Annotated in this window: 53 protein-coding genes, 2 tRNA genes, 1 other RNA gene and 1 pseudogene; 42 read left to right on the forward strand and 15 right to left on the reverse strand. The window is 39.4% G+C overall.

Annotation, left to right across the window (positions count from 1 at the left end; all coding sequences use genetic code 11):
* Window positions 1–120 precede the first annotated feature (120 nt).
* Window positions 121–576: a hypothetical protein gene (locus tag NLX65_RS01535; RefSeq protein WP_260536440.1), complete on the reverse strand. Its 456-nt coding sequence runs from the start codon at window positions 574–576 to the stop codon at window positions 121–123.
* 446 nt (window positions 577–1,022) lie between these two features.
* Between NLX65_RS01535 and NLX65_RS01540 the strand changes: the two are divergent.
* Window positions 1,023–1,533: pseudogene (locus NLX65_RS01540) on the forward strand (transposase); the annotation flags it as partial.
* Window positions 1,534–1,958: 425 nt separating this feature from the next.
* Here the strand turns inward: NLX65_RS01540 and NLX65_RS01545 are convergent.
* Window positions 1,959–3,023, reverse strand: a complete 1,065-nt coding sequence (locus tag NLX65_RS01545; protein ID WP_260536443.1) for an ankyrin repeat domain-containing protein — start codon at window positions 3,021–3,023, stop codon at window positions 1,959–1,961.
* Window positions 3,024–3,247: 224 nt separating this feature from the next.
* Here NLX65_RS01545 and mutS point away from each other — a divergent pair, with 224 nt between their 5' ends.
* From mutS to NLX65_RS01565, 4 genes are all read left to right on the forward strand, one after another.
* A complete protein-coding gene (gene mutS / locus NLX65_RS01550; protein WP_260536446.1) occupies window positions 3,248–5,839 on the forward strand; it encodes a DNA mismatch repair protein MutS in 2,592 nt (863 codons plus the stop codon).
* 71 nt (window positions 5,840–5,910) lie between these two features.
* A tRNA-Gly gene (locus tag NLX65_RS01555) sits at window positions 5,911–5,983 on the forward strand.
* 343 nt (window positions 5,984–6,326) lie between these two features.
* Window positions 6,327–6,409, forward strand: a tRNA-Leu gene (locus NLX65_RS01560).
* On the forward strand, window positions 6,383–6,769 hold the full coding sequence (locus NLX65_RS01565) for a SemiSWEET family sugar transporter (RefSeq protein WP_260536555.1): 387 nt from the start codon (window positions 6,383–6,385) through the stop codon (window positions 6,767–6,769). Before NLX65_RS01560 ends, NLX65_RS01565 begins: the two co-directional genes overlap by 27 nt.
* Window positions 6,770–7,084: 315 nt before the next feature.
* Here the strand turns inward: NLX65_RS01565 and NLX65_RS01570 are convergent, their stop codons facing one another.
* The 5 genes from NLX65_RS01570 to hisS all read right to left on the reverse strand — a co-directional run bounded on the left by NLX65_RS01570 (window position 7,085) and on the right by hisS (window position 12,744).
* Complete coding sequence (locus NLX65_RS01570; protein WP_312025854.1) at window positions 7,085–8,617, reverse strand: Npt1/Npt2 family nucleotide transporter; 1,533 nt, start codon at window positions 8,615–8,617, stop codon at window positions 7,085–7,087.
* Between the two features lie 73 nt (window positions 8,618–8,690).
* Entirely contained in the window at window positions 8,691–9,329 is a 639-nt protein-coding gene (locus NLX65_RS01575) for a peroxiredoxin (protein WP_260536452.1), read from the reverse strand.
* Window positions 9,330–9,960: 631 nt separating this feature from the next.
* Window positions 9,961–10,299, reverse strand: coding sequence for a DUF3127 domain-containing protein (locus NLX65_RS01580; RefSeq protein ID WP_260536455.1), 339 nt, complete (start codon window positions 10,297–10,299; stop codon window positions 9,961–9,963).
* Between the two features lie 226 nt (window positions 10,300–10,525).
* Entirely contained in the window at window positions 10,526–11,362 is an 837-nt protein-coding gene (locus tag NLX65_RS01585) for a metal ABC transporter permease (RefSeq protein WP_260536457.1), read from the reverse strand.
* Window positions 11,363–11,364: 2 nt separating this feature from the next.
* Entirely contained in the window at window positions 11,365–12,744 is a 1,380-nt protein-coding gene (hisS, locus tag NLX65_RS01590) for a histidine--tRNA ligase (RefSeq protein WP_260536460.1), read from the reverse strand.
* A gap of 335 nt (window positions 12,745–13,079) precedes the next feature.
* Between hisS and NLX65_RS01595 the strand changes: the two genes are divergently transcribed.
* Together NLX65_RS01595 and NLX65_RS01600 are read left to right on the forward strand one after the other, a co-directional pair.
* Complete coding sequence (locus tag NLX65_RS01595) at window positions 13,080–13,541, forward strand: hypothetical protein (protein ID WP_260536463.1); 462 nt, start codon at window positions 13,080–13,082, stop codon at window positions 13,539–13,541.
* A complete protein-coding gene (locus tag NLX65_RS01600) occupies window positions 13,534–13,839 on the forward strand; it encodes a hypothetical protein (RefSeq protein ID WP_260536466.1) in 306 nt (101 codons plus the stop codon). Before NLX65_RS01595 ends, NLX65_RS01600 begins: the two co-directional genes overlap by 8 nt.
* 325 nt (window positions 13,840–14,164) lie before the next feature.
* Here the strand turns inward: NLX65_RS01600 and mraY are convergent, their stop codons facing one another.
* Together mraY and NLX65_RS01610 are read right to left on the reverse strand one after the other, a co-directional pair.
* Complete coding sequence (gene mraY / locus NLX65_RS01605; RefSeq protein WP_260536471.1) at window positions 14,165–15,391, reverse strand: phospho-N-acetylmuramoyl-pentapeptide-transferase; 1,227 nt, start codon at window positions 15,389–15,391, stop codon at window positions 14,165–14,167.
* A 10-nt stretch (window positions 15,392–15,401) separates the two neighbouring features.
* On the reverse strand, window positions 15,402–17,042 hold the full coding sequence (locus NLX65_RS01610; protein WP_260536474.1) for an AMP-binding protein: 1,641 nt from the start codon (window positions 17,040–17,042) through the stop codon (window positions 15,402–15,404).
* Window positions 17,043–17,278: 236 nt separating this feature from the next.
* Here NLX65_RS01610 and smpB point away from each other — a divergent pair, with 236 nt between their 5' ends.
* Both smpB and ssrA read left to right on the forward strand, forming a co-directional pair.
* Window positions 17,279–17,737 carry an SsrA-binding protein SmpB gene (gene smpB / locus NLX65_RS01615; RefSeq protein WP_260536480.1) on the forward strand — a complete coding sequence of 153 codons (459 nt, stop codon included), beginning with the start codon at window positions 17,279–17,281 and terminating at the stop codon, window positions 17,735–17,737.
* 145 nt (window positions 17,738–17,882) lie between these two features.
* Window positions 17,883–18,312: a transfer-messenger RNA gene (gene ssrA, locus NLX65_RS01620) on the forward strand.
* 388 nt (window positions 18,313–18,700) lie between these two features.
* Here ssrA and NLX65_RS01625 read toward each other — a convergent pair.
* From NLX65_RS01625 to NLX65_RS01635, 3 genes are read right to left on the reverse strand one after another with little or no spacing between them, the layout of a single operon-like run.
* Entirely contained in the window at window positions 18,701–18,994 is a 294-nt protein-coding gene (locus NLX65_RS01625) for a hypothetical protein (RefSeq protein ID WP_260536484.1), read from the reverse strand.
* Window positions 18,995–19,013: 19 nt separating this feature from the next.
* The gene (locus NLX65_RS01630; RefSeq protein ID WP_260536487.1) at window positions 19,014–19,577 is read right to left on the reverse strand and encodes a hypothetical protein; all 564 of its coding nucleotides are present in this window, start codon (window positions 19,575–19,577) and stop codon (window positions 19,014–19,016) included.
* Window positions 19,565–19,771, reverse strand: a complete 207-nt coding sequence (locus NLX65_RS01635) for a hypothetical protein (protein ID WP_260536489.1) — start codon at window positions 19,769–19,771, stop codon at window positions 19,565–19,567. Before NLX65_RS01635 ends, NLX65_RS01630 begins: the two co-directional genes overlap by 13 nt.
* Before the next feature lie 407 nt (window positions 19,772–20,178).
* Here NLX65_RS01635 and NLX65_RS01640 point away from each other — a divergent pair, with 407 nt between their 5' ends.
* Window positions 20,179–20,736, forward strand: a complete 558-nt coding sequence (locus tag NLX65_RS01640; protein WP_260536491.1) for a hypothetical protein — start codon at window positions 20,179–20,181, stop codon at window positions 20,734–20,736.
* Between the two features lie 189 nt (window positions 20,737–20,925).
* On the opposite strand, the gene NLX65_RS01645 is transcribed toward NLX65_RS01640, so the two are convergent.
* Entirely contained in the window at window positions 20,926–21,096 is a 171-nt protein-coding gene (locus tag NLX65_RS01645) for a hypothetical protein (protein ID WP_260536493.1), read from the reverse strand.
* Window positions 21,097–21,552: 456 nt separating this feature from the next.
* On the opposite strand from NLX65_RS01645, the gene rplC reads away from it, so the two are divergent.
* The 32 genes from rplC (at window position 21,553) to NLX65_RS01805 (ending at window position 38,812) form a co-directional block, all read left to right on the forward strand.
* Window positions 21,553–22,185: a 50S ribosomal protein L3 gene (gene rplC / locus NLX65_RS01650; RefSeq protein WP_260536495.1), complete on the forward strand. Its 633-nt coding sequence runs from the start codon at window positions 21,553–21,555 to the stop codon at window positions 22,183–22,185.
* A gap of 1 nt (window position 22,186) precedes the next feature.
* A complete protein-coding gene (gene rplD / locus NLX65_RS01655; protein WP_260536497.1) occupies window positions 22,187–22,816 on the forward strand; it encodes a 50S ribosomal protein L4 in 630 nt (209 codons plus the stop codon).
* 9 nt (window positions 22,817–22,825) lie between these two features.
* Complete coding sequence (gene rplW, locus NLX65_RS01660) at window positions 22,826–23,113, forward strand: 50S ribosomal protein L23 (RefSeq protein WP_260536499.1); 288 nt, start codon at window positions 22,826–22,828, stop codon at window positions 23,111–23,113.
* A gap of 40 nt (window positions 23,114–23,153) precedes the next feature.
* On the forward strand, window positions 23,154–23,981 hold the full coding sequence (gene rplB, locus NLX65_RS01665; protein WP_260536501.1) for a 50S ribosomal protein L2: 828 nt from the start codon (window positions 23,154–23,156) through the stop codon (window positions 23,979–23,981).
* On the forward strand, window positions 23,981–24,247 hold the full coding sequence (rpsS, locus tag NLX65_RS01670) for a 30S ribosomal protein S19 (protein ID WP_260536503.1): 267 nt from the start codon (window positions 23,981–23,983) through the stop codon (window positions 24,245–24,247). The genes rplB and rpsS overlap by 1 nt, the downstream gene beginning before the upstream one ends.
* 8 nt (window positions 24,248–24,255) lie before the next feature.
* Window positions 24,256–24,642: a 50S ribosomal protein L22 gene (rplV, locus tag NLX65_RS01675; RefSeq protein ID WP_260536505.1), complete on the forward strand. Its 387-nt coding sequence runs from the start codon at window positions 24,256–24,258 to the stop codon at window positions 24,640–24,642.
* A gap of 27 nt (window positions 24,643–24,669) precedes the next feature.
* A complete protein-coding gene (gene rpsC / locus NLX65_RS01680; RefSeq protein ID WP_260536507.1) occupies window positions 24,670–25,374 on the forward strand; it encodes a 30S ribosomal protein S3 in 705 nt (234 codons plus the stop codon).
* 191 nt (window positions 25,375–25,565) lie between these two features.
* On the forward strand, window positions 25,566–25,991 hold the full coding sequence (rplP, locus tag NLX65_RS01685; RefSeq protein ID WP_260536509.1) for a 50S ribosomal protein L16: 426 nt from the start codon (window positions 25,566–25,568) through the stop codon (window positions 25,989–25,991).
* A gap of 81 nt (window positions 25,992–26,072) precedes the next feature.
* A complete protein-coding gene (gene rpmC / locus NLX65_RS01690; protein WP_114910304.1) occupies window positions 26,073–26,276 on the forward strand; it encodes a 50S ribosomal protein L29 in 204 nt (67 codons plus the stop codon).
* 5 nt (window positions 26,277–26,281) lie between these two features.
* Window positions 26,282–26,536 carry a 30S ribosomal protein S17 gene (gene rpsQ / locus NLX65_RS01695; RefSeq protein ID WP_260536511.1) on the forward strand — a complete coding sequence of 85 codons (255 nt, stop codon included), beginning with the start codon at window positions 26,282–26,284 and terminating at the stop codon, window positions 26,534–26,536.
* A gap of 2 nt (window positions 26,537–26,538) precedes the next feature.
* A complete protein-coding gene (gene rplN / locus NLX65_RS01700; protein WP_260536513.1) occupies window positions 26,539–26,907 on the forward strand; it encodes a 50S ribosomal protein L14 in 369 nt (122 codons plus the stop codon).
* Between the two features lie 3 nt (window positions 26,908–26,910).
* A complete protein-coding gene (gene rplX / locus NLX65_RS01705; protein WP_260536515.1) occupies window positions 26,911–27,258 on the forward strand; it encodes a 50S ribosomal protein L24 in 348 nt (115 codons plus the stop codon).
* Window positions 27,251–27,805, forward strand: a complete 555-nt coding sequence (gene rplE / locus NLX65_RS01710; RefSeq protein WP_260536517.1) for a 50S ribosomal protein L5 — start codon at window positions 27,251–27,253, stop codon at window positions 27,803–27,805. The genes rplX and rplE overlap by 8 nt, the downstream gene beginning before the upstream one ends.
* 11 nt (window positions 27,806–27,816) lie before the next feature.
* Window positions 27,817–28,086, forward strand: a complete 270-nt coding sequence (gene rpsN, locus NLX65_RS01715) for a 30S ribosomal protein S14 (protein ID WP_260536519.1) — start codon at window positions 27,817–27,819, stop codon at window positions 28,084–28,086.
* A gap of 189 nt (window positions 28,087–28,275) precedes the next feature.
* On the forward strand, window positions 28,276–28,680 hold the full coding sequence (gene rpsH / locus NLX65_RS01720) for a 30S ribosomal protein S8 (RefSeq protein WP_260536521.1): 405 nt from the start codon (window positions 28,276–28,278) through the stop codon (window positions 28,678–28,680).
* An 11-nt stretch (window positions 28,681–28,691) separates the two neighbouring features.
* Window positions 28,692–29,243, forward strand: coding sequence for a 50S ribosomal protein L6 (rplF, locus tag NLX65_RS01725; protein ID WP_260536523.1), 552 nt, complete (start codon window positions 28,692–28,694; stop codon window positions 29,241–29,243).
* Between the two features lie 35 nt (window positions 29,244–29,278).
* Window positions 29,279–29,632, forward strand: a complete 354-nt coding sequence (gene rplR, locus NLX65_RS01730; RefSeq protein WP_260536525.1) for a 50S ribosomal protein L18 — start codon at window positions 29,279–29,281, stop codon at window positions 29,630–29,632.
* 5 nt (window positions 29,633–29,637) lie between these two features.
* Window positions 29,638–30,153 (forward strand): 30S ribosomal protein S5, encoded by a 516-nt coding sequence (rpsE, locus tag NLX65_RS01735; RefSeq protein ID WP_260536527.1) that lies wholly within the window; start codon window positions 29,638–29,640, stop codon window positions 30,151–30,153.
* Window positions 30,154–30,160: 7 nt separating this feature from the next.
* Window positions 30,161–30,340 (forward strand): 50S ribosomal protein L30, encoded by a 180-nt coding sequence (gene rpmD, locus NLX65_RS01740; RefSeq protein WP_114910480.1) that lies wholly within the window; start codon window positions 30,161–30,163, stop codon window positions 30,338–30,340.
* A gap of 6 nt (window positions 30,341–30,346) precedes the next feature.
* Window positions 30,347–30,805 (forward strand): 50S ribosomal protein L15, encoded by a 459-nt coding sequence (rplO, locus tag NLX65_RS01745; protein WP_260536529.1) that lies wholly within the window; start codon window positions 30,347–30,349, stop codon window positions 30,803–30,805.
* A complete protein-coding gene (gene secY / locus NLX65_RS01750; RefSeq protein WP_260536531.1) occupies window positions 30,798–32,090 on the forward strand; it encodes a preprotein translocase subunit SecY in 1,293 nt (430 codons plus the stop codon). The genes rplO and secY overlap by 8 nt, the downstream gene beginning before the upstream one ends.
* A 155-nt stretch (window positions 32,091–32,245) precedes the next feature.
* Window positions 32,246–32,473 carry a translation initiation factor IF-1 gene (gene infA / locus NLX65_RS01755; RefSeq protein ID WP_114910315.1) on the forward strand — a complete coding sequence of 76 codons (228 nt, stop codon included), beginning with the start codon at window positions 32,246–32,248 and terminating at the stop codon, window positions 32,471–32,473.
* An 11-nt stretch (window positions 32,474–32,484) separates the two neighbouring features.
* On the forward strand, window positions 32,485–32,601 hold the full coding sequence (rpmJ, locus tag NLX65_RS01760) for a 50S ribosomal protein L36 (protein WP_243018400.1): 117 nt from the start codon (window positions 32,485–32,487) through the stop codon (window positions 32,599–32,601).
* 3 nt (window positions 32,602–32,604) lie between these two features.
* Window positions 32,605–32,982 carry a 30S ribosomal protein S13 gene (gene rpsM / locus NLX65_RS01765; protein WP_260536533.1) on the forward strand — a complete coding sequence of 126 codons (378 nt, stop codon included), beginning with the start codon at window positions 32,605–32,607 and terminating at the stop codon, window positions 32,980–32,982.
* A gap of 62 nt (window positions 32,983–33,044) precedes the next feature.
* Window positions 33,045–33,437, forward strand: coding sequence for a 30S ribosomal protein S11 (rpsK, locus tag NLX65_RS01770; protein WP_260536535.1), 393 nt, complete (start codon window positions 33,045–33,047; stop codon window positions 33,435–33,437).
* A gap of 53 nt (window positions 33,438–33,490) precedes the next feature.
* Window positions 33,491–34,099, forward strand: coding sequence for a 30S ribosomal protein S4 (rpsD, locus tag NLX65_RS01775; RefSeq protein ID WP_260536537.1), 609 nt, complete (start codon window positions 33,491–33,493; stop codon window positions 34,097–34,099).
* 41 nt (window positions 34,100–34,140) lie between these two features.
* Window positions 34,141–35,124 carry a DNA-directed RNA polymerase subunit alpha gene (locus NLX65_RS01780; protein ID WP_260536539.1) on the forward strand — a complete coding sequence of 328 codons (984 nt, stop codon included), beginning with the start codon at window positions 34,141–34,143 and terminating at the stop codon, window positions 35,122–35,124.
* 201 nt (window positions 35,125–35,325) lie between these two features.
* Window positions 35,326–35,811, forward strand: coding sequence for a 50S ribosomal protein L17 (rplQ, locus tag NLX65_RS01785; RefSeq protein WP_260536541.1), 486 nt, complete (start codon window positions 35,326–35,328; stop codon window positions 35,809–35,811).
* 521 nt (window positions 35,812–36,332) lie between these two features.
* On the forward strand, window positions 36,333–36,698 hold the full coding sequence (locus tag NLX65_RS01790; protein WP_260536543.1) for a hypothetical protein: 366 nt from the start codon (window positions 36,333–36,335) through the stop codon (window positions 36,696–36,698).
* 125 nt (window positions 36,699–36,823) lie between these two features.
* A complete protein-coding gene (locus tag NLX65_RS01795) occupies window positions 36,824–36,985 on the forward strand; it encodes a hypothetical protein (RefSeq protein ID WP_260536545.1) in 162 nt (53 codons plus the stop codon).
* Entirely contained in the window at window positions 36,957–37,301 is a 345-nt protein-coding gene (locus NLX65_RS01800; RefSeq protein WP_260536547.1) for a septum formation initiator family protein, read from the forward strand. Before NLX65_RS01795 ends, NLX65_RS01800 begins: the two co-directional genes overlap by 29 nt.
* A 644-nt stretch (window positions 37,302–37,945) precedes the next feature.
* Complete coding sequence (locus NLX65_RS01805) at window positions 37,946–38,812, forward strand: NAD(+)/NADH kinase (RefSeq protein ID WP_260536549.1); 867 nt, start codon at window positions 37,946–37,948, stop codon at window positions 38,810–38,812.
* Between the two features lie 729 nt (window positions 38,813–39,541).
* Here NLX65_RS01805 and NLX65_RS01810 read toward each other — a convergent pair.
* Complete coding sequence (locus NLX65_RS01810; protein ID WP_260536551.1) at window positions 39,542–40,297, reverse strand: HD domain-containing protein; 756 nt, start codon at window positions 40,295–40,297, stop codon at window positions 39,542–39,544.
* A gap of 83 nt (window positions 40,298–40,380) precedes the next feature.
* On the reverse strand, window positions 40,381–40,581 hold the full coding sequence (locus NLX65_RS01815) for a hypothetical protein (RefSeq protein WP_260536553.1): 201 nt from the start codon (window positions 40,579–40,581) through the stop codon (window positions 40,381–40,383).
* Window positions 40,582–40,709 lie beyond the last annotated feature (128 nt).

The following is a 40,709-nucleotide window of genomic DNA, read 5'->3' on the forward strand; positions in this document are numbered from 1 at the left end:
TGTTCCCTAACGTTTTTGCCAGTTCCAATAAGCCTAATTTCGGTTTAATGATTTTTTGATGTAAGTTCATAATAGGTATAATTTATATCCGTACAAAGTTAATAATTGTCAGATTAAATCTTAACTAGTGAATTTTATTTTATTTTTAAGGATATGTTGGATTAAATCCTGGTTTAGCTTTTCACTATATAGTGCTGCGATAGCCTCTTTATCTTTTTTAGAAACCTCTTCTGATTGAACTTGAATCCTATTGATCCGCTCTACCAACTTCCTCATAGTCATGAAATTGTTATTTTTTAGGCTTTCTAATTGAAAATATTTTACTGGGTCATTTTTATAAAAGTTAGGGTTAGATAACGTTTTATCTATCTTTTTATTTTGAATCTCTAGATTTTTAATTTGTTCTTTATAGATGGGGATCAGACGATTATTGGACTCTTTAGCAGCTATTTTGATTTGATCTGACCGACGAAATTCTCTTTGAATATCTGAGCAAAGGCTGTTTAAACTTTTTGGAGATTTGGTACCCAGGAAATTACTACTTCTACTGGTAAAAGAATCTATCTTACCTAACAAATACTTTTCTCTATAAGAGGAAAAAGAACAGTCTCTTTTAAGGTTTCTAGTACGATCTAAACTAGGTATATAGTCTGTGTGATTCGTAGAGATTGTTACACCTCTATTGTCAGATCAAGTTTAAACTTGACAGGATTTCTACCTGTTCATTATTTAATTATCATTATTAAATTAATAATTTAATATGTGATGATCTGTATTTATGGATAACTTAATCAAGTTATCCATAAATACACATCTCAATCAATATGAGGACTAAAGACAATGAAACCAGTGTAGAGCAGGTGATCAAAATATATACGATTGTTGACCTTATAAAAAATTTTAAAAATTGAATTAAATAATTAAACTATTTAAACTGAATACAAGCTGAACTTAATCTTACATTCTTATTGTAACAACCTCTACGAATCATACATAAATATTGGGTCAACTCTGGTAAGACAAAGCAGGTTCATGTACCTAAATCGAATCAGGTTTGGAGTGGGAATATTACTTATATTCGAACCAATACTGGTTACATGTATCTTTCGGCTATTATAGATTGGCATAGTAAAGCTATAAGCTATAAATTATCCAATACTATGGATTATGGATACAAGGCTTGTAACAGACACACTGCAAGAGGCACTTAGCAAATATCCTGTACCAGCGTGCTTTAATAGTGATCAAGGTAGCCAGTATACTAGTCATAAGTATACAGGACTATTAAAAAATCATAATATTCAAATCTATATGAGTGGAAAAGGTAGAAGTATTGATAATATTGTAATGGAAATATTTTTTAGAACACTAAAATATAATTGCAACATTATCAATGAGTTTTAAAATATTAAGGTGTTAAAAGAGGGAATTAGCAGTTACATTACTAAATATAATTACCAAAGGTTTCATTCTAGTATTAACTATCAAAAACCTATGAACGTTTATCTTAACCATTTAAAAATGGTAACCTAGAAAATGCGGAAATAACAGGAAAGAAAAGTAAAGAAAAAAAACTCCGAAAAAATCAGTCCATTATAGTTCACGTTACTGATTAATAATGGATTTTATCCCACTTTTTTATCAAGAAAAAATTGGGATAAAAATCAAGCTCTCTGCAAAAAGTAGCTAAAAGTGTCATTATTCAGATGGAAAAACAGCCCCCCTTTTGGGGGCTTGAAAGGAAATTGTTTTTCAAAATCATCTGTAAGATGATACTGTATGTGTTCAGCGTGATAGTTTTTTTTGACATAAAAAACCAGTGACTTGAATAGATATAAAGCACAGCCTCAGGGCTAAGCTTATAACTCTAAGGCTGTGCTTTCAGTTTAAGGGAACCTTTTTTCTGCTGCTTAAGCAGATTGATCTATGGAAAATATATTAGATGTATGCTGCCCGTGCTACTTCCTTTCCTCTGTTACTATTTGGATCAAGGTATCAGCATATTGTTTACCTATATCACCTTTAAACCAGCCCACCCAAGTTGTACCCTCGTGATTCTTAATATCCTTTAAAATATGATTCCAATCCTCTAGTTTTAGACCATTTTTTACAGTCTTTATGACATACCTGAATATTTTAGTATTCTTATCAGACCATATAGGTTGTGTACCCTTTTTGTGGATGAATGCGGATAAATAGATCGAAGACCATACAGTTTTCCCGTCTTTTGTTGTTGAAAAAAATTGCTTGATTACTTCATCTACCCCTGATAGCTTAATCAATTGAGGCAGTAGTTTTGTAAATAGCTCTAGATCATTTACACAAGCAAGGGTATGCAGAAACGTCTCACCATTGTTATTTTTATTAAATAATTCTTTCGGGTCAAGTTTATAAATCAATTTTCTTGCTATTTCTGTCCATTTATTTGCAACAGCGAAATGCAATATATTGTTACCTGACTTTGGATCTGTGCACGTGAGATTTGTTTCAGGCTGCTCGATTAATCTACTAGCTATGTATTTATTCGGTGCACCTCGCTTCTGACATGCCGTCAAAATCGGCCGCGTACCATCCTTGTCTTCTTTATTGAGATTAACCGCTGACTTAAATTCTATAAAAATGTCACATATTTTTTTATTGCCTTGTTGTATAGCTTCCGTCAAAGGTGTGTTCCCAGATTTTGGGTCAGGCGCATTTATAAAGTCTGCATTTTTGTGCAAAAATCCTGATTTTTTATCTTCAACAAAGCGTTCTAAAATTATTTTGACTTTTTCAGGCTCATTGTGCTTTACCGTAGCGTAAAACCCGTTGCGATTCTTTTCATCTGGAACACTAATATCTTTTTGGTTCTCTATATGTTCACGATATTGATCAACATTCATCTTCATTGCCATACATCCTGCTGTTCCACTTGTACTCCATCCCCTACACACCTGAGCCTGCAACACAACTAACAGCAATAGCGCCTTTGTCCCTTTGGCCAATAAACCAAACCGTTTACTCATTCCCTTTATGCCTTTCATGTTTTTATTTTTTTTTAATTAAATTCTAGCAAATCATGCGCTTCTATTTACACGGAGAGCTTCCCTTTTTTTTAAAAAAATACGTAATCCATGTTAAAAAACCTAAGTTGTAGCTATAGATGTTGTCGTTTTAAGGTAGAGAATGGTGGCCAATTGGGTTGTAGCGTGCTTGTATATCGACCAAATGTACTACTTTAACGCTTTAACTATTACCTTATATTATTATGTCTAAACCAGTTGAGCCAACACCGTTAATGCGGCAGTATTTCGCTATTAAAGAGAAATATCCTGGGGCGTTGTTGCTTTTCCGCGTGGGTGATTTTTATGAAACCTTTTTGGAAGATGCAGTGCAGGCGAGTAACGTGTTGGATATTGCGCTTACCAAACGGGCCAATGGATCGGCGGCTAGTGTGGAATTGGCGGGTTTTCCCCACCATTCTTTAGATCTATATCTGCCTAAGTTGGTCAAAGCGGGCTATCGCGTAGCGATTTGTGATCAATTGGAAGATCCTAAACAGGCCAAGGGTATTGTACAAAGAGGGGTTACAGAACTGGTTACGCCTGGTCTTTCTTTTAATGAAGCGGTGTTGGATCAAAGCGCCAATAACTACCTAGCCTCTATTGTTTTTGATAAAAAAATGCTAGGTATAGCTTGCTTAGATCTTTCTACAGGGGAATTTTTTGTGACGCAAGGTGCCGCTGATTATATCCAAAAAGTGTTGCATCACTTGGCGCCATCGGAAATTGTTTTGAACAAAAAACAGCAGGCCTTATGGGATGCATTTGCGCAAGATGCTTTTCATATCTATCCACTCGATGAGTGGGTATTTCAGTTTGACTATGCCTATGGTCTGCTGAATAACCATTTTGGTACCCACTCTTTAAAAGGGTTTGGTATTGCAGGTTGCCCTATGGGTATTACAGCAGCTGGTGTAGTTTTACACTACTTATCAGAAACAGAACATAAAAAAATTAAACATATTCGTTCCATTGTTCGCCTAGAGGCGCATCACTATGCCTGGCTTGACCCATTTACCGTTAAAGCTTTGGAGTTGATGGTGCCACAACAGGTAGGGGGAACGGCATTGATTGACCTATTAGATAGAACAGTGACCCCTATGGGGGCACGACTACTTAAAAAATGGCTGCTGTTTCCGCTTAAAGCGGTGCAACCTATCCAAGAACGGTTGGCTATAGTTGAATACCTGGTAGGAGATGGTACATTGACTGCATTATTGGTCAGCTATTTGAAACAAATAGGTGATGTAGAGCGGTTAATCTCTAAAGTAGCGGCCAGCAGGGTCCAGCCACGGGACATGGTAGCGCTAAAAAGGGCATTGGAGCAAGTGCAAGCGATACAAACGGCCTTGCAAGGGGTTAGATGCCTACAAAAACTACATGCACAACTCCATGGATGCCACGCTTTGGTGCATAGCATCCACCGTACCCTTCAGGAGGATCCGCCGCTATCTATCCATCAAGGTGGGCTGATTAGACCACAGGTCCATGAGCGGTTGGATGCGTTGAATAAAATCATGTACGAGGGTAAAGATTATTTGATTCAACTGCAACAAATGGAAAGCAAGCGTACCCGTATTCCTTCTTTAAAGGTCTCTTATAACCGTGTATTTGGTTATTACCTTGAAGTACCTAATGCCCATAAACATAAAGTACCCACCAATTGGATACGCAAACAAACCCTAGCGGGTGCAGAACGGTATGTCACCGAAGCGTTAAAACAGTATGAAGAACAGATCCTACACGCAGGCGAAGAAGCACAGCTGCTAGAACAACAACTCTATCAAGCGTTAGTAGAGGAAGCGGCAGCATTTATTCCACCCATTCAAGACAATGCAAAACATGTTGCACAATTGGATTGTTATCTGGCGTTTGCCAAACAAGCCGTTGAGCACCATTATAACAAACCTGTGATAGATGATGGCCACCTGTTGCATCTGATAGGGAGCCGCCATCCGGTTATTGAGCAGCGCTTACCCATAGATAAAGCTTATACCCCTAATGATATCTATTTAAATCCATCTGAACAACAAATCTTAGTCATTACAGGGCCTAATATGGCTGGTAAGTCCGCCCTATTGCGTCAGGTGGCACTAACAGTATTAATGGCTCAGATGGGTTCTTTTGTACCAGCGGACTCGGCCCAAATTGGCGTGGTAGATAAAATCTTTACAAGAGTAGGCGCATCCGATAACTTGGCCCAAGGGGAGTCCACTTTTATGATGGAGATGACCGAAACAGCCAGTATTATGCATAATCTTAGTGAACGTAGTTTGGTATTGATGGATGAGATAGGACGTGGTACCAGTACCTATGATGGGATTTCTATTGCTTGGGCACTGGTGGAATATTTGCACAATCACCCGAATTATAAGCCTAAAACGCTTTTTGCTACCCATTACCATGAGTTGAATGAGTTGGCCAAAACGCTCCCTAGAGTTAAAAACTTTCATGTAGCGGTGCAGGAAATAGATCGAAAAATTCTATTTCTACATAAACTGGTGGCTGGAGGTAGCCAGCATAGCTTTGGCATTCATGTAGCCCAAATGGCTGGTATGCCTGTTACCATTTTGGAAAGAGCAAGAGAGGTATTGGCGCACCTATCCCAAGTAGGCAGGCATGCCCAGGTAGAAAAATTGCCGCAAGTACAATATCAACTTAAACTTTTTGAGCCAGATAATGGCCTCAGTGAGCTTAAAGCCTACTTAGAAAGCATTGACATCAATACTCTTTCTCCAGTAGACGCTTTAATAAAACTCAATGACCTCAAAAATAGGGTTGAAAGATTTAAAAATTAGCTATAAAAGTGGATAACGATTTTGAAAAAATAGAATCTTTAAGTAAATTCGGTCTATTGTATAGCGTATAAGCGAGAATAGCTCAGTTGGTAGAGCACGACCTTGCCAAGGTCGGGGTCGCGGGTTCGAGTCCCGTTTCTCGCTCATCTGATCTGTTTGTAAGCCTCTATTTCATATAATGATCAGTGGTTGAGTAGATGTTGCGTTTATTTTTATCTCCCCACGGGTATGTGTTCAGCGCGATGGTTTTTTGCGTCAAAAAAAACCGCCCCTGTAAAAAGTCGCATTTTACAGATGATTTGGAAAAACAGTTTCCTTTGAAGCCCCTATAGGGGGCGCTTCCTGTTTTTCCATCTGTAAGATGGCACTTTCAGCGGTTTTTACTGAGGGCTTGATTTTTTGTACACTTTTTTATCAAGAAAAAAGTGGGATAAGGTTCATCATTAACGAGTAATGTGAACAGATACTCCCATGGATATTCGGCTTTGCCAGGATGGTGGAATTGGTATACACGCAAGACTTAAAATCTTGTGGCCTTTGGCCATGCGGGTTCGATCCCCGCTCCTGGTACGCATTAAAGTATTGTTTCTCGTTGTATCGATGGGTTCTATTTCCTTTTTAGATGTAGTGGCATGTATCGGTTCATCTACAGCCGTGCTCTCCCTGCTTCCGCAGATTATACAGTCCTATAGAACAAAATCTGTTCATGACGTTTCCATGTTGATGCTCTTGAACCTGACGGTTTCTTCCATTAGCTGGACCCTTTATGGCGCAATGACAGCTGATAAGCCATTGTGTTTAACGAATGTGTTGCTGACCATTGGTTCTTTGATTATGCTAGCGCTCAAGTGCAAATACCGTGCAACGGATCGTCCAAATCTCGTACAGCCAGCTGACCACCGTAAAAAACGGAAAGAACGTCTATTGTAAAACATTGCGATGCATACCTTATCCTTCGCATCCCTTCAGTTGTATGGCCAGGCTACTCTAAAGTAGTATCTGTTCAACTCACTGTGCGTTTTTTTTGACGCAAAAAACCAGTGACTGAAACAGATACCTAATAACAACCACTGTGCTGAACACATACTATTAACCAGTAACGTGAACAGATACTCGGCGGCCATAAGCGCTTTAAATTGACGCAATCGAAAAAAACGCTGATTAAAATAATATGTATCTGTTCAAATCACTGGTTTTTTGCACACTTTTGGACCAAGCCAAAAGTGTGCAAAAGATACTTTGTATCTAGCTGGTTACCTGCACCTTATTGGCATCTGCAAGTTCTGCCTCATGTTTTTGCTCAGCTGCAGCTTTTAGCTTACCTAGTGTGCGAACAGCTATTAACCAAAGTATAATCACAGCTATGATGATCAGTACGATGGGCGTACGAATACTAGCGATATCACCACCACCAATCAACGTGGACATACCCGTAATCAATACAGAGGCTAAACTCTTTCCCAAACGAGAGCCTACACCATCTACAGCGGCTTTCCCACGTACCTTGGTTTCTTCATCTAGTGGAATATAGACCGCTTCTTTCGTTGGGTCAAAAAGGACATATTTCACCGACTTAATCAAAACTACATTATAGAGGCCTACTTGAACAGATAGATGCAAAGCAGTGAGATTAAAACCCTTTAAAAAATCATCCAAAGCATCACCAAATCGTAGAAAAGTGAAAAACAACACAGTCATCACTAATGCCGTAACCGGTGTGGCAGATGCGGCAAATCCCCATCCTCTTTTTCGTATAGGTGTGGCAAGGAAAAGGGTCACTAAAATAGAGATGATGCCTACTGCAATTTGTTGCTGTGAATAAATCCCTGCATAAATGGTATTGTCTCCAGTAATTTTTACATATTGCTGAATTTGTGCTTTTTGTACGGCTTCAAAAAGCGCAATCACTAATCCATAACCGATTACCAATATGGAAAGCAATATCAGATACCTAGAGCGCGCTAGGAACTTCATAGAATCCATAAAGGACATTTTTACCTTTACTTTTTTAGGCTTTTGTTCAATTTGATAGTAGGCTGGATTGGCTTTTATATCTGCTGTAAAATAGTTGTATACGAACAGAATCAGCACAATAGCCGTAATCACAAACTTTAAACCTTGATCAAAATTGGCAGCTACACTCTCAAGCTTAAGAATACATCCAGCTAGAATACTGCCCACGGCTGCAAACATACTTAAAAAGCTATAAAACCTTTTTGCTTGATTTACAGCAGTAATCTCATTTACAAAGGTCCAAAATACCACACTTAGTGCAAAAGTGCCCCAAGCCTCAGCATGGATATAAAAGAGAGAAATAGGCCAATGGCAAATAGCTCCCCACAGTCCTACAAGGCTTGGAAATTTTGCTTCCAGTAGTTTAGAGAGGCTAGTGAGTTGCAATAGCTCTTTTTGAGGTAGTAAAAAAACCAGTGACAGGGTAAAAAATGAAAGAAAGTAAATCATAACGGCATTGAATCTGCCATCCCTTCCTGTAGAACGACTCACTTTTCCATAAAGAATGGTAAAGAAAATCATGCTAGGTGTAATCGCTACTGCTTTTAACCAGTAGATAGCTGTAGTATTTATCTCCTTAAGGATATTCATATCTTTAAGAGAACGTGTAAGCGCGTAACAGAAAGATATGAGAATAAATATAAAGGCCATTGGCAAAAATTTACGTAGCTCACTTTTATGAATGGGAAATAGCATCCCACGCAGGTTACCAAACTCTTTTTTCGTGCTCATTGTATATTTTAATTTAGTTAGAATATAAAACATAAAATATTGATGGATGCATCAGCTATTTTATGGTATTGTCAAATATTTTTATAGAATGTTCGTTATGTTTTTTTCATAGTTCTGTGTTTAGGGTTAGATAGTTGGATAGGCCCTCTGGGGTAGCTTGCATCGCCCTACTGCCTTTTGCCCAATTCGCCGGGCAAACTTCTCCAAATTGAGTCACATGTTGCCACATATCAATTATACGCAGTATCTCACTGATATTTCTACCTAGTGGCAAGTCATTGATGGCCATATAGCGTACGATACCTTCTTTGTCAATTAAAAAAGTACCACGATAAGCTACAGGAATTCCTGTGAAAATCAACTGGTTATGCTCGTTATAGCTCCAGGTGCCTCCTAAAACACCATAGTTGGCAACAATGGTCTTACTGGTATCAGCAACCAATGGATAGGTTACGCCAGCGATACCCCCTTTTGCTGTGGGTGTGTGTAGCCAAGTCGTATGGCTTTCTTCTGTGTCGGTAGAGCAACCGACTAGTGCTACATTGCGTTCTATAAATTGGGGTAAATATTGTTGGAAGGATAATAATTCAGTAGGACAGACAAAAGTGAAATCTTTTGGGTAAAAGAAAAAAAGTACTTCTTGGTTTCCTAAAAATTGTTCCAGTGAAAAGTCAGTTGTGACCTTTCCACCATCTATGACAGCCGGCGCCTTAAAAACAGGGGCCTTTGTTCCTAGTAAATGCACGGTATATTATATAATTAAAAAATGATAACAAGCCGCCTGCTGCTGCTAACCTTATCTGTAATGCTAGATGCGCGGACGTTTACACTGCAAATTTATACTTTTTTTTAATAAATCATATAAAGCATGTATAGGCTATTTTTTGGTTGATAAAAAATGTATGTGTTCAGCATGATGGTTTTTTTGCGTTAAAAGAACAACGCCCCTGTAAAAAGTCGCGGTTTAGAAAATGGCAGTTTACAGATGATTAGGAAAAACAGTTTCCTTTAAAGCCCCCAAAGGGGGCGCTTCCTGTTTTTTCATCTGTAAACTACCACTTTCAGCGGCTTTTTACCCAGGGCTTGATTTTTTTGTCCACTTCTTTATCAAGAAAAAAGTGGTATAAAATTCATTATTAACTAGTATTGTGAACAGATATAAAAAAGTAGCCAACCAAGCAAACAAGTTCCGTGCAAAAAGTTGTTGCAAAGAGCCTGGACCATACACTATGGGTCTGCTCTTGGGGCTTCAAGCACGCGGTTTGCTTAATCATCTGTAAAGCAACACTTGCGCATTACAACTTTTTACAAGGGACTTTGCTTGTTTTTACTGTTTCTAAAAGGCTGTTCAAGCAAAAAATAAGCCATACACCCCCTTAAAATGGCAAATCATCTTCTACATTAGATGGACTAGCTGCAGGCGATTCGTTTAATTGATTACCTTTTTCTAGACGCCATGCTTGCAAAGCATTAAAGTATTTCACAACTCCTTCTGGGTTGGTCCATTTTCTGCCCCGTAGATTGAAATGAACCGTTATTTCTTCTTTTTCCATGAACCCATCTAGTAGATCACATTTATCTTGAATCAACTCAAAAGAGATGTATTCGGGATATTGTGGATTTTCTACATATTCTACCACAAAATTTCTTTTTTTGAATGATTCAGATACTTGTTGTGGTGGACTAATTTCGAATAATCTTCCAGTTATATGCATAGTAAATATTGGTTTGATAAAATAAAAATGATACTAGACCGCTTTCAAAACGCAATGGCTAATGGCCATTTTAAGGCTTATTTATGCACTGCAAATCCCGCTGCGTAAGGCTGTCTACTGTGCTGCTTCTAAAAAAATTGACCATCATAAATAGGTTTAAAAAAAGGTCTATACTCCTCAGGACTGGATGATCCAGATCGCTTCTTTAGCCCTACTAGCTATAATCTTAATTATTTTTGGCGAATACAAAAGCAACTAAGCATAATAGCCCTGCTATAGTAACCATTGTAGCGGCCATAGAACTATTCAACCAGAGGCTGATATAGTATCCGCTAATAGATGTTATGATAGCAAAGAGCAAGTTATAAACTAACAAACGTTTCAGGCATTTTGTAAGCAAATAGCTGCTTACAGCTGGCACAATTAAAAGGGCCACTACTAAAATCGCGCCTGCTACTTCAAAGGCAGCAACAGTTGTCAATGAGGTAATACCCATTAAGCCATAGTGCCAACGGGTGGTATGTACGCCAATGCTTTGGGCAAATTGTGGGTCAAATGTGCTTACAAACAGCTGTTTATAGCCCATGACCAGAAAGCTTAGATTAATGACTAAAACCGTTAGTAAAATGTAAAATGCTTTAGGCCCTAGGTTGATGCCACTAGCTGTGCGCCACACATCTAATGGAACTGTTGCCAATTCACCATATAGACTGCATTCTGGGTCTAAGTCTATTTTTCTACTAAAAAAAGAGATAAGAATAACCCCTAAAGCGAAGAGAAAGGTGAAATTGATTCCTATAGCTGCATCTGCCTGTATATTTATTTTTTTTTCTAAAAATGCAATCAAAAAGGTGACCAACACACCGGTTATACCTGCGCCAGTGATGAGCATAGGTGAACTTTTAGATCCAGTGATCAGGAGTGCCAATACAATACCTGGTAGCGTAGAATGGGCAATGGCATCTCCCATCATGGCTATTTTCCTCAATACCAGATAGGTACCTACTAAAGCGCAGTTTATACTGGCCAATGCAGCGATAATAATGGTCCAAAGTGTATCCATAGCTAGCATTTTGTGGCTAAGGCTGTTTTTAACAGGCCAAGGAGTTCGGACGCACGATACCTATTTTGCACCCCTGTTTGCATATTCTTTAGCGTGTAGTGGTCCATCGCATATTCTGTTTCCCCTACTATAACCACAAAAGGGATATTTTTTTTATGCGCATAGCTTAATTGTTTGTTGATTTTTACCCGTTGAGGATATATTTCTGCTTGAATGCCTGCTGTACGCAACTGGTTCAATAGGTGAAGCAATTGCATTTCTGCTTTTGCTTCAAGATTGGTTAATAAAACCTCTGTGGTGTAGGTGGTAATAGATTGAAAGAGATTTTGCGCTTCCATAAGGTCGTAGAGTCTATCTATCCCAAAAGAAAACCCTACGCCAGTCAAGCCCTTTGCCCCAAATAGCGCGCCAAGGTTTGCATACCTACCGCCTCCCCCCAGGCTGCCTATTGGTGTAGCCGCTACTGTTAGTTCCATAACCAGTCCGGTGTAATAGGCCAACCCTCTTGCTAGGGTTGGGTCTATGCAACAGATGCCATCTGGTAGGCCAAGGCCATGCGCTTGTGTAAGTATGTTGCTCAATTCCTCTATTGCTTTGGCGCCTTGTGCTACATCGCCGATAGCTGCTTGTAATTGGCCCAACCGTTCAGTATGGCTCCCGTTACAATTTTGCAATTGCACCAATGATGCAGTTGCTTGGCTACTAAAGCCTGCTGCCTGTAAGGCAGCAATCACTTTTTCTAGGCCAATTTTCTCTAGTTTATCTACAATCGTACAAAATAATTTTTCTTTTTCTTTTTCTTTTTCTGGATCAGCAATAGCGGATAGTATGCCTCTATGGTTGATTTTGATGCAAAAGCCTCGTATGTTCAGTTGGGTACATACGTCGTAGATTAATTTTAAGATTTCTGCTTCACACAGTAAAGAGGTGCTGCCGATAATATCCGCGTCACACTGTAAAAACTCTCTATAACGACCTCTTTGGGGTCTGTCTGCCCGCCATACGGGTTGCATTTGGTAGCGCCTAAATGGGAAGCATATTTCATGTTGATGTGCTGCAATATGGCGCATTAAGGGAACCGTTAAATCATAACGGAGCCCTTTGTCGCTGAGCAGCGCTTTTAATTTTTTGTAGTCTGTAGTATTTGCCTCTATGCCTTCTAGGAAATCACCAGATTTGAGTACGTTAAACATCAGCTGTTCTCCTTCAGAGCCATATTTCCCTGTAAGGGTAGAACGGTGCTCCAACGCAGGGGTTTCCAGTGGCTCAAAGCCATAACGTGTATAGATAGCCTGAATGGCGGCAAGCATATAATTGCGCCGGTAGACCTGCAGGCTGCTGTAGTCGCGCATGCCTTTTACAAGACTGGGTAATAGGGTCATCTACTTTTGCGAATGGGTGAAAGATAGATTGTTATATCATAGCATCATAAACCAATGCAACTATGCCAGCTGCTAATTTACAGGATCATAAGATGATTCACAATAGTTGAGCAATGCTTAATGGTTGACTCATTCAAATACCATGCGCCCTAGCATACTTTTTTGCCTGAGCAATTCACCTATGTCAGTTGCTTGCTGTTAAACCTTTTAAGGCATATTATTGGTGTATGGAATCGGCAAGTTTAAAATCTAATTGTTAATGTTAAAGTATATTTGTATGTAAAGAAAACTATTTCCATATATACTGCTTGAAGCAGTAAGTGGCCTTGCTACCTGTGGAAGGTTTCCTTTCTTTATCCAGGGCAATAGACAAGACGGGCCAAAACGAACTAAAATATAAACCAATGCGCTATAGGCAACACAATACTTATTCAAGACACCTAGTTTCTGTTCTAATATGCTGTATCCTTATCGTTTTGGGTGGCGCATCTTGTTTGCACGCCATACAAGCAGCCTGGCCTGGTAGTTATGCGCCTTATAGTGGATCTGCCAGTGAGCTATGTAGTAGATCTATAGGGGAAGATCATAGTGTGCCTGAACAAGAGGCTGTCTATCTTTATAAAGACGCATTGCTGTTTGCTTTGGATCATAGCGTAACGTTTGCGAAGCAGTTAAAAAGACGAGTAGAACAATGTATTATGCAGCTTACGCCTGATGCGATAACCGCATTGCAAGGTGCACGCATTAGCCTTATAGAAGTTTTAGAGGGCAATATCTGCACAATTAACCATGGATGAAAGGAAGGGTAAGTGTTTAGAGGCCACAGAGGATGCCCAAAATGGGCCAAACGAGTGCGCTATCTGTTTGTCTGATCTGCAGGGTAATTTTATGGTTCTGCCCTGTCATGCTACGCATGCCTTTCATAATGATTCCATCAAACAGTGGGTGAATAGACAAGGTCCTAATTTAGGTCGATACTGGAGAAAAATTTGTTGCCTATATAAAAAGCTGCCCTGTCCTATCTGTAGAGAAACCTTTAGACCAAATGATTTAGACCTAATTAGTGATTACTACTGGACACCTACCTTGGGATGAAATTTAAGCTTTTACCTTGGTTAGGGAAACTTTATGTTCTGGGGGGGGGGTAGTGATTTTAAGACTGTGCTAACAAAGGGCGCGAAAGAATCGTGGGGAGGGCTAGTGTTGGCTAAACGAGGGGACCCTGCTATTGCTCGACGTTTTTCCTTTGGTCTTCTTAGATAAACGCATCAAGGATACAACATGGTTGATGCGATAGAAAAGGATTAAGTATCTGTTCCACCCGCTGGTTTTTTCTCCACTTTTTTATCAAGAAAAAAGTGGGATAAGATCCATTATTAACGAGTAATGTGAACAGATACACGTAAATAGATACCTATTTTTATCGAACTTTTAAAGTCACTAGCGTAGCAATAGCCAATAAAATGCTCAGGATTAAAAACCGGGTTACAATCTTGGATTCATGCCATCCTAGTTTCTGGTAGTGGTGGTGGAGAGGAGCCATCTTGAAGATCCTTCTACCGGCGCCATAATGCCTTTTAGTAAATTTAAAATAGCTGGTTTGTAGGATCACCGATAGATTTTCCATAAGGAATATGCCGCATAGTATTGGAATCAGTAGTTCTTTTCGAATACAAATAGCTACTACCGCAATGATGGCACCGATCGTTAAGCTGCCGGTATCACCCATAAAAATTTGCGCAGGATAGGCATTATACCAAAGAAACCCCATACATGACCCTACAAATGCACAACAAAATATAGTCAGTTCTCCCAGGTTTGGGATATACATGATATTTAAATATTTAGCAAATATAATGTGGCCAGATAAGTAAGCAAGCACAGCTAAAGTAGTACCAACAATTACAGAAGTACTGGCTGTTAATCCATCCAGCCCATCCGTTAAATTAGAGCCATTGGACACAGCAGCAATAATAAAAGCGACAACCACCATATAGAGGATCCATGTGTAATATGTATTACCTAATAGGCTAGCTGTTATTTGCGCATAATCCAGCTCATTCCCTTTGAAAAAAGGGATGGTTGTTTTGGTAGATTTTATGTCATTATAGTCAGAGGCTATAGGATCGCCTAGCGGAGTAGGTATTGCCTGCGTGGGGAGCGATACCTCGCGTATGACTACGTCTTGATGCAGATATAGTGTAGCACTTACGATACAGCCTAAAGTCATTTGGCCTAATAGTTTAATCCATCCGTTTAACCCACTTTTTTGTTTTTTAAATACCTTGATATAGTCGTCCAAAAAGCCTACGAGCCCCATCCAAATCGTAGTAGTTAACAATAGGATGATATATATGTTATGCAGTTTTGAAAAGAGCCAGGTGGGTACCACAGTTGCGAGGATAATCAGTATCCCCCCCATAGTAGGCGTGTTTGTCTTCTTATTGGCTTCATTAAACCCTAGTGCTCGATTGGGCTCGGTAATTTGTCTTTTGCGCAACCCATCTATAAAGCGCTGCCCCAGTAGAAAAATAATGGTAAAAGAGCTAAGGGTAGCTATAGCTGCTCGAAAAGAAATATACTTAAATAAGCCTGTTCCAGGCCACTGCAAGCTAGTGTGTAGGTATTTGAATAAATAATATAGCATACAAAACCCTCTACCCTTTTAATAATCTCCTGAGCACTTTACCTATAGGTGATTTGGGTAAGCTATTACAAAATTCCACATATTTAGGTACCTTATAGCGGGTCATTTTTGCTTTGCAATAGGCTATAATTTCCTCAGCAGTAAGCGTTGCGTCCTTTTTTACAATAAAAACCTTAATCGCTTCCTTTAGGGTGACATCTGTGATGCCAATAGCACCTACTTCTAGCACTTTCGGATGACCTATTAGGGTTTGCTCTATTTCATTCGGGTATACATTAAAACCAGAAATATTAATCATATCTTTTTTGCGGTCCACAATAGAGACAAACCCATTGGCATCCATAGTGGCTATATCGCCTGTTTTAAACCATCCATTTATAAAGGCGCCTGCTGTTTCTGTCGGTTTTTGCCAATAGGCTTTGGTTAGTTGAGGACCCTTGATCAGTAATTCACCAGGAGTGCCATAAGGCACCTCTTTTCCTGTTTCGTCTGCTACGATTACAAATGTGCCAGGGAGTGGCATATGGTGGAGGCCGTTGATCATGTCAGTGGAGATGCCGGGTGAACATTCCGTTAGCCCATACCCTTCCATAAGCTTACTGCCAGTTATGCTTTCCCATTGATTTTTAACATTTTCTTGCGTTTTCATCCCACCTGCTATCGTCAGCTTTAAAGCAGTAAGCTTGAGTTTTTTAAAATTTTTATGCGCCAATAGTTTTTCAAATAAGGTATTAATGCCTATTAAACAAGTAGGCTTACGTTTCTGTAGTTCTTTTATTAACCTTGGAATGTCTCTAGGATTGGTAATTAATGAACATTTTGCACCCAGCTTGGCCATCGCAAATAGGCTTCCTAACCCTAAAATATGATAAAGCGGTAGTGGGATCATGGTCCGTTCTTCTTTTTCCTTTAAGAAAAGGCGCATTACAGGTTCTAATTGTTGGAAATTAGCTGTTAGGTTCCCATGGGATAGAACAGCGCCTTTGGATACACCTGTTGTCCCGCCTGTGTATTGTAAAAAAGCCGTGTCAGAAGATTGTAAGCCAACAGGACGAAAAATAGCTTTTTTACCTTTTGCTAAAACCTCCTTAAAAGAGATGGCGTGTGGCAAGCTGTATGCAGGTACTAGTTTTTTGATATGTTTGATAGCAAAATTCAGCACCTTGCCTTTTATGGAGCCAAGCATGTCACCCACTCTGGTAACAATAATGGTTTGAATAGATGTATCTGGCAAGATTTCAGCCAGTTTGTGGGCAAAGTTTTCTAAGATCACGATCGCACGTACACCAGCGTCTTTAAGCTGATAAGCCATTTCAGAAGGGGTGTATTGTGGATTCATGTTTACTACTACTAGTCCAGCACGTAGCATACCCAATACGGCAATGGGATATTGCAATAGATTCGGTAATTGAACTGCTACATGTGACCCTACTGATAAATTGGTATATTGCTGGATATAAGCTGCAAAAGATTTAGACAACTTATCCATTGCATGAAAGGTCAGCACTTTCCCCATGTTTTCACACATCGGTAAATCTTGATATTGCGCAAAAATTTCTTCCATGAAATGGACCAATGAACGATACCTCGAAGTATCGATGGAGTCCGGTATAGAAGCAGGATAATGTTGCACCCAAGGTCTTCGTGTCATAGTATATAAAACTATTTTAATGTTTTTTCAAACGCTACTGCAATATAGTATAATTTTTATAGAATGTGATGCAACGCATCGATACTTTACTGATCTATCTAGATCATCTGTTACAGTTTGTTTTTTGTCCTGTTATGGATATAAGGGCCAGTAGTTGACTGGACGGTACGTCTTCTTTTTACAATTTTATTTTTTACATTTGGAAAAGCTATACAGACTATTTTCTTTTTAAGCCTATGTCAGGTAAGAACCCCCCATTTCAGGTTTGCATTAAGAATAGGCAAGCCCATTTTGCCTATAGTTTTTTAGATAGGTATACGGCTGGTCTTATTTTGCAAGGTACAGAAATAAAGTCCATTCGAATGGGTAAAGCATCGCTGCAGGAGGCCTATTGTTACTTTAACCAAGGGGCTCTTTGGATCAAAGGTATGCATATTGCTGCCTATAGCCATGGCAACATCTATAACCATGAAGAGAAACGAGATCGTCAGTTGTTATTGCAGAAAAAAGAACTACAAAAGTTGTTGAAAACCCACACAAAAGGGTTGACCATTATTCCTGTAGAATTGTTTATCAGTCAGCGTGGGTTTGCGAAGTTAGCCATTGCTTTGGCCCGTGGTAAAAAACTATATGATAAGCGTCAGACCATTAAAGCGCGTGATTTGGAACGCTCTGGGCAGAAAGATCTTATATGATATTTTTTACTAAGGGATATGCTTTTTGTCTGGGTATTGCAGTAGCGTTTCAAAAGAAGTCTAATCGATCTTTGGTTGGGCTAATAAAAAGTATTAGATTTAAGTGTTTATAGATAGATTATGTCAATAGGCGTATAAACAGATTGGGGTTGACTGGAATTGACGGGAAGGTTAAATCCAATGTAAGCATGCGAGGTGTTGTAAGTATTACCTCTTCCTATCAAACTTACACAATGCATAAACGGCAACTTAGCTGTAATCAATCCTCGCCGTCGCAAGTTCTTTGCTCTTAATGAAGAAGAAGACGAAGATACAATGCGCATGGCTGCTTAATCGATAGATTAAGGGGGATTTGTCCCGCTGGTTTTTGTTCTATGGGATCAGCATAGGGGCATCGGTGCATAGAACTAGTGCCGCTAGGTGCGTGATGGAGGCATAAACAATAACCGCGCATAAGTGCAACATTAGGTGTGTTACTGACCTTGGTTGCGCCGACAATAAACAGCGACTAAGCATGTAGAAAGCGTTGCGGTTTTCTTGTTCGGACGAGGGTTCGATTCCCTCCAGCTCCACACGATGTAAAAAGGTATGTGTTCAGGCAATGGCGTCAACTTAAGGAATATCTATTCTAACACAGAGATAGAAATGGCTAATGTGTATACGCCGCTGCATATGTCCGCCAATAAAAAGTTGGCACACAGTAAAAGTAATGAAACGAGCTATTTTTCCATCTGTAAGATGTCACTTTCAGCGACTTTTTGCCGAGGGCTTGATTTTTTGTCCACTTTTTTATAAAGAAAAAAGTGGGATAAAATTCATTATTAACATAGTTCCTGAACAGATACTAAAATTTAGTATTAACCAGTAACGTAAATAGATAATAATATTTTATTTGATAGTCAATAATATATCTCTATTAAGCTCCCGCCATTGCTCTGAATAACTGCAAGTCAAATTTTCTTTTTATGGCTCTGTTTCTTCTGGTTCGAATAGCGCCGTGGCGCAGTGTGTAGTAAGCTGCTTGATCTTCTCATTGATTTGATTAAGGTTGGTAAAATTATCTGCAATAAAATCAGCAAGAGAGAGCTTTATGTTCAGTATTTCCATATCTTCTGCTCCTAAGATAGCGACTAGATCAGTTATGCCAAAACCATAGGCAATATGATAGAACGTCGTCAGGCTGCCCATGACCTTTTCTCTAAGTGTATCGCTATTATATGTAATCTTACGCATCAATATGCTTACCTTGTCATACATTTTTTTAATAGGTTTTAACCTATATATTTCTATTTTTTTTCATGAGTTCTAAAGGGCTATATTGCCTATTCTTTTCTATTTCAGTATCAACAAAGTTTTTGTCATCCTTTATATTGTCTGGACTGTATACAGCCTTAAGCGTTTCATAACCGTTTTGATAGGTTCTATTAGCTTCTTGCAGTGCAATGGTGCCTTGCGCCACACTAGCCTGAAGCGCATGGCATAGGAATGCTTCCACTAATTGACCCCAGAAAGGTATAAATTTATCTATTAAATAAGTTGAAGATTCAGATAAAAGCCGCTGAATGAAGTGCTTATGTGAATGCATTGTTTCTGACTGCATCAGTTGATAACACGACAGCCTGCTTAAGGCTTTAGCCTGTTTTTGCTTGGAGGTTATGATTGTATCTAAAGCAATGCTAGGGTAATGTATACACCTTTTTGGATTACATACCGTCAAGTCATGTTGCTGGCCTGTATGCTGTGCATGACCCAATGCGTTATCCATTTTAGTAATGTTATCAACCGTATAGTTTGATTGATATGCATCAATCTTCCGGCAGCATTCCTTCAGCGTGTCCAAAAGGCTATTACGCCTTCTAGGAAGTCATCAAATTCCCGGGCATCATTCAATTTACATAAATGTGGATTCGAGGAGCATGCCAATCGCTCTTCTTGCCTTGAACACGAACCATATGTTATATAGTTTTTTGCATGATAGCTACACCCAGTTAATGTGGCCACCATATAGGCCCACACCATAGAAAGATGGTACATAGTTGTTTTTTTATGTTACTAAAACAGAAATGACCTAATCATAAAGTTGTTTGCCGTATTGAGGTTAATTTTATGCTATAAAAATTTTTATTATAAATCAAATATTGAAACAATATACATGGGCAAGCGTGGCAAGTTTATCCGGCGTTATATTTTACGGTTGGCGTCTGGTTAAAACACTATGGGCATCGCACCTTCATATTCTACCAGCAAAAGTTGTTAAAGCGCGAATAAATGGCTAGGTTTAGCCATTGTATAGTGATAATTAATTCATTTAGATGTAAAATGCTTCGGGGTGGATCTGGCTTTTTGACCTAGTAGGCATAGGCTTGTTTTTTGCCCAAGGTTTGACTTGTTGTGTTTGTTTTTTGATCAAGCAAAAAATGTGATGGAAATTACTTGTAGTTATGTCTTTATATCCCATAGAACTTTTTTACGCATCCATTCAAGATGAACAATATTTCCAAATTGGTTCATTTAAAAAGCCCATTGGAATCAATGGTGGTCTAATCGCTTCATTTTTATATCCGTTGTCCTCTGCCGAACTCGTCAGACTCCCGGCGCTTTTTGTAGAGATAGACCATTCAAAAGTACCTTATTGCATTAAACATATTACCGTTACAGAGGCTAAAACAATTGTACAATTGGATCTTATTCAATCCAAAACAGACGCGTACGCCCTACGCAATCTACCTCTATTTTTGCCTATAGCGCTTAAGCCTAAATGGATAAAAGCTACGCTCCCTTATAGCTTGGTAGATGGTCTAGTGGAGGAGGTGGTATTGGGCCAGCTTGGCACTATACAAGCGGTATACTGCCTCCGAGACCAATATATGATGGCAGTTAACCATCATGAAAAGGAATTGCTAATTCCCTATGGCCAGCCCTTTCTGGTTAACGTGAACGAAGTAGACAAAAAGGTTACCGTACAGCTTCCAGAAGGTTATTTAGAGGCTATGCTGTAGGAAGGTCCAAGCTAATGTTTAATGGCCTATAATTTTTGCTTCTTAAAATTTTAACTATGTGTTCAGCGCGATGTTTTTTTTTGTCAAAAAAACCGCCCCTGTAAAAAGTAGCGGTATAGAAAGTGTCATTTTTCAGGTGCGTTTTGCTTTTTACATAAAAACCAGTGAATTGAATAGATATATTTGCTGCTATTTTGTCAAGTTAAGGCGCATAGATCCGCCGATAAAAAAAGTTGGCGCTTCAGTAAACTTGTAATCTTTAAATGAACGGTTGTGCAGCGGATTAGAAAAACAGTTTCCTTTAAAGCCCACGCAGTGGGCGGTTTCTGTTTTTCCCGCTGAAACAACCGTTCGTTTCATTATTTTTACTGTGTGCCAACTTTTTATTGGCGGACATGAGCAGCGGCGTATACGCATGAGCCATTTCTATCTCTCTGTTAGAATAGATATTCCTTAAGTTGACGCTATTGACAGAACGCTCAATGTTCAATTGCGCTTAGTAAGTCTACCCTACAAGCTGTAAAATCAGCTTGTAGGGTAGGCTTATAACAGCTTTTTGCATCAGAGTTGACTATTTTGTCTACAGCTTGGTCTATCAAAAAGTGAAAGGACCATCCTTAATGGAGTGGGTATTTTTCTTTATTCGTTAATTTTCATATCTTTGGATCACGCGCATCCTAGATGTAGTGGGGTTTTAAGGCGGGTCACTTGATCCTGCTTAGATTTTTATTTAAATTTGCCCTCTCGCTATATAATCCTTTCTGGTTGTTTTGGCTAGTTTTGGAGCGATGGAGTGGGTATGGTTAATGATAAGTCATGATTGGAATCATAGGGAAAAAGATTGGGATGACCAGTCTTTATGATAATAAAGGTCAAAAGAAGGCATGCACCGTTATTCAAGGCGGTCCTTGTGTGGTGACACAGATTAGGACAAAGTCTATAGATGGCTATCGGGCTATTCAGTTGTCTTATGGCGATAAAAAAGAAAAAAATACCATCAAACCCCTCATGGGTCACTTTGCTAAGGCTTCTACTACGCCCAAGCATAAACTGGTTGAGTTTAGATGTGAGGATGAGGAGCGCTTGCAGCAGGTTACATTGGGCCAGGTGATTCGTATAGAAGATGTGTTTGTCGAGGGCGAGTTTATAGATGTGGTGGGTAGCTCCAAAGGTAAGGGTTTCCAGGGTGTGGTCAAGCGGCATGGTTTTAGTGGTGTTGGTGGTCGTTCTCATGGTCAACACAATAGAGAAAGGGCGCCTGGTTCTGTTGGTGCGGCTTCTTTTCCATCTCGTGTATTCAAGGGAATGCGTATGGCTGGAAGAACAGGAGGCCATAGGGTTAAGGTGTCAAATCTTCAGGTAGTCAAGGTGTTGCCAGAGAAAGATCTGATCGTGATCCATGGGGCAGTACCTGGTGCCAATAATGGTTATGTAATTTTGGAGAAATAAAATGAACCTATCAGTATTAAAATATACAGGGGAGGAGGCAGGCCGTTCTGTTGTATTGCCAGAGGAGGTTTTTGGTATTGATCCAAACGATCATGCCATTTATTTAGACGTCAAATCCATCTTAGCAGGTGGGCGTCAGGGGACGCATCAGTCAAAAGAGCGTGGTGCAGTAAGTGGATCTAGAAGAAAAATTAAAAGGCAAAAAGGTACGGGTACAGCTAGAGCTGGTGACGTCAAATCGCCCCTATTCAGAGGAGGGGGGCGTATTTTTGGTCCAAAGCCAAGGGATTATAGCTTTAAATTGAACCGTAAAGTAAAAAAGTTAGCCAGAAAGTCTGCATTTGCCTATAAAGCTCAAGCAAGTCATATTTCCGTTTTAGAGTCTTTTTCTTTTGATACGCCAAAAACAAAAAACTATTTAGGTATGTTGCAAAGCTTGTCTTTTTCTGATAAAAAGACCTTGTTGATCTTGCCTAACGTAGACAAAAATATTGTACTATCCAGTAGGAATGTCAAACAAACAAAAGTGCTTTGTGTCGATCATGTCAATACCTATGACCTGATGCAGGCAAAACGATTGTTGATTATGGAGAGTGCTATAGCGCCTATAGTAGAAAAATTGAGACCATAACAATAACAGATGAATATCCTAAAGAAACCTTTGGTAACCGAGAAAGTATCCGCCCTTAATAAGCATGGTGTATATGGTCTAATCGTAGATGACCGTGCGAATAAGTACCAGATACAAAAAGAAATTGAACGTTTTTATGGCGTTACAGTGGAAAAAATTAATACCATGCGTTATGCTGGTAAATCTATCACGCGGCATACCAAATCCTTCATAATGAAGGGAAAAAAACCTTCTTATAAGAAAGTACTTGTAACACTTAAGGAAGGGGATGCGATAGATTTTTATAGTAATTTCTAGCCTTTTGTATTGAATTTTATAGCTGTTAGTTGATCTAGTTATGCCATTAAAGAAACTTAATCCAACCACGCCCGGTCAGCGTTTTAGAATAGCGCCAGATTTCTCTACCGTTATTACTACGCGTAAACCGGAGAAGTCACTCTTAGTGAAGGCCAAGCGGACGGGTGGTCGGAATAACCGCGGTAGAATTACCGTTCCACATAGGGGTGGTGGGCATAAGCGACGTGCCCGTCTTATTGATTTTAAAAGAAGGAAGTTGGAAATTCCTGCCTTTGTCCATTCCATTGAGTATGACCCTATGCGTACCGCCTACATTGCCCTATTGCATTATGTAGATGGTGAAAAAAGTTATATTATAGCACCGGAAGGGCTTAAGGTGGGGGCTAAGGTTGTAGCAGGTTCAAATGCCTCAATAGAGCCAGGTCATGCTATGGAAATGAAAGATATCCCACTGGGAACAATTATTCATAATATTGAACTTGCGCCTGGGCGTGGGGCGGCATTAGCCAGAAGTGCGGGGTCTTATGCACAACTACTTTCTAAAAGCGGTAAATATGTGACCATTAAGTTGCCTTCTGGTGAAAGGCGTTTGGTATTCGCACATTGTATGGCTACGATTGGATCCGTTTCCAATAGCGACCATGGTAATGTGACCATTGCTAAAGCAGGTAGAAGCCGTTGGTTGGGTAAAAGACCGCGTGTTCGGGCTGTTGTAATGAACCCTGTTGATCATCCAATGGGTGGTGGCGAAGGTAAGGCCTCTGGAGGACATCCTAGGTCTGCTAAAGGGTTGTATACAAAAGGTAAAAAGACCCGAAATCGTAATAAATATTCTACTAGACTGATTATTAGTAAAAAGAAAAAATAATGGGTAGATCTATAAAAAAGGGACCCTATGTGGCGCATCATCTACAACGTAAGATAGAGATCCTCAATGAATCCGGTAAGAAAACGGTAGTAAAAACCTGGTCTAGGCGGTCCACTATTACGCCAGATTTTGTGGGCCATACCCTTGCGGTCCATAATGGGCATAAATTTATTCCTGTTTTTATTACAGAGTCAATGGTAAGCCATAAGGTCGGTGAGTTTGCCTTGTCAAAAAAATTTAAAGGCCATACGTCTAAAAAGAGATAATTTGAACCATGGAGGCAACCGCAAAGTTAAAAAAACTACCTATATCTGCGCGTAAGATTGGACTTTTAGCAGCGCTTATTAGAGGTAAGAGCGTAGCTATGTCATTGGCTATTTTACAGAATAAACCACAGCAGGCTGCTGTGCAACTTAGAAAACTTTTGCTTTCTGCTATTTCAAATTGGCAAAATAGCCATGCTACCTCTTTAGCAGAGGAGCCAATTTTTGTAAAGCGGATAACGGTTGATCGGGCAGGTATGCTCAAAAGAATTATGCCTGCACCAAGGGGTGTAGCGCACAGGATTAGAAAAAGATCTAGCCATGTTGTTATTGTGGTAGATAGCGCAGCAAGTGTTGCTGATGTGCCACATGAGGTGGTGTCCAGTACAAAAACGTAACCATACTATAGACGAAATAATACTACAATGGGTCAAAAAGTTAATCCCGTCGGCTTTAGAGTTGGGTTCATCCGAAAGCCAGATTCTAGTTGGTTTGCATCAAAGGCCTCTTATGCAGAAAAGTTAATGGAGGATGAAAAGATACGCGCTTATCTAGATGTTCGAATGGCCAAAGCAAGTGTTGCTAGAATCCTTATAGAACGTGCGGGTAAGAAAATTACCGTTACCATTCGAACGGCTCGCCCAGGCATTGTAATTGGCAAGTCAGGTACAGAAGTCGATAAGGTAAAAGAGGAGTTGAAAAAGCTCACTAAAAAGGAAGTTGAGTTGAATATTGTTGAGGTAAAAAGACCAGATTTAGAAGCTAAGTTGGTCGCCTTACAAATTGCACAACAGATTAGAGGCCGTATGCCTTATAAGCGTGTGGTCAAGCAAGCCATTGCTGCCGTGGTCCGTGCAGGTGCGCAAGGCGTTAAGATTAAGGTTTCCGGTAGATTAGATGGTGCTGAAATGGCTAGGTCAGACGAATTTAAGGAAGGTTCTGTGCCACTCCATACACTGCGTAATGACATAGATTATACTGCGCTCGAGGCCCATACCATTTATGGTAGAATAGGTATTAAAGTTTGGATTTCTAGGGGTGATGTTGCAGCGCATCATGCACAGCGTTCAACAGGCAAAGTAAGTAGGATAGGGGAGAAGACCATGGCGCCTTCGAGAGAGCGGAAATAGCTGGGCTTCATTACATAGCCTTCTTTTGAAACGCCTTTGTGCTGAGGAATTTATAGAAGACACCAGGTAAAAAACCACAGCGTGCGAGACGTATCTGTGGGTTTAGGCACTGGATCAACGTGCAAATCACCAGCAGTAGTAGCGTTTTGAGAAGAGGTTAGCGATATCAACTTTTTTATTGAACAATTAAAATGTTACAACCAAAAAGAGTACGTTACAGAAAAACGCAGAAGGGGCGAATAAAAGGCTTATCCATGAAGGGAAATTCATTAGAATTTGGTACCTTTGGGCTGAAGGCACTAGAGCCTTCCTATATTACAGCTCGGCAGATAGAGGCCATGCGTATTGCCATTACAAGAGAAATGAAACGGCAAGGGCAGGTTTGGAATAGAATATTTCCAGATAAGTCGCTTACTAAAAAGCCGGCTGAAGTAAGAATGGGTAAGGGTAAAGGCGCTCCAGATTGTTTTGTAGCGATTGTTAAGCCTGGTAGAATTCTATTTGAGTTAGATGGTGTGTCTAGGGAAGTAGCAGAGCGTGCCATGCGTCTTGCTATCCATAAATTGCCTATTAAGGCAAATTTTGTAGTCCGAAGAGATTACTATCCAGCCGCATAGAGGTTGTAGGTCATATGGGATGTGAAGGTTGTAGGCTATTATTTTAGTTGAATATTCAAGGAAGTCTAATAAGGTTTTAAAATGAAGTATAAAGATATTCAGTTACTTTCTTCTGAAGAATGCAACGATAAGCTAAAGGAAGAGTTGGATTACTTAGTAAAGCTAAGATTTGCTCATTCGGTTTCTCCCATTGAGAATCCTATGAAAATTAGGCAAACGAGAAAATCTATTGCAAGACTAAAAACAGCTCAGAATAGTTGCCTCGGGCAACCATCAGAATTGTAATCACCATGCTGAGAAATAGAAGAAAAGAAAAGATAGGAAGGGTTACCAGTAATAAGTCCCATAAGACCATAACCGTTGTAATGGATACCAAATCCATACACCCTGTATATGGTAAGTTTGTCAAGACAGCCACTAAATTTATGGCCCATGACGAGGAAAATAGTTGTAGTATTGGTGATCTGGTAAGGATTATGGAGACCCGTCCTTTAAGTAAAAAAAAGCGATGGAGGTTGGTTGAAATCATAGAAAGAGCTAAATAAAGATGATACAACAGGAATCAATACTCAAAGTAGCCGATAATAGTGGCGCAAAGACTGCCCTTTGTATTCGTGTTTTAGGTGGAACGCGTAGGCGATATGCCCATGTGGGTGATAAAATTGTAGTAACCGTAAAAACGGCTAACCCTTCTAGTACCCTTAAAAAGGGCACCATCTCTAAAGCCGTAGTGGTGCGTACCCGAAAGGAACTAAGGCGTAAAGATGGTTCTTATATTCGCTTTGAAGACAATGCCATTGTTTTAATTGAAAATAATAATGAACCCAAGGGAACGGGTGTTTTTGGGCCAGTTGCCAGGGAGGTTCGAGACAAGAAGTTTATGAAAATAGCTTCTTTAGCTGATGAAGTACTATAAGGCATGAAGACAACAATAAAAAAACACCTCAAGGTGCACATTCGAAGAGGCGATCGTGTGAAAATCTTGGCAGGTAGACATAGAAATGAACAGGGGACTGTTTTAAAGGTGTTTCCCAAAGTATATCGTGCCATTGTCGATGGTATGAATATAGTAGCCAGACATGTAAAGCCTTCTGCTTCAAATCCTAAAGGGACCATCCAGAGGCAGCCATCTCCTATCCATATCAGTAATCTCATGTTAATTGACCCGGCCAGTGGGGAAGCTACTCGTGTGGGAAGAAAACATAATGAAGTTGGTAAGCTCCAGCGGTACGCTAAAAAAACAGGAAATTTTATAAAAAATGTGTAAGCCTAGATTACAAGAAAAATATTTTGTAGAAGTTATTCCCGCGCTTAAAATGCTATTTGGGTATAAGTCTCCTATGCAAGTGCCTAGATTGCATAAGATATGTATCAACCAAGGATTAGGTGATGGCGTATCCAATAAAAGATTGATTGAGCTTGGAATAGAAGAATTAACCGCTATTACTGGGCAGTGTGCTGTCCGTACGCGTGCAAAAAGGTCCGTCTCTAATTTTAAGCTTAGGCTCGGTATGCCTATTGGTGTAAAAGTAACTTTACGTGGGCGCATGATGTATGAGTTTTTGGATCGTTTTATCTCTATTGCATTGCCCAGGATTAGAAATTTTTGGGGGTTGCGTACCACTGGATTTGATGGCAAGGGCAACTACAATGTCGGTATTCAAGAGCAAATCATATTCCCAGAAATTAGTATTGATAAGGTGTTCAAGATCAATGGTATGAATGTAACTTTTGTGACAACTGCCCCAAGCAATGAAGCCGCATTTCAGCTCTTGAAAGCTTTAGGGATGCCCTTTAATGTGGAGCAAGATTAATTGAAAAGGTTATGGCAAAAGAATCAGTTAAAGCAAGGGATAGGAAAAGAAGACGTTTGGTAGCAAAATATGCTGCCAAGAGGGTTATGTTAAAGGCACAAGGTGACTATATGGCGCTAGATAAGCTGCCTAAGAATGCTTCTCCTGTGCGGTTGCGTAATAGGTGCAATATAACCGGTAGAGGTCGTGGGTATATTAGAAAATTTGGCGTTTCCCGACTCGTATTTAGACAATGGGCTTTAGAGGGGAAATTACCAGGTATCCGTAAAGCAAGTTGGTAATCTTCTAGCTATAATGGACCTTTTTCGAAAGCGGTTTTGGTGCGCAATTTTTAAGAGCAGTGCAGTAGAGCACCGCAGCATGTTCTATTTGAGGCACATCCACAGGTTTTAAACTGTCCATTACCAATCGAGTTGCAAAAAAGGTTTAATGTATACCTGTTTTTATTATTATGTTAATGTATAACTACTATGACTACAGATCCAATAGCTGATTATCTTACTAGGATCAGAAATGCTATTCATGCCAACCATAGCATTGTAGAAATCCCTGCTTCAAAAACAAAGACGAAGCTTACAGAAGTCTTGCAAGAAAAAGGATATATTCGGGGCTATAAGGTGGTGTCTAGGCCCAATAGTGTCCAGCCTATTATTAAAATTGCCCTCAAGTATGATGTTTTTACCAAACAATCTGCTATTGTAAAGTTGCAGCGTGTAAGCAAACCAGGTTTGCGTAAGTATGCCACTGTAGCTGCTATGCCTAGTGTCATTAATGGATTGGGTATCGCCATATTGTCCACCTCTAAAGGTATTATGACCGATAAAGAGGCCCGAAAAACCCATGTGGGTGGTGAGGTGCTTTGTTATGTTTACTAAACTTAGGAAAAATGTCAAGAATAGGAAAGCAGCCCATTCATGTGCCATCCGGCGTGGTTGTATCCACAATAGATGGAGGGATTGTGGAAGTTAAAGGTGCGAAAGGCATCTTACGTCAGCAAGTTGATCCAACCATTACGGTTGAAATTGCCGAAACATTCGTTAAAATCATGCCCGTTGATCTTAAAAAATCTAAGGCACTTTATGGTCTTTATAGGGCTTTGATTCATAATATGGTTGTAGGGGTAAGTGTTGGGTTTAAGTCTACCTTAGAATTGGTGGGGGTTGGCTACAAAGCCAGTGTCCAAGGTAAATTGCTCGAGCTAAGCTTAGGTTATTCCCATGATATTGTTCTGGTTTTACCAGAAGAAGTAACGGCTACTGCTGAACTGCCTAAAGGGAAGAGTCCATTGGTCCACTTGGAATGTATAGATAAGCAACTACTTGGTCAAGTAGCTGCTAAAATTCGTTCTTTAAGGAAGGTGGAGCCTTATAAAGGGAAGGGCGTTAGATTCTTAGGTGAGCAAGTTCGACGTAAGGTTGGTAAGTCTACTAAAAAGTAGCGCATATTTGAACGATTTAGTATCCAGTAGAAAAGATGAAAATAAAGGATAAAAAGGTAGAAAGGAGACTTAAAGTTAGAAAAAGAATTAGAAAGCGTTTGCATGGAACGCTCACGCAGCCGCGTCTCTCTCTTTTTAAGAGTAATACCTCTATGTATGCACAGTTGATTAATGATGACACAGGCGAAACATTGCTCTCTTCTTCTTTATATAAGTTAAAGATTAGTAAAAATAATGTTGCTGGAGCATTGGAACTAGGAAAAGCAATTGCTGAACAAGCAATCGCCAAGGGTATTACAGCCATTGTATTTGATCGTTCGGGGTATATTTACCATGGAAAGGTCAAAGCCTTGGCAGAAGGTGCACGCGCACAAGGTCTTAAATTTTAGTCAATATGATATTAGGTGGTAAAAAACTCAGGGCCAGTGACTATAATCTTGAAGAAAGGGTAGTTGCCATTAATCGTGTTACCAAGGTGGTGGAAGGAGGGCGGAGATTTAGTTCTTCTGCAGTGGTGGTAGTAGGGAATGGTGATGGTGTAGTAGGTTATGGACTGGGTAAAGCAAAAGAGTTAACCGATGCGATTGCAAAGGGGGTAGAAGAAGCTAAGCGTAATCTTATTAAAGTCCCTATTTTACGAGATACCATTCCACATGGTGCGGTTGGTAAATATGGTGGTGGCCATGTGTTGCTTAAGCCAGCAGCCTCTGGTACCGGTGTAATTGCCGGTGGCGGCGTGCGCATCGTTTTGGAAAGTGTGGGCATTAAGAACGTTTTGTCTAAGTCTCAAGGTTCTTCTAATCCGCATAATGTGGTCAAGGCGACTTTTAAGGCCCTATTGCAGCTGCGGGATCCTTTGACCATTGCCAAGCAGCGTGGCATCTCTTTAGATAAAGTCTTTAATGGATAAGGTTGTTATGGAAAAAATTAAAATTACTCAGGTACGTAGTTTAATCAAACGGCCTAAATCCCAAAAGGCTACCATCAAGGCACTTGGATTGGGTCGCATCAATAAACGTGTTGTGGTTGAAGCTACGCCTCAAATCTGGGGTATGGTAAGCAAAGTCAACCATTTAGTAGTTACAGAAAAGATATAATGGCTTATGGAATTACATACACTTAAACCAGCCGTCGGTGCTTTACATCGTAAAAAACGCATCGGTAGAGGGCAAGGTTCTGGTAAGGGAGGCACCGCTACCCGTGGGCATAATGGTGCGCAATCTAGATCTGGTTATAAGAGAAAAGTTGGGTTTGAAGGTGGTCAGCAACCCTTGCAAAGGCGTATTCCTATGTATGGGTTTAAATGTCCTAGTCGTATCGAGTTTACCCCTTTGAATCTTTCTACTTTGCAAGCATTGGCCGATAAATACCAGGTTACTTGTATAGATCCTATTTTCTTGCGCAAGCATAACGTAATCGGCAAACGTGAAAGGTATAAAATATTAGGAGATGGGCAGTTGACGCTTAAGCTTGTTGTTGCTGCGCATCGTTGTTCAGCTGCTGCTTTACAAGCTATCCAAAACCTTGGTGGAGAAGTTACTATATTGCCTATATATGAATAAGTTATTTAAGGTTATTAAGGATATATTTTTGATCAAAGAACTTAGCCTTCGTATAAGGAATACCTTATTCTTTTTGATCCTTTTCCGTATAGGTAGTATTATTGCTTTGCCAGGTATAGATGTAGCGCAAATTTCTGGTAGTGCCAAGCGGGTCTTTGGTTTACTTGATAGTTTTTTAGGCGGTTCATTGAGTCAAGTTTCTGTTTTTTCAGTGGGGGTTACGCCTTATATTTCTGCTTCTATTATCATGCAGCTTTTGTCCATTGCTTGGCCAAAAATTCAAAAGATACAACGTGAAGGCGAGATGGGTAAGCGTAAAATTGCGCAAATTTCTCGCATACTTACCGTTGTTATTGCTATCTTTCAGTCTTTTCAATATTTATTCATTGCTACAGGAAGTGGCAATGTCTCCATAGGGCGTACGCTTTTTATTTTTATTTCTATTATTATTTTGACCGCAGGCGCCCTATTTTGTATGTGGTTAGGAGAAAAAATTACAGATAAGGGCATTGGCAATGGGGTAACCATGTTGATGATGGTGGGTATTGTCTCTTCTTTGCCCTCTGCTTTATACCAGGAAGCCGTGCACCGTGGCAGTAGATCTATGTTTTTATTTGTCTTTGAATTACTCGTATTGTTTTTAATTGTACTTACGTTAGTTGCTTTTACGCAAGCTACACGTAGGGTCCCTATTCAGTATGCAAAGCAATTGAGTACCAGTACAATATATGGAGGGCAGCGTCAATATATACCCTTTAAGCTCAATAGCGCAGGTGTCATGCCCATTATATTTGCCAACCTGTTGATTTTTGCCCTTTCATTTTTGTTAGGCCTTTGGAAGGATAAATTCGTTTGGTTGGCCCAAGTCAGTGGCATGTTGCAAGATTTTACCAGTTGGCTGTTTAACCTTTTGTTTGCCTTTTTTATTATTGTTTTTACTTTTTTTTATACCGCTATTACCGTTAATCCTGTTCAAATAGCAGAAGATATGAAGCGAGCGGGTAGTTTTATTCCTGGTGTGACCTCTGGCAATGCCACTGCCCGTTTTTTAGATGGTGTGTTGGATAAGATTACCTTGCCAGGTGCTATTTTCTTAGCCGTGATTGCTATTTTACCTGCTTTTGCCTGTATGGCTGGTTTAAGTTTGCCTTTTTCTAGATTCTACGGCGGAACTTCTTTGTTAATTATGGTTAGTTCCATGTTAGAAACCCTTCAACAAATTGAAAGTTATTTGTTGATGCGTCGATATGAAGTTATTATTAACAAAGGGGCGAGGCTGAATTGATTTTTTAGTAGTCTTTTGAAAGAAGGCTACTGCTATTCGCAATAAATTTAGTATATTAGCCCCGGGTGGCCTTTTGTGTAGGGTAGGGTAGGAAGGATTTGGTCAGTGTAGGGGGATAAAAGAACCAAGATAAGATAAAGTAGGATTAAAACAGTATGGCTAAGATACCTCCTATTGAACAGGGTGGAATAGTACAAGAGGCATTACCAAATGCGGTATTCAAGGTTGCGCTTAAAAATGGCCATATCGTTAGGGCCCATATTTCTGGGAAGATGCGTAAAAACTATATTAGGATTCTTCCTGGCGATTCCGTTAGGATGGAGCTAACACCTTATGATTTAACGCAAGCCAGGATAGTGCACAGATACAAAACAACCGAATAGTTGCCTTAATTATGAAAGTTAAAACATCTGTTAGAAAAAGAAGCGCTGATTGCAAGATTGTACGTCGCAAAGGTGTATTATATGTGATCAATAAGAAGCAGCCTAAATTTAAACAAAGACAAGGGTAGAATATGGCTAGGGTATTAGGTGTAGACATTCCAGATAATAAGCGAGGAGAGATTGCGCTAACATATATATATGGGATTGGCAGAAGCTCTGCAAATAAAATTCTTGAAGCCGTTCAAATGGATAAAGATCGCCGTGTAGCCACTTGGACGGATGATGAATTAAAAGCCATCAGAACTGCTATTCGTGGTGTCTATAAAATAGAAGGAGACTTAAAATCAGAGATTCGATTGAATATTAAGCGATTGGTTGAGATTAAGTGTTATAGGGGCCATAGGCATCAAATGGGGTTGCCGGTTCGTGGTCAGCGGACCAAAACCAATGCTAGAACGCGTAAAGGAAAGCCTAAAACTATTGCAAATAAAAAGAAAGCTACCAAATAAGGGTTGTCTTTTATTAGTCTATGCTTTTCCTTGCTTGGAAAGAGCGTCTATAGAAAATTACTATGAAAAATACGGGAAAAAATAAAGTTAAAAAAAGGGTTGTAAAGGTTGGTAAAGAGGGGCAGGCCCATATTCAAGCTACTTTTAATAACCTTATTATTTCGATTACCAATGAGGCTGGTGAGGTTATTGCTTGGTCTTCTTCCGGTAAGATGGGCTTTAAGGGGTCTAAGAAAAACACGCCATATGCTGCTCAAATGGCATCAGCCGACTGTGCAAAAACTGCTTATGAACTGGGTTTACGGCGGGTGAATGTATTTGTACACGGCCCAGGCATTGGGCGTGAGTCAGCCATTCGCACCCTTCAAGAGCATTCTGTAGAGGTAATGTCTATTAGAGATGTTACGCCTCTTCCGCACAATGGTTGTCGGCCACCTAAGCGTAGGCGCCCATAATATAGACAGAACTTACTAATTTATATTAGATATATTAGAAAAAAATATAGCGTATGGCAAGATATCGTGGTCCAAAAGCCAAAGTTGCAAGAAGATACAATAGTCCGATATTTGGTTCCTCTGTGAGTAAGGTATTACAAAGAAAAAATTATCCGCCAGGGCAACATGGTAAAAGGCGTAAAAGGCGTTCTCAGTTTGGACTTCAATTGGTAGAGCAGCAAAAAGCGAAGTATACCTATGGCTTATTGCAGCGTCAGTTTAAGAACCTTTGTGAAAAAGCTGCTAAAAGCAAAGGCATTACAGGTGAAGTAATCCTTCAGCGTTTAGAAGCTCGTTTAGATAATACCGTTTATAGGCTAGGTATTGCTGCTACGCGCAGGGAGGCTAGGCAGATGGTATCCCATGGGCACATTACTGTGAATGGATCCCTAGTGGATATTCCTTCCTATACCTTAAAACCTGGAGAAATTATAGGTATTGCTAAGAAGGCGGAAAAAATGGCTTTGATTGTGCATAATGTAGCAGCGCATCCATCTAGTAAATATAGTTGGTTGGAATGGGATGCATCATTGATGGTAGGTAAGTTTCTTGCTTTTCCGCAGCGTTCTGAAATACCAGAAGAAATTAATGAGCGAAGCATTGTGGAGCTCCATTCTAAATAGTGCTTCTATTGTTGCTTTTTTAAATCAAATAAAGATTCTATATGTCGTCATTAGCATTTCAAATGCCCGAGCGGATATTTGTAGAGAAAGTTGATCCCTTGTATGGCATTTTTAGTTTTCGCCCCCTTGAAAAAGGATATGGTACTACTATTGGTAATACACTGAGGCGGGTATTGTTATCTTCTCTAGAAGGGTATGCTATTGTTTCCATTAAAATTCCTGGTGTCCATCATGAGTTTTCTACTATTGAAGGTGTACAAGAAGATCTAGTAGAGATTATTTTAAATCTCAAGCAGGTCCGTTTAAAAAAAATCGCAGAAGGCGGTGATTCGATCATTTCGGTTCGGGTGAATAAATCTGAATTTCGTGCAGGTGATATTGCCAAAGCTACCCCTTTTTTCGAGGTTTTAAATCCAGATCTACTGATTTGCAGGCTTGATGTATCTGCCAGTTTTGATATAGAGCTGCGTATAGTCAAGTATAGGGGCTATCTCTCAGCTGAGGAGAATAAATCCAAAGAACCAGTCTTAGATCTTATTCCTATTGACGCTATCTTTTCCCCTATTGTAAGTGTACAATATCGTGTGGAAAATATGCGTGTCGGACAGCGTACAGATTATGAGCAATTGACCTTTGAAATAAGAACAGATGGTTCGATTACTCCCGAGGAGAGCATTCGGCAAGCGGCTAAGTTAATGATTCAACATCTTAATTTGTTATCTGGTAAGGAAATTGTTCTGCAATCACCTGAAGATGAAGCGGTTCAGATGTTAGATGAGGAAACAGTAGCCATGCAAAGGAATCTCAAAACCCATATTAGTGAGTTGAAGTGTTCTTCTCGTGTGTTAAATTGTCTTAAATCAGCAGGCATTGAGACTTTAGAAGATCTTGTAACAGTGAAAGATTTTGATACCATGAAGTTTAGAAATTTTGGTCGTAAGTCACGTGATGAGATCGATCAACTTTTGGCAGAAAAGAATTTGAAAATTGGTATGGATCTATCTAGGTATAAGTTGGAGGGGTAGTAGACTTTCTGCTAAATACTACTTCTGCTGGTAGCTTGCTTGTCGATCCGGTGCTCAAATGCTTACGTATATATAGTACGCTCCGGTTTTTGCGCTCCGTGTCTCCTACAAATTCCTCAGCATAAGCGAGTTTTGCAGAAAGTATAGTTTTTATTTAAAGCTGTGTCGTAGAGTAGCTATTAGACTTCTTATTATAAACCAATGAGACATAGAAATAAAATTAATCGGTTGGGTAGGCCTGCAGGTCATAGGAAAGCATTACTTATGAATTTAGCTAAGTCGCTCATTATGCATAAGCGTATCGTTACTACTTTAGCGAAAGGGAAGGTATTGCGTTCATTTATTGAGCCTATTCTTACCAGAGCCAAGCAGGATACTACGCATTCTAGAAGAATAGTTTTTTCTCACTTTCAAGATAAAGAGCCTGTAAAAGAGCTCTTTAATCATATTGCTGAAAAAATTCAGCAACGTTTCGGTGGCTATACACGCATTATTAAGTTGGCCAATCGTGCGGGAGACAATGCGGCTATGTGCATGATTGAATTAGTGGATTACAACGATATCTATACAAAAGAAGTCAAACCGGTTAAAACTGTGCGACGAAGGAGAAGGAAGGGTAGTACGGATGTGGTGCAAGAAAGTGCGGTTGTTGCACAAGAAGTAGTGGCTGAGGCCGCTAAAGAATAGTACACTATTTATCTTGTATTTTTTGCGTCGCGTCTTAAGCATCAGCTGGTTTCACAAGCAGCTAACCTATCTATTTTGTAGTAGGCTTTTTTAGGGAATGTGTGAGGCATGCTTAGAAGCGCATAGGAGCAGGATCTACTCAATCTATGTGAGCCTTTCTTGACCGAATCGGATCCTTTGGATAGAGATCCCATAGATCGATATGTACATTAACGGTAGCGTCTCCGAAGCAGCTTAGCAGATGAGCAAAAAATTTGTTTTAAAGCCTGCGTAGCGGGTTAAGTCTATGTTTTTCCCGCTATGATCTATCCATGCAGCGTTATGGCTATGTTGTAAACCTACCTCCTTGTGAAACATTGTGATCAAAAATCATACCGCGATATTTTCTGCTCTTCCGGGTGATTTACTGCCTTCCAGCTGTATGCGGACTATTGTATGGTTATGCAAAGGAGCGATTGTATTTGTGCAGTTCTTTTTCTACATTTGCAATATTGATGCTATCAATCAAAACACCATCCATTATGCTTGCCTTCATTAGCATTACCAGTATCTTCCTATTGTGTTGTATACTACAAAGCGGTTGTCCAGCTAAGTGTTCTACGCATCTATCTGTTGCACAAGGGATAGGTCAGTTATCTGATATTGCATCCTATGCACAAACGTTCGAGCCAAGCGTCAAAGAGAAAATTTTTACTTTTTTAAAGGAGGGTTTGTTTTACGAACGTTTCCTAAAAAGGATAGGTGCTGCGCCTCACCTGTTGCCTGCGCAGCTTTCTTCAGATCAAAAAAAAGAGTGGGAGCAAGTTTATTGGCTATTTATTGACTTATTCGTATATTTTGTACAGCCGTTGAACATCGTGAACTACAAGAGGCGCCTGAGGCATTAGATGACCTGAGGGTAGCCATTATGGAACTTCTATTTATGAAAGACATTCACCCTTTAGAGGGTTCTGAAACGGAAGCGTTGGTTGTAAGTTTCAAGCGGCTATCGGCTGCCATTTAACAGCATTATATGACCCGATTTGATCGTTATATAGATCGAGATGATCGTGAGACGTTAGAAAAATCCATTCATAATGGACGAGCAGCAACCTATCTAGCGCTTATAGATTTTTGTAAAACTCTGGTCAACAGTGAGCCAGAAGATGCAGCAGAAAAAGGGGATGGCGTATAATGAACACGCTACCTATCATAAAAGTAAAATGCGACTTTTTAAAAAAGTGTGGTTAGATCCCTATTGTATTGCAACCATTTTGTTTGCTGTATGGATGTTTTTTTTGGATGATCAGAATCTGTTTGTACAGCATAGGCTGTACCAGCTTTGTCAAAACTTGCAAACAGATGTGATCAAGTATAATCTACAGATTAAGCAGATTAAGAAAGAAAAAAAAGAGCTTATGCATAATATTGATTGCTTAGAAAAGTTTGCTCGTGAAAAATATTATATGAAACGCGAGAAAGAAGATCTATATATTATTATAAGAGAATAGTAGGTATCTGTTCCAGTCATTGTTTTTTTGCCTCAAAAAAAACGCCCCTGTAAAAAGTCGCTTTTTAGAAAGTGTTATTTTACAGATCATCTGGAAAAACAGTTTCCTTTGAAGCCCCCAAAGGGGGCGCTTTCTGTTTTTTTTATCTGTAAGATGGCACTTTTAGCGACTTTTTGCCGAGGGCTTGATTTTTGTCCACTTTTTTATCAAGAAAAAAGTGGGATAAATTCATTATTAACCAGTATCGTGAACAGATACAGATATCTAAATATTAATGCATAAGAAAAAAATAAATATGCATTAAAAATATATAACTTGCTAATTGGTTGGAAAATGGTGTCAACTTAAGTTGTATATTTTATTGACTGTTAAATAAAATATCATTTTAATGAGCATTTGTTTCCATGGTGTTAACTTTTTATCGGCGGCTATGATCGGTGGCAAATGCCCACGGTCCATTTAATCCCCTGTGTTAGAATAGCTTCTCGATTAAGCGACTTATTGTTATGTTTTTATCCATTGGATAAACGGTAAATGGTCTATTTTGTATGCCCCATATTTAAAAAACATTAGCTGCATTCATATTATTAAGGTAAGTTTGGGGATTATTGTGATGTGGTATTAAGGTTTTTAATAAAAGCTATATGTCGATTGCTATACATAGCAGAAAAGTTTGTCCAGCTAGCCTAGCATTTTTAGAGCAGCTCCTTTCTTTAGCAGAAGCATACCAAAAGCGTGTAATCGTGTCTACTCTTTTCGCAGCTTTACTCCCTACATCTACAGTTGCGTTGAACCAATTGCCCGTTTTCGACCTAGAGCAATTATCTTTACAACCAGATGTAGAATTGATAATCAGTGTAGGTGGAGATGGGACTTTTTTAGAGACCATCCATTACCTTAAAGACCATGCGGTTCCTGTATTGGGCATGCATACAGGTAGTTTGGGCTTTTTAACTAGAGTGACCCGCAAAGAAGCCGTTTCTGGACTGATAGGATTTTTTGAGGGCAGCTATTCCCTAGAAGAGCGCAGTCTATTGGCATTATATCAGGAAACTGTACCTGTTTCTTTTGCGCTGAATGAAGTAGCCCTGCTGAAGCGAGAACGGGCTAATTTACTCACTATTGAGGCCTATATAGATGGGCAATTCATTACTACCTATCGAGCGGATGGGTTGATTATTGCTACACCTACCGGTTCTACGGCTTATTCGCTGAGTTGCTCAGGCCCTATTGTCTTGACCAGTTCAAATAGTTTCGTGATTACGCCTATAAGCCCGCATAACTTGGCCCTACGCCCCTTAGTGGTGCCCGATACTGCTTTATTAAGTTTTGTAGTGAAGCGTCAAGAAATCCTAATTTCTACAGATGGAAGAGTAGTGCCTATAGCTATGCAACAACCATTTGTGGTTAAAAAAGCGCCCTATTCATTGAAGTTGGTCCAGTTTGGCCATGCCACTATTTTTGATGTGCTGCGTGAAAAATTTTACTGGGGATTGGATGCCAGACAGTAATAAGATGCAGTTGTATTAGTTAAGATTTAGTCAGATAGGCATTAAAAATTAAAGTTTAAAGTTGTCGTATCTGTTCAGCCAATGGCGTCAACTTAAGTATTTTTTTTGTTGATTTTCAAATAAAAGAATCTATTCATGACATTGGTTAATAATGGTTTTTTTTCACTTTTTTCTTGATATAAGTGGACAAAAAATCAAGCCCTCGGTAAAAAGTCGCTGAAAGTGACATTTTACAGATGGAAAAACAGAAAGCGCCCCCAAAGGGCTTACTATTACTCATAAGTCAAAAAATGATAAAGAATATTTTGCTAATTCTTGCTAATTTGTAGATTTTGTTACAAACAAGTCATTTTTTAAGAAAAATTGTGAGATATATAGCCCAATTTAGAGGGTTTTAGTACGTCAAAATGACATAGAATTAGGTCCTATGGAACTTTAAAAAGGATGGAAAAGACTAGTTGATCTTGTAGAAGGATGATATTTTACACTTTTATAGTTATGGGTAATAGTAAGCCCAAAGGGGGCTTTAAAGGAAACTGTTTTTCCAGATCATCTGTAAAATGCCACTTTCTACACCACGGCTTTTTACAGGGGCGGTTTTTCTTTTAATGCAAAAAACCATCGCGCTGAACACATACAAGAATTCTTGTTTCATGGTTTTGTCACAACGCTCACAGAATCTATTGGTTTTCTGTGAATATGTTTTAGTTATAGTATGTGCTATACCTTCTATCTTTCTAACTTATTTTTTTCTTCCTGCTTAGTGTTAATAATCTGTAGTGCCTGTTTAGCGGCTTTTTCTAAGGCTGCGCCTATCTCTGGATCCAAATATGCATTGGCTATCTGCATATCTATGGCCAATGTTTCTTGTGTCATATGTTGCACCTCTGTTAGATGGATATAACCTGCTGCATGACGTAGGTCATAGAGCCGTTCAGCCAGTTTAATAAATAGCACAGAAAGTTGTACGTGCTCTTCTTTAATCGCTTGCTTTAATCTATTCTGTACATAAATCAAAGAAGGATAATCTAGGTCTTCTCGTTTATCTATGCCGACTACATTTAATACGAAGGCATAGACACCTAAATTATAATGTTCTTTCACATAAGATAACGGCAAGCAGGTACGGCGCACTAATTCATATAGTAATGAGGCATAAATTACCTTAGGTGAATGAAAAATCCACCTTACCACTAATTCAGCAATCCCTACTGCACGTACATACAATAATTGACCAGAGCCATGACGTTTAAATCCAAAATGCTTCTGTAATAATAAAAGCAATCCTGAAATTGTTTTTACATCAATGGGATCCGATTTATCAGAAGCTTTGCAGACATAGTCATGAAACTGCATTAATTTCATCATCGAATCGGCTTGTTCTTTAGGGGTGACAGGGGTCTCTAAGGTTAACGCATCTAGAGGCAAGTTAATCGTCATCTTACTGAGAATATCAGTGACATTACTAGGCAATACCAGTAGCATAGCTGGTTGCTGTTCGTCGTCAAAGATTTCTAAATGGCCATAATGTGCCTTAACAATAGTGGATACAGTTTGTAGTTGAAGATCTATCGGTGCAGGCGATGCTTGTTCACATTGATTGGAGGTAACATTTTGTACATCAACATAATACGTTTTACTTTAGGAAGCAAATCAGCAGAAGCAGAAACTTGGCTTATAACCAAAGCAGTAGCTGAAAAGTCTATAGATATAGGGAAGCTATTATCAATAGGATCCACTTGTGTAAATTGTAAAACAGTAGGATGCAATTGTATACTGGACTGAAAAAATAGGACAAAAAGTTTTCACTTTATTTTCCGCATGGTTTAGTTTTAGAGTAATAAAATAAATTAATCAAATGGGAAGAAAAAAGATCAGGCATTTTAGTTCAGAAGAA

This window comes from Candidatus Cardinium sp. TP (assembly GCF_025215055.1).
Taxonomy (GTDB): domain Bacteria; phylum Bacteroidota; class Bacteroidia; order Cytophagales; family Amoebophilaceae; genus Cardinium.

Coding starts and splice junctions, on each gene's coding strand:
- NLX65_RS01545 (WP_260536443.1), bottom strand. CDS start 3,023: ATGAAAGGCATAAAGGGAATGAGTAAACGGTTTGGTTTATTGGCCAAA.
- mutS (WP_260536446.1), top strand. CDS start 3,248: ATGTCTAAACCAGTTGAGCCAACACCGTTAATGCGGCAGTATTTCGCT.
- NLX65_RS01565 (WP_260536555.1), top strand. CDS start 6,383: ATGCGGGTTCGATCCCCGCTCCTGGTACGCATTAAAGTATTGTTTCTC.
- NLX65_RS01570 (WP_312025854.1), bottom strand. CDS start 8,617: ATGTTTTATATTCTAACTAAATTAAAATATACAATGAGCACGAAAAAA.
- NLX65_RS01580 (WP_260536455.1), bottom strand. CDS start 10,299: ATGCATATAACTGGAAGATTATTCGAAATTAGTCCACCACAACAAGTA.
- NLX65_RS01585 (WP_260536457.1), bottom strand. CDS start 11,362: ATGGATACACTTTGGACCATTATTATCGCTGCATTGGCCAGTATAAAC.
- hisS (WP_260536460.1), bottom strand. CDS start 12,744: ATGACCCTATTACCCAGTCTTGTAAAAGGCATGCGCGACTACAGCAGC.
- NLX65_RS01600 (WP_260536466.1), top strand. CDS start 13,534: ATGGATGAAAGGAAGGGTAAGTGTTTAGAGGCCACAGAGGATGCCCAA.
- mraY (WP_260536471.1), bottom strand. CDS start 15,391: ATGCTATATTATTTATTCAAATACCTACACACTAGCTTGCAGTGGCCT.
- NLX65_RS01610 (WP_260536474.1), bottom strand. CDS start 17,042: ATGACACGAAGACCTTGGGTGCAACATTATCCTGCTTCTATACCGGAC.
- smpB (WP_260536480.1), top strand. CDS start 17,279: ATGTCAGGTAAGAACCCCCCATTTCAGGTTTGCATTAAGAATAGGCAA.
- NLX65_RS01625 (WP_260536484.1), bottom strand. CDS start 18,994: ATGTATGACAAGGTAAGCATATTGATGCGTAAGATTACATATAATAGC.
- NLX65_RS01635 (WP_260536489.1), bottom strand. CDS start 19,771: ATGTACCATCTTTCTATGGTGTGGGCCTATATGGTGGCCACATTAACT.
- NLX65_RS01640 (WP_260536491.1), top strand. CDS start 20,179: ATGTCTTTATATCCCATAGAACTTTTTTACGCATCCATTCAAGATGAA.
- NLX65_RS01645 (WP_260536493.1), bottom strand. CDS start 21,096: ATGAAACGAACGGTTGTTTCAGCGGGAAAAACAGAAACCGCCCACTGC.
- rplC (WP_260536495.1), top strand. CDS start 21,553: ATGATTGGAATCATAGGGAAAAAGATTGGGATGACCAGTCTTTATGAT.
- rplD (WP_260536497.1), top strand. CDS start 22,187: ATGAACCTATCAGTATTAAAATATACAGGGGAGGAGGCAGGCCGTTCT.
- rplW (WP_260536499.1), top strand. CDS start 22,826: ATGAATATCCTAAAGAAACCTTTGGTAACCGAGAAAGTATCCGCCCTT.
- rplB (WP_260536501.1), top strand. CDS start 23,154: ATGCCATTAAAGAAACTTAATCCAACCACGCCCGGTCAGCGTTTTAGA.
- rpsS (WP_260536503.1), top strand. CDS start 23,981: ATGGGTAGATCTATAAAAAAGGGACCCTATGTGGCGCATCATCTACAA.
- rplV (WP_260536505.1), top strand. CDS start 24,256: ATGGAGGCAACCGCAAAGTTAAAAAAACTACCTATATCTGCGCGTAAG.
- rpsC (WP_260536507.1), top strand. CDS start 24,670: ATGGGTCAAAAAGTTAATCCCGTCGGCTTTAGAGTTGGGTTCATCCGA.
- rplP (WP_260536509.1), top strand. CDS start 25,566: ATGTTACAACCAAAAAGAGTACGTTACAGAAAAACGCAGAAGGGGCGA.
- rpmC (WP_114910304.1), top strand. CDS start 26,073: ATGAAGTATAAAGATATTCAGTTACTTTCTTCTGAAGAATGCAACGAT.
- rpsQ (WP_260536511.1), top strand. CDS start 26,282: ATGCTGAGAAATAGAAGAAAAGAAAAGATAGGAAGGGTTACCAGTAAT.
- rplN (WP_260536513.1), top strand. CDS start 26,539: ATGATACAACAGGAATCAATACTCAAAGTAGCCGATAATAGTGGCGCA.
- rplX (WP_260536515.1), top strand. CDS start 26,911: ATGAAGACAACAATAAAAAAACACCTCAAGGTGCACATTCGAAGAGGC.
- rplE (WP_260536517.1), top strand. CDS start 27,251: ATGTGTAAGCCTAGATTACAAGAAAAATATTTTGTAGAAGTTATTCCC.
- rpsN (WP_260536519.1), top strand. CDS start 27,817: ATGGCAAAAGAATCAGTTAAAGCAAGGGATAGGAAAAGAAGACGTTTG.
- rpsH (WP_260536521.1), top strand. CDS start 28,276: ATGACTACAGATCCAATAGCTGATTATCTTACTAGGATCAGAAATGCT.
- rplF (WP_260536523.1), top strand. CDS start 28,692: ATGTCAAGAATAGGAAAGCAGCCCATTCATGTGCCATCCGGCGTGGTT.
- rplR (WP_260536525.1), top strand. CDS start 29,279: ATGAAAATAAAGGATAAAAAGGTAGAAAGGAGACTTAAAGTTAGAAAA.
- rpsE (WP_260536527.1), top strand. CDS start 29,638: ATGATATTAGGTGGTAAAAAACTCAGGGCCAGTGACTATAATCTTGAA.
- rpmD (WP_114910480.1), top strand. CDS start 30,161: ATGGAAAAAATTAAAATTACTCAGGTACGTAGTTTAATCAAACGGCCT.
- rplO (WP_260536529.1), top strand. CDS start 30,347: ATGGAATTACATACACTTAAACCAGCCGTCGGTGCTTTACATCGTAAA.
- secY (WP_260536531.1), top strand. CDS start 30,798: ATGAATAAGTTATTTAAGGTTATTAAGGATATATTTTTGATCAAAGAA.
- infA (WP_114910315.1), top strand. CDS start 32,246: ATGGCTAAGATACCTCCTATTGAACAGGGTGGAATAGTACAAGAGGCA.
- rpmJ (WP_243018400.1), top strand. CDS start 32,485: ATGAAAGTTAAAACATCTGTTAGAAAAAGAAGCGCTGATTGCAAGATT.
- rpsM (WP_260536533.1), top strand. CDS start 32,605: ATGGCTAGGGTATTAGGTGTAGACATTCCAGATAATAAGCGAGGAGAG.
- rpsK (WP_260536535.1), top strand. CDS start 33,045: ATGAAAAATACGGGAAAAAATAAAGTTAAAAAAAGGGTTGTAAAGGTT.
- rpsD (WP_260536537.1), top strand. CDS start 33,491: ATGGCAAGATATCGTGGTCCAAAAGCCAAAGTTGCAAGAAGATACAAT.
- NLX65_RS01780 (WP_260536539.1), top strand. CDS start 34,141: ATGTCGTCATTAGCATTTCAAATGCCCGAGCGGATATTTGTAGAGAAA.
- rplQ (WP_260536541.1), top strand. CDS start 35,326: ATGAGACATAGAAATAAAATTAATCGGTTGGGTAGGCCTGCAGGTCAT.
- NLX65_RS01790 (WP_260536543.1), top strand. CDS start 36,333: ATGCTTGCCTTCATTAGCATTACCAGTATCTTCCTATTGTGTTGTATA.
- NLX65_RS01795 (WP_260536545.1), top strand. CDS start 36,824: ATGACCCGATTTGATCGTTATATAGATCGAGATGATCGTGAGACGTTA.
- NLX65_RS01800 (WP_260536547.1), top strand. CDS start 36,957: ATGCAGCAGAAAAAGGGGATGGCGTATAATGAACACGCTACCTATCAT.
- NLX65_RS01805 (WP_260536549.1), top strand. CDS start 37,946: ATGTCGATTGCTATACATAGCAGAAAAGTTTGTCCAGCTAGCCTAGCA.
- NLX65_RS01810 (WP_260536551.1), bottom strand. CDS start 40,297: ATGCTACTGGTATTGCCTAGTAATGTCACTGATATTCTCAGTAAGATG.